The sequence below is a fragment of the Microtetraspora sp. AC03309 genome, assembly GCF_020826795.1.
GTDB lineage: Bacteria > Actinomycetota > Actinomycetes > Streptosporangiales > Streptosporangiaceae > Microtetraspora > Microtetraspora glauca.
Genome location: NZ_JADDIL010000003.1, coordinates 108,872 through 156,974, shown reverse-complemented (window position 1 = coordinate 156,974; position 48,103 = coordinate 108,872). Strand labels below are relative to the sequence as shown.

91 protein-coding genes, 1 tRNA gene and 2 pseudogenes (2 of these 94 cut by a window edge) are annotated in these 48,103 nt (G+C 67.9%); 81 read left to right on the top strand and 13 right to left on the bottom strand.

Features of this window, described 5'->3' with window-relative positions; translation table 11 throughout:
* From IMZ11_RS02925 to IMZ11_RS02910, 4 genes are all read left to right on the top strand, one after another.
* A protein-coding gene (locus IMZ11_RS02925) for a hypothetical protein (RefSeq protein ID WP_228637349.1) crosses the window boundary here: on the top strand, positions 1-354 show its 3' portion. The gene continues 42 nt to the left of window position 1, outside the view; only the last 354 of its 396 coding nucleotides appear in the window; its start codon lies off the left edge, out of view; it ends in the stop codon at positions 352-354.
* 135 nt (positions 355-489) lie between these two features.
* Positions 490-1,539 (top strand): D-alanyl-D-alanine carboxypeptidase family protein, encoded by a 1,050-nt coding sequence (locus IMZ11_RS02920; protein ID WP_228637348.1) that lies wholly within the window; start codon positions 490-492, stop codon positions 1,537-1,539.
* Positions 1,540-1,977: 438 nt separating this feature from the next.
* Positions 1,978-2,520 carry a DUF2243 domain-containing protein gene (locus IMZ11_RS02915; protein WP_228637347.1) on the top strand — a complete coding sequence of 181 codons (543 nt, stop codon included), beginning with the start codon at positions 1,978-1,980 and terminating at the stop codon, positions 2,518-2,520.
* Complete coding sequence (locus IMZ11_RS02910) at positions 2,517-3,320, top strand: cytochrome c oxidase assembly protein (RefSeq protein WP_228637346.1); 804 nt, start codon at positions 2,517-2,519, stop codon at positions 3,318-3,320. Before IMZ11_RS02915 ends, IMZ11_RS02910 begins: the two co-directional genes overlap by 4 nt.
* A 137-nt stretch (positions 3,321-3,457) precedes the next feature.
* On the opposite strand, the gene IMZ11_RS02905 is transcribed toward IMZ11_RS02910, so the two are convergent.
* A complete protein-coding gene (locus IMZ11_RS02905; RefSeq protein ID WP_228637345.1) occupies positions 3,458-4,051 on the bottom strand; it encodes an SAF domain-containing protein in 594 nt (197 codons plus the stop codon).
* 4 nt (positions 4,052-4,055) lie between these two features.
* Positions 4,056-4,862 carry an S-methyl-5'-thioadenosine phosphorylase gene (locus tag IMZ11_RS02900; RefSeq protein WP_228637344.1) on the bottom strand — a complete coding sequence of 269 codons (807 nt, stop codon included), beginning with the start codon at positions 4,860-4,862 and terminating at the stop codon, positions 4,056-4,058.
* Between the two features lie 312 nt (positions 4,863-5,174).
* On the opposite strand from IMZ11_RS02900, the gene IMZ11_RS46055 reads away from it, so the two are divergent.
* Positions 5,175-5,333, top strand: coding sequence for a hypothetical protein (locus IMZ11_RS46055; protein ID WP_308066733.1), 159 nt, complete (start codon positions 5,175-5,177; stop codon positions 5,331-5,333).
* Between the two features lie 62 nt (positions 5,334-5,395).
* Here IMZ11_RS46055 and IMZ11_RS46050 read toward each other — a convergent pair.
* The 3 genes and pseudogenes from IMZ11_RS46050 to IMZ11_RS02885 all read right to left on the bottom strand — a co-directional run.
* Positions 5,396-5,551, bottom strand: a pseudogene (locus IMZ11_RS46050) (FmdB family zinc ribbon protein); the annotation flags it as partial.
* Positions 5,552-5,960: 409 nt separating this feature from the next.
* Entirely contained in the window at positions 5,961-7,469 is a 1,509-nt protein-coding gene (locus IMZ11_RS02890; RefSeq protein ID WP_228637342.1) for a potassium/proton antiporter, read from the bottom strand.
* A 32-nt stretch (positions 7,470-7,501) separates the two neighbouring features.
* Positions 7,502-8,077 carry a 5-formyltetrahydrofolate cyclo-ligase gene (locus IMZ11_RS02885; RefSeq protein ID WP_228637341.1) on the bottom strand — a complete coding sequence of 192 codons (576 nt, stop codon included), beginning with the start codon at positions 8,075-8,077 and terminating at the stop codon, positions 7,502-7,504.
* 24 nt (positions 8,078-8,101) lie between these two features.
* Between IMZ11_RS02885 and galU the strand changes: the two genes are divergently transcribed.
* The 7 genes from galU (at position 8,102) to IMZ11_RS02850 (ending at position 12,954) form a co-directional block, all read left to right on the top strand.
* The gene (galU, locus tag IMZ11_RS02880) at positions 8,102-9,007 is read left to right on the top strand and encodes a UTP--glucose-1-phosphate uridylyltransferase GalU (RefSeq protein WP_061253052.1); all 906 of its coding nucleotides are present in this window, start codon (positions 8,102-8,104) and stop codon (positions 9,005-9,007) included.
* Between the two features lie 4 nt (positions 9,008-9,011).
* Entirely contained in the window at positions 9,012-10,196 is a 1,185-nt protein-coding gene (gene glp, locus IMZ11_RS02875; protein WP_228637340.1) for a gephyrin-like molybdotransferase Glp, read from the top strand.
* Entirely contained in the window at positions 10,193-10,666 is a 474-nt protein-coding gene (gene moaC / locus IMZ11_RS02870; RefSeq protein WP_061253054.1) for a cyclic pyranopterin monophosphate synthase MoaC, read from the top strand. The genes glp and moaC overlap by 4 nt, the downstream gene beginning before the upstream one ends.
* On the top strand, positions 10,663-11,139 hold the full coding sequence (locus IMZ11_RS02865; protein WP_228637339.1) for a molybdenum cofactor biosynthesis protein B: 477 nt from the start codon (positions 10,663-10,665) through the stop codon (positions 11,137-11,139). Before moaC ends, IMZ11_RS02865 begins: the two co-directional genes overlap by 4 nt.
* A 55-nt stretch (positions 11,140-11,194) precedes the next feature.
* Positions 11,195-11,842: a GNAT family N-acetyltransferase gene (locus tag IMZ11_RS02860; RefSeq protein WP_061253056.1), complete on the top strand. Its 648-nt coding sequence runs from the start codon at positions 11,195-11,197 to the stop codon at positions 11,840-11,842.
* 176 nt (positions 11,843-12,018) lie between these two features.
* Entirely contained in the window at positions 12,019-12,831 is an 813-nt protein-coding gene (locus IMZ11_RS02855) for a hypothetical protein (RefSeq protein ID WP_228637338.1), read from the top strand.
* Positions 12,832-12,880: 49 nt separating this feature from the next.
* Positions 12,881-12,954 (top strand) — tRNA-Ala (locus IMZ11_RS02850).
* A gap of 7 nt (positions 12,955-12,961) precedes the next feature.
* Here IMZ11_RS02850 and IMZ11_RS02845 read toward each other — a convergent pair.
* From IMZ11_RS02845 to IMZ11_RS02830, 4 genes are all read right to left on the bottom strand, one after another.
* Positions 12,962-14,527: a hypothetical protein gene (locus IMZ11_RS02845; RefSeq protein ID WP_228637337.1), complete on the bottom strand. Its 1,566-nt coding sequence runs from the start codon at positions 14,525-14,527 to the stop codon at positions 12,962-12,964.
* Positions 14,528-14,561: 34 nt separating this feature from the next.
* A complete protein-coding gene (locus tag IMZ11_RS02840; RefSeq protein ID WP_228637336.1) occupies positions 14,562-15,254 on the bottom strand; it encodes a hypothetical protein in 693 nt (230 codons plus the stop codon).
* Positions 15,251-15,553 (bottom strand): hypothetical protein, encoded by a 303-nt coding sequence (locus IMZ11_RS02835; protein WP_228637335.1) that lies wholly within the window; start codon positions 15,551-15,553, stop codon positions 15,251-15,253. The genes IMZ11_RS02840 and IMZ11_RS02835 overlap by 4 nt, the downstream gene beginning before the upstream one ends.
* A gap of 182 nt (positions 15,554-15,735) precedes the next feature.
* Complete coding sequence (locus tag IMZ11_RS02830; protein WP_228637334.1) at positions 15,736-16,260, bottom strand: hypothetical protein; 525 nt, start codon at positions 16,258-16,260, stop codon at positions 15,736-15,738.
* 178 nt (positions 16,261-16,438) lie between these two features.
* Here IMZ11_RS02830 and IMZ11_RS02825 point away from each other — a divergent pair, with 178 nt between their 5' ends.
* The 14 genes from IMZ11_RS02825 to IMZ11_RS02760 all read left to right on the top strand — a co-directional run bounded on the left by IMZ11_RS02825 (position 16,439) and on the right by IMZ11_RS02760 (position 22,903).
* Entirely contained in the window at positions 16,439-16,681 is a 243-nt protein-coding gene (locus IMZ11_RS02825) for a helix-turn-helix domain-containing protein (protein WP_228637333.1), read from the top strand.
* Positions 16,678-17,010, top strand: coding sequence for a helix-turn-helix domain-containing protein (locus tag IMZ11_RS02820; RefSeq protein ID WP_228637332.1), 333 nt, complete (start codon positions 16,678-16,680; stop codon positions 17,008-17,010). Before IMZ11_RS02825 ends, IMZ11_RS02820 begins: the two co-directional genes overlap by 4 nt.
* Before the next feature lie 237 nt (positions 17,011-17,247).
* Positions 17,248-17,613, top strand: coding sequence for a hypothetical protein (locus IMZ11_RS02815; protein WP_228637331.1), 366 nt, complete (start codon positions 17,248-17,250; stop codon positions 17,611-17,613).
* Positions 17,613-18,368: a hypothetical protein gene (locus tag IMZ11_RS02810; protein WP_228637330.1), complete on the top strand. Its 756-nt coding sequence runs from the start codon at positions 17,613-17,615 to the stop codon at positions 18,366-18,368. The genes IMZ11_RS02815 and IMZ11_RS02810 overlap by 1 nt, the downstream gene beginning before the upstream one ends.
* Positions 18,365-18,634: a hypothetical protein gene (locus IMZ11_RS02805; RefSeq protein WP_228637329.1), complete on the top strand. Its 270-nt coding sequence runs from the start codon at positions 18,365-18,367 to the stop codon at positions 18,632-18,634. The genes IMZ11_RS02810 and IMZ11_RS02805 overlap by 4 nt, the downstream gene beginning before the upstream one ends.
* Complete coding sequence (locus tag IMZ11_RS02800) at positions 18,631-18,921, top strand: hypothetical protein (protein WP_228637328.1); 291 nt, start codon at positions 18,631-18,633, stop codon at positions 18,919-18,921. Before IMZ11_RS02805 ends, IMZ11_RS02800 begins: the two co-directional genes overlap by 4 nt.
* Positions 18,918-19,220, top strand: coding sequence for a hypothetical protein (locus IMZ11_RS02795; protein WP_228637327.1), 303 nt, complete (start codon positions 18,918-18,920; stop codon positions 19,218-19,220). The genes IMZ11_RS02800 and IMZ11_RS02795 overlap by 4 nt, the downstream gene beginning before the upstream one ends.
* A complete protein-coding gene (locus IMZ11_RS02790; protein WP_228637326.1) occupies positions 19,217-19,399 on the top strand; it encodes a hypothetical protein in 183 nt (60 codons plus the stop codon). The genes IMZ11_RS02795 and IMZ11_RS02790 overlap by 4 nt, the downstream gene beginning before the upstream one ends.
* Positions 19,396-19,611, top strand: coding sequence for a helix-turn-helix domain-containing protein (locus IMZ11_RS02785; protein ID WP_228637325.1), 216 nt, complete (start codon positions 19,396-19,398; stop codon positions 19,609-19,611). Before IMZ11_RS02790 ends, IMZ11_RS02785 begins: the two co-directional genes overlap by 4 nt.
* Positions 19,608-20,078, top strand: coding sequence for an HNH endonuclease (locus IMZ11_RS02780; RefSeq protein WP_228637324.1), 471 nt, complete (start codon positions 19,608-19,610; stop codon positions 20,076-20,078). The genes IMZ11_RS02785 and IMZ11_RS02780 overlap by 4 nt, the downstream gene beginning before the upstream one ends.
* On the top strand, positions 20,078-21,292 hold the full coding sequence (locus IMZ11_RS02775; protein WP_228637323.1) for a hypothetical protein: 1,215 nt from the start codon (positions 20,078-20,080) through the stop codon (positions 21,290-21,292). The genes IMZ11_RS02780 and IMZ11_RS02775 overlap by 1 nt, the downstream gene beginning before the upstream one ends.
* Positions 21,289-21,723, top strand: coding sequence for a hypothetical protein (locus IMZ11_RS02770; RefSeq protein ID WP_228637322.1), 435 nt, complete (start codon positions 21,289-21,291; stop codon positions 21,721-21,723). The genes IMZ11_RS02775 and IMZ11_RS02770 overlap by 4 nt, the downstream gene beginning before the upstream one ends.
* On the top strand, positions 21,720-22,316 hold the full coding sequence (locus IMZ11_RS02765) for a hypothetical protein (RefSeq protein WP_228637321.1): 597 nt from the start codon (positions 21,720-21,722) through the stop codon (positions 22,314-22,316). Before IMZ11_RS02770 ends, IMZ11_RS02765 begins: the two co-directional genes overlap by 4 nt.
* On the top strand, positions 22,316-22,903 hold the full coding sequence (locus IMZ11_RS02760) for a hypothetical protein (protein WP_228637320.1): 588 nt from the start codon (positions 22,316-22,318) through the stop codon (positions 22,901-22,903). Before IMZ11_RS02765 ends, IMZ11_RS02760 begins: the two co-directional genes overlap by 1 nt.
* Positions 22,904-23,087: 184 nt before the next feature.
* On the opposite strand, the gene IMZ11_RS02755 is transcribed toward IMZ11_RS02760, so the two are convergent.
* A complete protein-coding gene (locus tag IMZ11_RS02755; RefSeq protein ID WP_228637319.1) occupies positions 23,088-23,378 on the bottom strand; it encodes a hypothetical protein in 291 nt (96 codons plus the stop codon).
* 163 nt (positions 23,379-23,541) lie between these two features.
* Here IMZ11_RS02755 and IMZ11_RS02750 point away from each other — a divergent pair, with 163 nt between their 5' ends.
* From IMZ11_RS02750 to IMZ11_RS02645, 23 genes are all read left to right on the top strand, one after another.
* Complete coding sequence (locus tag IMZ11_RS02750) at positions 23,542-23,787, top strand: helix-turn-helix transcriptional regulator (protein ID WP_228637318.1); 246 nt, start codon at positions 23,542-23,544, stop codon at positions 23,785-23,787.
* The gene (locus IMZ11_RS02745; protein ID WP_228637317.1) at positions 23,784-24,476 is read left to right on the top strand and encodes a phage antirepressor N-terminal domain-containing protein; all 693 of its coding nucleotides are present in this window, start codon (positions 23,784-23,786) and stop codon (positions 24,474-24,476) included. Before IMZ11_RS02750 ends, IMZ11_RS02745 begins: the two co-directional genes overlap by 4 nt.
* Positions 24,473-24,649, top strand: a complete 177-nt coding sequence (locus IMZ11_RS02740; RefSeq protein ID WP_228637316.1) for a hypothetical protein — start codon at positions 24,473-24,475, stop codon at positions 24,647-24,649. The genes IMZ11_RS02745 and IMZ11_RS02740 overlap by 4 nt, the downstream gene beginning before the upstream one ends.
* 32 nt (positions 24,650-24,681) lie before the next feature.
* On the top strand, positions 24,682-25,122 hold the full coding sequence (locus IMZ11_RS02735) for a hypothetical protein (RefSeq protein WP_228637315.1): 441 nt from the start codon (positions 24,682-24,684) through the stop codon (positions 25,120-25,122).
* Positions 25,119-25,256: a hypothetical protein gene (locus IMZ11_RS02730; protein WP_228637314.1), complete on the top strand. Its 138-nt coding sequence runs from the start codon at positions 25,119-25,121 to the stop codon at positions 25,254-25,256. The genes IMZ11_RS02735 and IMZ11_RS02730 overlap by 4 nt, the downstream gene beginning before the upstream one ends.
* Positions 25,253-25,858, top strand: coding sequence for a hypothetical protein (locus IMZ11_RS02725; protein ID WP_228637313.1), 606 nt, complete (start codon positions 25,253-25,255; stop codon positions 25,856-25,858). Before IMZ11_RS02730 ends, IMZ11_RS02725 begins: the two co-directional genes overlap by 4 nt.
* Entirely contained in the window at positions 25,855-26,247 is a 393-nt protein-coding gene (locus IMZ11_RS02720) for a hypothetical protein (RefSeq protein ID WP_228637312.1), read from the top strand. Before IMZ11_RS02725 ends, IMZ11_RS02720 begins: the two co-directional genes overlap by 4 nt.
* Positions 26,244-26,456, top strand: coding sequence for a hypothetical protein (locus tag IMZ11_RS02715; protein WP_228637311.1), 213 nt, complete (start codon positions 26,244-26,246; stop codon positions 26,454-26,456). Before IMZ11_RS02720 ends, IMZ11_RS02715 begins: the two co-directional genes overlap by 4 nt.
* Positions 26,453-26,800 carry a hypothetical protein gene (locus IMZ11_RS02710; RefSeq protein ID WP_228637310.1) on the top strand — a complete coding sequence of 116 codons (348 nt, stop codon included), beginning with the start codon at positions 26,453-26,455 and terminating at the stop codon, positions 26,798-26,800. The genes IMZ11_RS02715 and IMZ11_RS02710 overlap by 4 nt, the downstream gene beginning before the upstream one ends.
* A complete protein-coding gene (locus IMZ11_RS02705) occupies positions 26,793-27,449 on the top strand; it encodes a hypothetical protein (protein WP_228637309.1) in 657 nt (218 codons plus the stop codon). Before IMZ11_RS02710 ends, IMZ11_RS02705 begins: the two co-directional genes overlap by 8 nt.
* Positions 27,446-28,003 carry a hypothetical protein gene (locus tag IMZ11_RS02700; protein ID WP_228637308.1) on the top strand — a complete coding sequence of 186 codons (558 nt, stop codon included), beginning with the start codon at positions 27,446-27,448 and terminating at the stop codon, positions 28,001-28,003. The genes IMZ11_RS02705 and IMZ11_RS02700 overlap by 4 nt, the downstream gene beginning before the upstream one ends.
* Positions 28,000-28,455, top strand: a complete 456-nt coding sequence (locus tag IMZ11_RS02695) for a hypothetical protein (protein WP_228637307.1) — start codon at positions 28,000-28,002, stop codon at positions 28,453-28,455. The genes IMZ11_RS02700 and IMZ11_RS02695 overlap by 4 nt, the downstream gene beginning before the upstream one ends.
* Positions 28,452-28,574 (top strand): hypothetical protein, encoded by a 123-nt coding sequence (locus IMZ11_RS44965; protein WP_255705926.1) that lies wholly within the window; start codon positions 28,452-28,454, stop codon positions 28,572-28,574. The genes IMZ11_RS02695 and IMZ11_RS44965 overlap by 4 nt, the downstream gene beginning before the upstream one ends.
* A complete protein-coding gene (locus tag IMZ11_RS02690; protein WP_228637306.1) occupies positions 28,571-29,410 on the top strand; it encodes a DUF5131 family protein in 840 nt (279 codons plus the stop codon). The genes IMZ11_RS44965 and IMZ11_RS02690 overlap by 4 nt, the downstream gene beginning before the upstream one ends.
* On the top strand, positions 29,400-29,906 hold the full coding sequence (locus IMZ11_RS02685; RefSeq protein ID WP_228637305.1) for a phage Gp37/Gp68 family protein: 507 nt from the start codon (positions 29,400-29,402) through the stop codon (positions 29,904-29,906). Before IMZ11_RS02690 ends, IMZ11_RS02685 begins: the two co-directional genes overlap by 11 nt.
* A gap of 79 nt (positions 29,907-29,985) precedes the next feature.
* A complete protein-coding gene (locus IMZ11_RS02680; protein ID WP_228637304.1) occupies positions 29,986-30,477 on the top strand; it encodes a hypothetical protein in 492 nt (163 codons plus the stop codon).
* Positions 30,474-30,905 (top strand): hypothetical protein, encoded by a 432-nt coding sequence (locus tag IMZ11_RS02675; RefSeq protein WP_228637303.1) that lies wholly within the window; start codon positions 30,474-30,476, stop codon positions 30,903-30,905. Before IMZ11_RS02680 ends, IMZ11_RS02675 begins: the two co-directional genes overlap by 4 nt.
* Positions 30,902-31,651, top strand: coding sequence for a hypothetical protein (locus IMZ11_RS02670; RefSeq protein WP_228637302.1), 750 nt, complete (start codon positions 30,902-30,904; stop codon positions 31,649-31,651). Before IMZ11_RS02675 ends, IMZ11_RS02670 begins: the two co-directional genes overlap by 4 nt.
* A 679-nt stretch (positions 31,652-32,330) precedes the next feature.
* Positions 32,331-32,777, top strand: a complete 447-nt coding sequence (locus tag IMZ11_RS02665; RefSeq protein WP_228637301.1) for a helix-turn-helix domain-containing protein — start codon at positions 32,331-32,333, stop codon at positions 32,775-32,777.
* Positions 32,770-33,204 (top strand): hypothetical protein, encoded by a 435-nt coding sequence (locus IMZ11_RS02660; protein WP_228637300.1) that lies wholly within the window; start codon positions 32,770-32,772, stop codon positions 33,202-33,204. The genes IMZ11_RS02665 and IMZ11_RS02660 overlap by 8 nt, the downstream gene beginning before the upstream one ends.
* Positions 33,197-33,403: a hypothetical protein gene (locus IMZ11_RS02655; protein ID WP_228637299.1), complete on the top strand. Its 207-nt coding sequence runs from the start codon at positions 33,197-33,199 to the stop codon at positions 33,401-33,403. Before IMZ11_RS02660 ends, IMZ11_RS02655 begins: the two co-directional genes overlap by 8 nt.
* Positions 33,400-33,687 carry a MerR family transcriptional regulator gene (locus tag IMZ11_RS02650; protein ID WP_228637298.1) on the top strand — a complete coding sequence of 96 codons (288 nt, stop codon included), beginning with the start codon at positions 33,400-33,402 and terminating at the stop codon, positions 33,685-33,687. The genes IMZ11_RS02655 and IMZ11_RS02650 overlap by 4 nt, the downstream gene beginning before the upstream one ends.
* Positions 33,684-33,848, top strand: coding sequence for a hypothetical protein (locus IMZ11_RS02645; protein WP_228637297.1), 165 nt, complete (start codon positions 33,684-33,686; stop codon positions 33,846-33,848). The genes IMZ11_RS02650 and IMZ11_RS02645 overlap by 4 nt, the downstream gene beginning before the upstream one ends.
* Before the next feature lie 2 nt (positions 33,849-33,850).
* Here IMZ11_RS02645 and IMZ11_RS02640 read toward each other — a convergent pair whose 3' ends face one another.
* A complete protein-coding gene (locus IMZ11_RS02640; protein WP_228637296.1) occupies positions 33,851-34,078 on the bottom strand; it encodes a hypothetical protein in 228 nt (75 codons plus the stop codon).
* A gap of 224 nt (positions 34,079-34,302) precedes the next feature.
* Between IMZ11_RS02640 and IMZ11_RS02635 the strand changes: the two genes are divergently transcribed.
* The 14 genes from IMZ11_RS02635 to IMZ11_RS02570 all read left to right on the top strand — a co-directional run bounded on the left by IMZ11_RS02635 (position 34,303) and on the right by IMZ11_RS02570 (position 41,296).
* Entirely contained in the window at positions 34,303-35,223 is a 921-nt protein-coding gene (locus tag IMZ11_RS02635; RefSeq protein WP_228637295.1) for a hypothetical protein, read from the top strand.
* A complete protein-coding gene (locus IMZ11_RS02630) occupies positions 35,223-35,786 on the top strand; it encodes an ATP-binding protein (protein ID WP_228637294.1) in 564 nt (187 codons plus the stop codon). The genes IMZ11_RS02635 and IMZ11_RS02630 overlap by 1 nt, the downstream gene beginning before the upstream one ends.
* Positions 35,783-37,108 carry a replicative DNA helicase gene (locus tag IMZ11_RS02625; protein ID WP_228637293.1) on the top strand — a complete coding sequence of 442 codons (1,326 nt, stop codon included), beginning with the start codon at positions 35,783-35,785 and terminating at the stop codon, positions 37,106-37,108. Before IMZ11_RS02630 ends, IMZ11_RS02625 begins: the two co-directional genes overlap by 4 nt.
* Before the next feature lie 98 nt (positions 37,109-37,206).
* The gene (locus tag IMZ11_RS02620; RefSeq protein ID WP_228637292.1) at positions 37,207-37,434 is read left to right on the top strand and encodes a hypothetical protein; all 228 of its coding nucleotides are present in this window, start codon (positions 37,207-37,209) and stop codon (positions 37,432-37,434) included.
* Complete coding sequence (locus IMZ11_RS02615) at positions 37,431-38,213, top strand: hypothetical protein (RefSeq protein WP_228637291.1); 783 nt, start codon at positions 37,431-37,433, stop codon at positions 38,211-38,213. The genes IMZ11_RS02620 and IMZ11_RS02615 overlap by 4 nt, the downstream gene beginning before the upstream one ends.
* The gene (locus IMZ11_RS02610; protein ID WP_228637290.1) at positions 38,210-38,704 is read left to right on the top strand and encodes a hypothetical protein; all 495 of its coding nucleotides are present in this window, start codon (positions 38,210-38,212) and stop codon (positions 38,702-38,704) included. Before IMZ11_RS02615 ends, IMZ11_RS02610 begins: the two co-directional genes overlap by 4 nt.
* Before the next feature lie 46 nt (positions 38,705-38,750).
* Positions 38,751-39,317: a 3'-5' exoribonuclease gene (locus IMZ11_RS02605; protein ID WP_228637289.1), complete on the top strand. Its 567-nt coding sequence runs from the start codon at positions 38,751-38,753 to the stop codon at positions 39,315-39,317.
* On the top strand, positions 39,310-39,534 hold the full coding sequence (locus IMZ11_RS02600; RefSeq protein ID WP_228637288.1) for a hypothetical protein: 225 nt from the start codon (positions 39,310-39,312) through the stop codon (positions 39,532-39,534). Before IMZ11_RS02605 ends, IMZ11_RS02600 begins: the two co-directional genes overlap by 8 nt.
* A complete protein-coding gene (locus IMZ11_RS02595; protein ID WP_228637287.1) occupies positions 39,527-39,961 on the top strand; it encodes a hypothetical protein in 435 nt (144 codons plus the stop codon). Before IMZ11_RS02600 ends, IMZ11_RS02595 begins: the two co-directional genes overlap by 8 nt.
* Positions 39,954-40,178, top strand: a complete 225-nt coding sequence (locus IMZ11_RS02590) for a hypothetical protein (protein WP_228637286.1) — start codon at positions 39,954-39,956, stop codon at positions 40,176-40,178. The genes IMZ11_RS02595 and IMZ11_RS02590 overlap by 8 nt, the downstream gene beginning before the upstream one ends.
* On the top strand, positions 40,171-40,398 hold the full coding sequence (locus tag IMZ11_RS02585; protein WP_228637285.1) for a hypothetical protein: 228 nt from the start codon (positions 40,171-40,173) through the stop codon (positions 40,396-40,398). The genes IMZ11_RS02590 and IMZ11_RS02585 overlap by 8 nt, the downstream gene beginning before the upstream one ends.
* Positions 40,391-40,801, top strand: coding sequence for a hypothetical protein (locus IMZ11_RS02580; RefSeq protein WP_228637284.1), 411 nt, complete (start codon positions 40,391-40,393; stop codon positions 40,799-40,801). The genes IMZ11_RS02585 and IMZ11_RS02580 overlap by 8 nt, the downstream gene beginning before the upstream one ends.
* The gene (locus tag IMZ11_RS02575) at positions 40,794-41,084 is read left to right on the top strand and encodes a hypothetical protein (protein WP_228637283.1); all 291 of its coding nucleotides are present in this window, start codon (positions 40,794-40,796) and stop codon (positions 41,082-41,084) included. The genes IMZ11_RS02580 and IMZ11_RS02575 overlap by 8 nt, the downstream gene beginning before the upstream one ends.
* A complete protein-coding gene (locus IMZ11_RS02570) occupies positions 41,081-41,296 on the top strand; it encodes a hypothetical protein (RefSeq protein WP_228637282.1) in 216 nt (71 codons plus the stop codon). Before IMZ11_RS02575 ends, IMZ11_RS02570 begins: the two co-directional genes overlap by 4 nt.
* 30 nt (positions 41,297-41,326) lie before the next feature.
* Here the strand turns inward: IMZ11_RS02570 and IMZ11_RS46605 are convergent.
* Both IMZ11_RS46605 and IMZ11_RS02565 read right to left on the bottom strand, forming a co-directional pair.
* A pseudogene (locus IMZ11_RS46605) lies at positions 41,327-41,401 on the bottom strand (DUF6011 domain-containing protein); the annotation flags it as partial.
* A 108-nt stretch (positions 41,402-41,509) separates the two neighbouring features.
* Complete coding sequence (locus tag IMZ11_RS02565) at positions 41,510-41,746, bottom strand: hypothetical protein (RefSeq protein WP_228637281.1); 237 nt, start codon at positions 41,744-41,746, stop codon at positions 41,510-41,512.
* Positions 41,747-41,835: 89 nt separating this feature from the next.
* Between IMZ11_RS02565 and IMZ11_RS44960 the strand changes: the two genes are divergently transcribed.
* The 18 genes from IMZ11_RS44960 to IMZ11_RS02485 form a co-directional block, all read left to right on the top strand.
* Positions 41,836-41,967, top strand: a complete 132-nt coding sequence (locus IMZ11_RS44960) for a hypothetical protein (RefSeq protein WP_255705925.1) — start codon at positions 41,836-41,838, stop codon at positions 41,965-41,967.
* Positions 41,968-42,018: 51 nt separating this feature from the next.
* Positions 42,019-42,312 (top strand): hypothetical protein, encoded by a 294-nt coding sequence (locus IMZ11_RS02560; protein ID WP_228637280.1) that lies wholly within the window; start codon positions 42,019-42,021, stop codon positions 42,310-42,312.
* A gap of 61 nt (positions 42,313-42,373) precedes the next feature.
* The gene (locus IMZ11_RS02555) at positions 42,374-42,622 is read left to right on the top strand and encodes a hypothetical protein (protein ID WP_228637279.1); all 249 of its coding nucleotides are present in this window, start codon (positions 42,374-42,376) and stop codon (positions 42,620-42,622) included.
* 217 nt (positions 42,623-42,839) lie between these two features.
* Positions 42,840-43,175, top strand: coding sequence for a hypothetical protein (locus IMZ11_RS02550; protein WP_228637278.1), 336 nt, complete (start codon positions 42,840-42,842; stop codon positions 43,173-43,175).
* Between the two features lie 3 nt (positions 43,176-43,178).
* Positions 43,179-43,310, top strand: coding sequence for a hypothetical protein (locus IMZ11_RS44955; RefSeq protein ID WP_255705924.1), 132 nt, complete (start codon positions 43,179-43,181; stop codon positions 43,308-43,310).
* Positions 43,307-43,759, top strand: coding sequence for a DUF2283 domain-containing protein (locus IMZ11_RS02545; protein ID WP_228637277.1), 453 nt, complete (start codon positions 43,307-43,309; stop codon positions 43,757-43,759). The genes IMZ11_RS44955 and IMZ11_RS02545 overlap by 4 nt, the downstream gene beginning before the upstream one ends.
* A gap of 4 nt (positions 43,760-43,763) precedes the next feature.
* The gene (locus IMZ11_RS02540) at positions 43,764-44,192 is read left to right on the top strand and encodes a DUF6221 family protein (protein WP_228637276.1); all 429 of its coding nucleotides are present in this window, start codon (positions 43,764-43,766) and stop codon (positions 44,190-44,192) included.
* On the top strand, positions 44,189-44,356 hold the full coding sequence (locus tag IMZ11_RS02535) for a hypothetical protein (RefSeq protein WP_228637275.1): 168 nt from the start codon (positions 44,189-44,191) through the stop codon (positions 44,354-44,356). Before IMZ11_RS02540 ends, IMZ11_RS02535 begins: the two co-directional genes overlap by 4 nt.
* A complete protein-coding gene (locus tag IMZ11_RS02530; protein WP_228637274.1) occupies positions 44,353-44,751 on the top strand; it encodes a DUF6221 family protein in 399 nt (132 codons plus the stop codon). Before IMZ11_RS02535 ends, IMZ11_RS02530 begins: the two co-directional genes overlap by 4 nt.
* The gene (locus IMZ11_RS02525; protein ID WP_228637273.1) at positions 44,748-45,320 is read left to right on the top strand and encodes a hypothetical protein; all 573 of its coding nucleotides are present in this window, start codon (positions 44,748-44,750) and stop codon (positions 45,318-45,320) included. The genes IMZ11_RS02530 and IMZ11_RS02525 overlap by 4 nt, the downstream gene beginning before the upstream one ends.
* 2 nt (positions 45,321-45,322) lie before the next feature.
* Positions 45,323-46,105 carry an FAD-dependent thymidylate synthase gene (gene thyX / locus IMZ11_RS02520; protein ID WP_228637272.1) on the top strand — a complete coding sequence of 261 codons (783 nt, stop codon included), beginning with the start codon at positions 45,323-45,325 and terminating at the stop codon, positions 46,103-46,105.
* Positions 46,078-46,437 (top strand): hypothetical protein, encoded by a 360-nt coding sequence (locus tag IMZ11_RS02515; RefSeq protein ID WP_228637271.1) that lies wholly within the window; start codon positions 46,078-46,080, stop codon positions 46,435-46,437. Before thyX ends, IMZ11_RS02515 begins: the two co-directional genes overlap by 28 nt.
* Positions 46,434-46,601 (top strand): hypothetical protein, encoded by a 168-nt coding sequence (locus IMZ11_RS02510; RefSeq protein ID WP_228637270.1) that lies wholly within the window; start codon positions 46,434-46,436, stop codon positions 46,599-46,601. Before IMZ11_RS02515 ends, IMZ11_RS02510 begins: the two co-directional genes overlap by 4 nt.
* Positions 46,598-46,816, top strand: coding sequence for a hypothetical protein (locus tag IMZ11_RS02505; RefSeq protein ID WP_228637269.1), 219 nt, complete (start codon positions 46,598-46,600; stop codon positions 46,814-46,816). Before IMZ11_RS02510 ends, IMZ11_RS02505 begins: the two co-directional genes overlap by 4 nt.
* Complete coding sequence (locus tag IMZ11_RS02500; protein WP_228637268.1) at positions 46,813-47,430, top strand: hypothetical protein; 618 nt, start codon at positions 46,813-46,815, stop codon at positions 47,428-47,430. The genes IMZ11_RS02505 and IMZ11_RS02500 overlap by 4 nt, the downstream gene beginning before the upstream one ends.
* Entirely contained in the window at positions 47,430-47,585 is a 156-nt protein-coding gene (locus IMZ11_RS02495) for a hypothetical protein (protein WP_228637267.1), read from the top strand. The genes IMZ11_RS02500 and IMZ11_RS02495 overlap by 1 nt, the downstream gene beginning before the upstream one ends.
* Before the next feature lie 47 nt (positions 47,586-47,632).
* Entirely contained in the window at positions 47,633-47,920 is a 288-nt protein-coding gene (locus tag IMZ11_RS02490) for a hypothetical protein (protein WP_228637266.1), read from the top strand.
* A gap of 156 nt (positions 47,921-48,076) precedes the next feature.
* A protein-coding gene (locus IMZ11_RS02485; protein ID WP_228637265.1) for a hypothetical protein crosses the window boundary here: on the top strand, positions 48,077-48,103 show its start. Its footprint extends 885 nt past the window's final position; 27 of the gene's 912 nt are visible here — the first part of the coding sequence; it begins with the start codon at positions 48,077-48,079; the stop codon falls past the right edge of the window.

The following is a 48,103-nucleotide window of genomic DNA, read 5'->3' as shown; positions in this document are numbered from 1 at the left end:
GGCCTGCTCATCGGCGAACTCACGGGATACGGGGACTCGATCCGTGGCTCGTTCGGGGTGGCCGCACCACGGCAGGCGCCGCCGAAGGTGAACGATCACGTCCGGGCCCGTCCGGATCTGCTCTACCAGGCGCTCGTACCGCTGTACCAGGGGATGGTGCCGCGGCCCTTGATTCGTCGGCCCCATCACCTCCTGTCGCCGGAGCGGCCGGTAAGGAAAGTGTCACCGAGATCTCGGCCCAAGCGGCCCGCGCGGCGGGCGGAGCCCGGGACCCCGGCGTTCTCGTGCGCGCGGGAATGGCAGGACACCTGGTTGTGGGAGGCGTGTCAGGAGCGTGCGCGCCGGCCGGCCTGACCGCTTGACGCCCCGGACCCGGGCATTCATCCGGCTGTAGTAACGTGCGTCCCTGGCCCAGGTCATGAATTCGCAATGGAGGAGTCGATCGTGCCATGTCCTCGATCGGCGGGTCTGATCGCGGTTGTCATGGTGATGACTTCGCTCGTCGGTGGAGCCACCGCCGGCGCCGCTCACGGGGACACTGCGCCGCGCAACGCCTTGAGCGCCGTCCCGCTGAAGGCCCCGACGAACCTCACCGAGTTGCGGCGTGAGGCCCAGAAAGCGTTCAAGGGCATCGAGGACGCCAACCGAACGCTGAAGGCACGGCAGAAGCAGTTCGACGCCCTCCAGAAGCAGGTCGCCACCAAGCTGACCCAGCTCCAGGCCGCCAATCAGCAGCTGGCCAAGGTGCGCAGGCCCCTGTCCGAAATCGTCGAGTACGTCTACCAGGACCCCACGGCCAACGGCATGGGCGCGTTCTTCCCGACCGGTGACGGCACGCACCCCCTCCGCGCGCTCAGTGACGTGAACCACATGGTCGCCGGACAGAACAACGTCGTGTCCGACGCGGGGAAGCTCCTCCAGGAGCGAGAACGGCTGGCCACCGAGGCGCAGGAGCTACGTGCAGAGAACCTCCTGCAGGAGGCCCAACTGGACGCCGAGATCGACACGTTGCGCACGCGCTCGGCCGCTCTCGTCAAGTCACTCACCCGGGCGCTGGTCAAGCTGGGCGTCAAGGTCAACGCCAACAACCGTGGCACGGGAGCCTGCGACCCCACGCGGGTCGACCTCGCGGCGCAGTTCCCCAACGGCCTGTTGCCGAGGGGCTATCTCTGCCCGCTTCCCCAGAAGGGCGAGGAACTGCGTGCCGACGCGGCGATCGCGTTCGCCGATCTCAATGTCGCCTACAAGCAGCGATTCGGCACGCCCATCTGCATCTCCGACAGTTACCGCAGCCTCTCGGAACAGCAGGCCGTCTACTACCAGCGTCCCGGGCTGGCGGCGACCCCGGGCAAGAGCAACCACGGTCTCGGCATGGCCGTCGATCTCTGCGGGGGTGTGCAGATCTTCCGGTCCGCGCAGTTCAACTGGCTTGAGGCCAACTCGAAGCGCTACGGCTTCATCCACCCCGACTGGGCCTACAGCAGCCCGTTCGAGCCGTGGCACTGGGAGTACGACCCCAAGGTGGGTTCGCTCCTCTGAGGAGCCCGTCCATCTGATCCCGCACCCGCAGGCCAGAGTCCGCGCCGTCTGATCCTTTACAGCTGACATGGAGCCGTCTGGCCCAGAAATGGGGTGGGTCCCGGCACGTCACCGGCTTCCGTGCCGGAGGCATGTCCTGCCGGTGCCGCGGACGGCCGGCTCCGATCGTGTACGGCGGTCGCCACCGGGATCGTGCGCGACCGATTCGCCGACGGTCGATCACGGGGGATGACGGCGTTTCCTGCGCTCTGATCTGCGGTTTCCCGGCTTAGCATCGGATCCTGTCCGGGTGCCTTCCCGATCCCGTGGACGTCCGGCCGCCGCCTTGGTCCTTCGGCTGGACGCGCCGGTCGACATGCCCCGCGCAGTGGACGACGAACAGGCCGAGAGCCGGCGCACTCCTTGGGACAGACGCCGGTGTGACCGCAGGAGAGGCTCATGATGGGGATCAGAGCGGCCCGACCGGCCGACGTGACAGGGGACATCGCCCTGCCGGGAGTGATCCTCGGTGTGGGACTCGGTGGGTTCGTGGACGGCATCATGCTTCACCAGGTGTTGCAGTGGCACCACATGTTGAGCAGCACCGACAGCGACAACATCGGCGTACGCTACTACCCCGCGGACACCGTTCCCGGGCTGCGGATGAACACCCTGTGGGACGGGTTCTTCCACGTGTTCACCTGGACGGCGGTGCTGGTGGGCCTGGCTATGCTGTACTCGCGGATGTCCCACCGCCGGAGCGGCGTCTGGACTTCGCGTGGACTGTGGGGCTGGATCCTGGTCGGCTGGGGGCTGTTCAACCTCGTCGAAGGCGTCATCGACCATCACATCCTCGGCATTCACCACGTGCGCGGCGGGCCGTACCAGACCTGGTGGGACGTGGGGTTCCTCGTGCTGGGAGCGTTGCTCGTGGCCGGAGGGTGGCTGCTGCAACGCGGGTCGGTACGCCTTCACACTGAGCCGGACGGCTCGGCCGCATGACCTTCGTCGCTCACGAGGGCCATGGTGGTGTGATCGCGTCGGCTCCGCAGGCGGTGGCGGTCGCTCTCCTGCTCGGCGGATATCTCGTGCTCGCCGGACGCGTACGGCATGAGCCGAGGGGATGGAGCCGGTGGCGTACGGCGAGCTTCGCCACCGGTTGCGCACTGCTCATGGTGGCGGTGCTCCCGCCCATCGGCACCTTCGCCGACACTGATCTCCGTGGGCACATGCTGCAACATCTGCTCATCGGCATGCTGGTCCCGACCGCTCTCGTGCTGGGGGCACCGCTGACCTTGCTGCTGCGGTCGCTTCCGCCGCGGCACAGGCGCCATGTCGCGAAGGTTCTCCGCAGTCGCGTTCTGCACGTGGTCGTCAATCCGTGGCTCGTGCTGGTGCTCAACATAGGTGGCATGGCCGCGGTGTATTTCACCCCGGTGTATCGGCTGGTCGCCGGAGGCCAGGTCTCGCATCATCTCGTGCACCTCCACTTTCTGCTGGCCGGCTATCTGTTCGCTTGGGTCATCGCGGGACCGGATCCCGCGCCTCGACGCCCGTCCGTCAAGACACGGCTTGTCGTGCTGGGGGTGGCGATCACGTCACATGCCACGCTGGCCCAGTTCATGTACGCCGGGCTCTTCGTCGACGCACGGGTGCCCGTGACGGGGCTGCGGGGGGCCGCCGAGATCATGTATTACGGCGGAGACATCGCGGAGTTGTTGCTGGCCATGGCCCTGCTGACGACCTGGCGTCCGGTGTCGAGAAGATCACGACAGCCCGCGCCCACCGCAGCCACTTCGTAGGCGGGCACTGTCGAAAGGTGCGGCAGGCGTTCCCTCCTTGGCCCATCTCCTGATGGGCCGCCCCTCGGTGATCTTTGTCGAACTGATCTGCGCCGAACTGATCTGCGCCGAATCGTGATCCGGCGCCATGAGGGGCGCTAGTGCGGGTGGATGGTCACGGAGAGACGGCTGGCGGACTGGGCGCGGGCCAGCGCGGTCGCCTGTTCACTCGTGGTGGCGAGGACAAGGAGCGCGCCCTCGACGGCCCCTGCCGCCGGTCTGGTCACGACGGTGACCTGCCGGGCGACGGTGACCGCCTGAGGAGCGGCTTCCTGTCCGAAGGCGGCGAGGACGTCGACCACGTCACCCGGCGAGAGCAGAGTGGCCGCGTCCGCGTCGGCGAGCCGCACGGGGGTCGCCACCAGGCCGGAGCCCAGGGTCGACAGGAATCCCCGCCCGAGCAGTCGGGCGTCCGTGAGCAGTTCGCCCCGGCGCACCGGACCGGACAGGACCCTGCCGACGACCGAGGCTCTCTCATCGAACGCGCCGTCGGGAACCGCGTCCGGCGGCAGCCGTACGACGGTGACGTCCTGCGCGGACACGCGACCGCCGGACAGGTCGCGAGCCGCGGCGAGAACGGCGACGCCGGACGGCTGCCGCACGGACAGCAGCGCACACGCCACCGCGGTGGCGGCGAGGAGCGCGGCGATGAGGCGGCGGTGACGGGCGAGCGGACGGCTCAGCGCGCGCATGCGCTCAAGGAAGCTCGAACGGGAGCGGGATGCCGTCGAGGACGCTGCCGCAGGAGCAGGAGCGCTCGGACGGAAGGGCGGCCACGACCCGCCCGATGAGGGAGCGCATCCGCTCGACGTTGGCGGCGAAGACGGCCAGGACCTCTTCGTGGGTGACGCCCTCGCCCGCCACCACCCCGGCGTCGTGGTCGGTCACCAGGGAGATCTGCGTGTAGCAGAGGGCCAGCTCGCGGGCGAGCACGGCCTCGGGCAGCGCCGTCATGCCGATGATCGACCAGCCGGCTCCCGCGTACCACTGCGACTCGGCCCTGGTGGAGAAGCGGGGACCCTCGATCACCACGAGCGCGCCGCCGTCGACGGGGAGCCACCCTTCCTCGCGGGCGGCGCTCAGCGCGACACCGCGCCCGGAGGGGCAGTAGGGATCGGAGAAGGAGACGTGAACGGCGCAGCCGGAGTCGTAGTAGGTCTGCTCCCGGCTCGTCGTCCGGTCCACGAGCTGGTCGGGGATCACCAGGGTGCCCGGGCCGTACTCGACGCGGAGAGAGCCGACGGCGCATGGGGCGAGCACCTGGCGGACGCCGAGTGAACGCAGCGCCCACATGTTGGCGCGATAGGGAATGCGATGGGGCGGATGCTCGTGACCACGCCCGTGCCGGGGGAGGAACGCCACAGAGCGGCCGCCGATGCGGCCCAGCGTGATCGTGTCGCTGGGCGGGCCGTACGGCGTGGAGACCTGGACCTCTTCGGCGTCGTCGAGCAGCGAGTAGAACCCTGAACCGCCGATGACACCGATGTCTGCGCGAGTGACCATGGGCAGACCCTAGCGAAAGCCCGAGGGGATGGATCTCGGCCCTGTGGATAACTTTTCGCCGCCGACCGCGCGACTGCTCCGTGTCCGATCTGAGGCGGCCTGGCTCGGGCGCGTTCCCGATCGACCCGTTCCCGATCGACCCGTTCCCGATCGACTCGGTCCGCTCGCGGCCCGAGGCCGGTTCGGGCGGTGCGGTTCGCGCGGGCCGGTCGACCTGGGCGGCCTGGTCTTGGGCGGCCCGGTCCTGGGCAGGCCCCTCCGTCCGCGCCCGGTGCGGCCCGGCCGAGCCGGGCCGGGGGCTACGCCGCGGAGGTGGACGACGCGGTCGTCGAACTCGCCGCCGGGGTGCTGCTGCTGGTGGACTCGGTCTTCGCCGGAGCCGGAGTGGAGTCGGTCTTCGCCGAGTCGCCGGACGTCGAGGTCGAGCTCGTCGACTTCGACGAGTTCGAGGACCGGTTGTCGGTGCGGTAGAAACCGGATCCCTTGAACACGATGCCGACCGCGGAGAACACCTTGCGCAGCTTGCCGGTGCATTGCGGACAGTCGGTGAGCGGGGCGTCAGAGAACTTCTGGACGGCCTCCAGCTGCTCACCGCAAGCGGTACAGGCGTACTGGTAGGTGGGCACGCGCTCCTCCTGAAACTGGCACTCGACCGGTGCGACTGCTAATGGTACGCAGCCGACAAGCATAAACGCTACTCAGGCCCTGTTTATTGCGTACCCTCGGCCGGCGCACCCTTCCGACGTGCCGGAACGCCTGTGCCACAGGCCCGAGCGCCCCAAGCGCACGTGCCCCGCCGTCCCTCGCGCGTGATCGGGGTGTCGCTCTGCAAGAGGCGCCGCTGCCACATTCCGGAACGCGTACCGTTCACATAGTGGGACGCCGCAGACGGGCCACGGAACGCTCGCCCCGCCCCGTGGCCGGCGTCGACCCGCGTGAATATCGGCCTCGCGGTGAACACGCCCCGCCGTGAACCCCCGCCGTGAACGCCCCCCGCAGTGAACCCCCGCAGTGAACGACCCTCCGCACTGAACGCCGTGCCGGACTGCGCGTCGCCTCGCACTGCGCCTCGCACGCACGTCGCTCGTGGCTGCTTCTTCAGGTGAGGCCGCGTTCGCCGTACCAGCCGGCCAGCTTGCCCTTGCGGCTCACGGCGCGCAGGCGCTGTTCGACGACCTGCCGCTGCGCGGCCGTGGTGACCACGAGCAACTGGTCCTCGGCCTGCAACTTGGTGGTCTCCGAGGGGACGAAGGAACGCCCGTCGCGCACGATCATCGTCACCGCGGCGTTCGCGGGGAGCCGCAGCTCGAAGATCTCCACACCGTTCATGAGGGACCCGGGAGGGATCCGCACCTGCAGCAGGTCCGCCTTCAGCTCCTCCAGTGGCGCGGCCTCGACGTCGAGGTCCCGGGCCTCTCCCTCGGCGCTGATCCCGAGCAGCCGAGCGAGGAACGGCAGGGTCGGGCCCTGCACCAGCGTGAAGACGATCACGATGATGAAGACCTCGTTGAACACGCCCTTGGCTCCCATCATGCCGTCCGCCCACGGGATCGTGGCCAGGACGATGGGAACCGCGCCGCGCAGGCCGGCCCAGGAGAGGAACACCTGTTCTCGCCAGGAGATCCGGTCGATACGCGTGAGCCGTAGGAGAAGCGCGCAGACGGCGACGGAGAGTGGGCGGGCGAGCAGCACGAGGACCACGCCGGCCAGCAGACCAGGGACGATCGCGTTCGGGAGCTCCGACGGGCTGGCGAGCATGCCGAGCATGACGAAGAGGCCGATCTGCGCCAGCCAGGCGGCGCCCTCCGCGAACCCCCGGGTGGCCGAACGGTGCGGCAACCGGCTGTTTCCGATGATCAGCGTCGCGAGGTAGACGGCGAGGAAGCCGCTCGCGTGGAGTTGCACTGCCCCGGTGTACGCGAGGAACGCGACGGCCATCACGGCGATCGGATAGAGACCTGAGGCGGGCAATGCGACCCTGCGCAGCAGGTACGCCGCCAGGGGCCCGATCGCCAACCCGACCACGGCGCCCACGGCCAGCTCGTACGTGGAGTTGACCAGGATGTCCCACGTCGACGGCATGGGCGCGGTGGGCAGGCTCAGCATCGTCACGACGATCACGGTCGGCGCGTCGTTGAAGCCCGACTCCGCCTCCAGGACGCCTGCGAGCCGTGGAGGCAGCGGAAGCCGTCGCAGCACGGAGAACACGGCCGCCGCGTCGGTCGAGGCGAGCACGGCTCCGAGCAGCAGCGACATCCGCCAGTCGAGGTCGAGCAGGCCCTGTACGGCGACCGCGAACGCGATGATGCTGACCGCGACACCGACCGTGGCCATGACCAGAGCCGCGGGCACGGCACGCCGTACGGACTGCCAGTTGGTCGTCAGACCGCCTTCGGCGAGGATCACGGCGAGCGCGACGAGACCGAGCTGCTGGGCGAGCGCCGCGTTCTCGAAGTGGATGTGCGCGAATCCCGACTCTCCGACCAGTAGGCCGAGGCCGAGGTAGATCAGGAGGCTGGGCAGGCCGGTGCGGTGGGCGATGCGGACCGAGACGATTGCCGTGATGACGATGATGGCGGACAGGAGCAGCCATACATTCAGCCCCACCTGCCCCCCTTTCGAGCTCTACGGCAGTCTCATCACATTTGTCGCAATCGAATAATACCGGTCGGTAAAGCCCCAAATGCGACACGCTGATCGTGAGACTCGGTCGGAATGTCCTCGATCAGCTCCCCTTCGTGCAACAGTGCCACCGTGGGGACGTTGGGACCCACTCTGGCGAGTGCGCGGTCATAGGACCCGCCGCCACGCCCGAGCCGGACCCCCGTCGAGGCGTCCACCGCGAGCGCGGGGACGATGACCAGCGCGGCGGTCCTGATCGCGTCCACGCCGCGTCGCGTGTCCACCGGCTCCATGATCCCGTAAGGGCCGGGGGTGAGGGAGTCCGGACCGTCGTACACCGCCCAGTCGAGATCATGGTCCGGCTGGAGCACCGGGAGCATGACCGTCGTCCCGTGCTTCCAGAGCGCGAAGACCAGGCCGTGGGTCGACGGCTCCGAGCCGATCGACCAGTAACACGCGACCAGCCCGGCCATCTGTACCCAGGGCTGCTCGAGGAGGTGCTCCCGGATGGCGGCGGATGACTCGCGCAGGACCTTCTCATCGAGTCCTGACCGTGTGTTAAGAATCCGACGCCGCAGGTTCATCTTGTCCATAGCCTGCTCCATTAGTGTTCCACCATGGCTGACTTTGAGAACGTAACGAAAGCCGTTGTACCGGCGGCGGGTCTCGGTACCCGATTCCTGCCCGCGACCAAGGCGACTCCCAAGGAGATGCTGCCCATCGTCGACAAGCCGGCCATTCAGTATGTCGTCGAGGAGGCGGTTTCCGCCGGTCTGCTCGATGTTCTGATGGTGACCGGCCGTAACAAACGTTCGATCGAGGACCATTTCGACGTCGCCTATGAGCTCGAGGACGCGCTGCGCGCCAAGGGCGACGAGGAGCGCCTCTCGCAGGTCCAGGAGCCCGTCGACCTCGCCACCATGCACTACGTACGCCAGGGTGAGCCCAAGGGCCTCGGTCACGCCGTCCTGTGCGCCAAGCAGCACGTCGGCGACGAGCCGTTCGCCTGTCTGCTCGGCGACGACCTGATCGACCCCCGTGACCCGTTGCTCAAGCGCATGATCGAGGTACGCGCCACCTATGGCGGCAGCGTCATCGCCCTGATGGAGGTGCCGCGCGAGCAGGTCTCCCTGTACGGCGCGGCCGCCATCGAGGCGACCGACCAGGACGACGTGGTCCGCGTGACCGACCTGGTGGAGAAGCCGCCGGCCGACGAGGCGCCGTCCAACTGGGCCGTCATCGGCCGTTACGTGATCGACCCGGCCGTCTTCGAGGTCCTGGAGAACACTCCGCCCGGCCGTGGCGGCGAGATCCAGCTCACCGACGCCCTGCGCACGCTGGCCTCCCGCGGCACGAGCGAGGGCGGCCCGGTCCACGGCGTGCTGTTCCGCGGCCGCCGTTACGACACCGGAAACAAGCTCGACTACCTGCGCACGGTCGTCCAGTTCGCGGCCGGCCGCGAAGACCTGGCGCCCGAGTTCATCCCTTGGCTGAGGGAGTTCCTCGATCAGGCGGGATCCTAGAAGTATGAAATCGGTTGATCGGCACCTGACCGACATCCTCGCGACCGTGCAGCCGCTGGCCCCTCTTGAGGTCGACCTCGAGCGGGCGCACGGCACGGTGCTCGCCGAGGACGTCGCATCGCCAGTGGCGCTTCCCCCCTTCGACAACTCGGCCATGGACGGCTATGCCGTACGCGCGGCGGACGTGGCCGGCGCGCCGGTCGTGCTCCCGGTGATCGAGGACGTGGCGGCGGGGGACAGCGAGCTGCGCGCGATGGGGCCGGGCATGGTCACGCGCATCATGACCGGCGCGCCCGTGCCCGCGGGTGCCGACGCCGTCGTCCCGGTCGAGTGGACCGACGGCGGCACGGTCCGGGTCACCGTTCACCGGCCGGCCCCCGCGGGCAACGCCATCCGGCGCTCCGGTGAGGACGTGCACGCGGGTGAGATCGTGCTGCGCGAAGGCAGCGTGATCGGGCCGGCCCAGCTCGGCATCCTGGCCGGGGTCGGGCGCCGCCGCGTGCTGGTACGGCCCCGGCCCCGGGTCGTCGTGATCTCCACCGGAGCCGAGCTGGCCGAGCCGGGCACATCGCTGGGCCACGGCCAGATCTGGGAGTCCAACAGCTTCATGCTCGCGGCCGCCGTACAGGAGGCCGGGGGAGAGGTGTTCCGCGCCGGAGCCGTGACGGACGACCCGCAACGGTTCCTGAGCACGCTGGAGGCCCAGCTCGTCCGGGCCGACGCCGTGATCACCAGTGGCGGCGTCTCCATGGGCGCGTACGAACCGGTCAAGGAGGCCCTGGCCCCGCTCGGCAAGGTCGTCTTCGAGAAGGTCGCCATGCAGCCGGGGATGCCCCAGGGCTTCGGAGTGGTCGGCGACGACGACGTGCCGATCTTCACACTGCCCGGCAATCCGGTCTCGTCCTTCGTGTCGTTCGTGCTCTTCGTCGAACCGGCGCTGCGCAAGATGCGCGGCCTCCCCGAAGGGCCGCCCCGGACGGTGAGAGCGACCACCACGGCCTACCTGCGCTCCCCCGCGGGGAAACGGTCCTACCTGCGCGCCGTGCTGTCGGGGGACACGGTGGCCCCGGTCGTCGGGCAGGGGTCGCACCAGCTCGCCGCGCTCGCGTCAGCCAACTCCCTCGTCGTCGTGCCCGAAGAGGTGACCGAGCTCCCCGAGGGAGCCGAAGTGGAGGTGATCCCGCTGTGAGCGACGAACTGACGCACATCGACGAAACCGGCGCCGCCCGCATGGTGGACGTCTCAGCGAAGGACGTCAGCGTCCGTACGGCGACCGCCACCGGACGCGTCCTGCTCGCCGCCCCCGCCGTGGCTGCGCTCCGCGCCGGTGACGTGCCCAAGGGCGACGCCCTCGGCGTGGCCAGGATCGCCGGGATCATGGGCGCCAAGCGCACTCCCGACCTCATCCCGCTCTGCCATCCGATCGCAGTACAGGGCGTCGAGGTCGTGCTCGACGTCGTCGACACGGGCGTGGAGATCACCGCCCGGGTCAAGACCGCCGACCGCACCGGTGTCGAGATGGAGGCGCTGACCGCGGTCACGGTCGCGGCCCTGGCCCTGATCGACATGGTCAAGGCCGTCGATCCCGCGGCCGTCATCACGGGCGTGCGCGTCGAGGAGAAGACCGGCGGCAAGACCGGTGTCTGGACCCGTCCGTGAGAGCGCTCGTGATCACGGTGTCGAACCGCGCGTCCGCCGGGATCTACGAGGACACCTCGGGGCCGTTGCTGGCGCGGCTGCTCCTGGAGACCGGCTGCGACACCGTGGACGGCCCCAAGGTCGTCCCCGACGGCGAGCCGGTCGAGGCGGCCCTCCGGCAGGGGGTCGGCGACGGCTACGACGTCATCGTGACGACGGGCGGCACGGGCCTCACCCCCATGGATCTCACGCCCGAGATGACGCGCCGCGTCCTCGACCGTGAGATCCCCGGCATCGCGGAGGCCGTACGCCAGGTGAACAGGGAGAAGGTGCCCGCCTCGATCCTGTCCCGCGGGCTGGCCGGTCAGGCGGGATCCACCCTGATCGTCAACCTGCCCGGCTCCTCGGGCGGCGTACGTGACGGGATGGCGGTGCTCGCCCCGATCCTGGGGCACGCCGTCGACCAGATCCGGGGCGGTGACCACCGCAGATGACGGGGTTCGGGGACCGGCGTGGCGCGGCGGAGGACTTCCGGGAGATGATTGACGCGTGGATCGACTTCGCGGCTGGCCGGCGGCCCTGACCGAGGGGCCCGTCGGACTCCGGCCCCTGCGGCTGCGTGACGTCCGTGCCTGGCGGGAGACCCGGCTGCGCAACGCCGACTGGCTTCGGCCCTGGGAGCCGAGCAATCCCGAGACACCGCTGTTCAGGACCGGCCTCGGGCCGTACGTCTCGATGGTGGGCACGTTGCGGCGCGAGGCGCGACAGGGGCTCGCCCTGCCCTGGGTGGTCACCTACCAGGGAGCGTTCGCCGGGCAGCTCACTGTGGGCGCCGTCGTCTGGGGTTCCGCCCGGTCCGCCCAGGTCGGTTACTGGGTGGACGGCGCGCTCGCCGGGCGCGGCATCATCCCGACCGCGCTGGCCATGGCCGTCGACCACTGCTTCTTCACCACGGGACTGCACCGCCTGGAGGCGAACATCCGCCCGGAGAACCACGCGAGCCGCAGGGTGGTCGAAAAGCTCGGCTTCCGGGAGGAGGGCGTCCGCCGGCGCCAGCTCCACATCGACGGCGCCTGGCGCGACCACATCTGCTACGCGCTGACGGTCGAGGACGTCCCGCGCGGCCTCCTCGTCCAGTGGCGCCGCGCCCGCGAGGCGGCGGCGTCCAGGCGCACGGAGACGACCCCGGGACAGTGAGCGCTTCCCGGTGACTACGCACCGGGATCGAATTACATGAACAGCTTTGACGATCTCGCGACACACCGCATCGAATGCTCGTCAATCAGTGACACGCAGTCTTACGGTGCGTGACGTGAGCACATCTCAGACGCCCAGAGTCCGCAGGTGTGCTCGGCATCTCCGGAGGTGGTCGCATGGGTAGCGTCCTCCTCTACCTCGCCATCGTCGTCATGTGGCTCGGCGTCCTGCTGCCCATGTGGCTGCGCAGGGACAAGCACGCCATCGACGACCTTTACGAGGACGAGCCCGCAGAGCTCGCGGAGCCAGGGGAGCCTGCGGATTCCGCGGAGCCCGCGGCAGACGCGGACACGGTCGTCGAGAGTCCGCGTGCGGAGTCCTCGGAGGCTTCCGACGCTCCCCTCACGGTTCCGCTCACGGCTTCGCTCACGGCTCCGGTCGCGGAGCGCGAGGCCGAGAGGTCCGGCGGCGCCGCCAGGGCCACCGAATCCGCGTCGGGCGAGGGCGCGCCCGCCGAGAGAGGCGCCACAGGTAAGGCGGAGGGTGCCGAGTCCGCCTCGCCGACCGCCGCGGGAGCTCCTCGGGGCCCCGAGGACCGGGCGGCGCGCATGCGTCGCGCCGAGCGGAGGCGCCGGGCGATCATCGTCGCCCGTCGCCGCAGGAGGCTGCTCTGGAGCATCCTGCTCATCATCGCCTCCACCGTCACCGCCGCCGTCAGGGTCGTGCCCTGGTGGGCCGTCACGCCGTCGGCGGTCCTCCTCGTCGGGTACCTCGCCGTGCTCCGCGTCGCCGTACGCGTGGACGTGGAGCGGCGTGAGCTGGCCGCCAAGGCGCGGGCGGAGCGGATCGAGAGGCAGCGTGCGCGCCGTCGCGCCATCGAGGCCAAGGCGCGTGAGGCGGAGATCATCATGCTCGAGGCGCGCAAGCGGGTTCAGGTCTTCGACCAGTACTCCGACCAGTTCACCGACAGGCGGGCGGTCGGTGATTGATCAGATGGCGCGAGGAGCCTCGAATGTTTGCTAACCTAGTCGAGGCATTGGGGCTATAGCGCAGTCCGGTAGCGCACTTCGTTCGCATCGAAGGGGTCTGGGGTTCAAATCCCCATAGCTCCACTCCAGGTCAGAGGCCGTTCCCAGCTCGGGAGCGGCCTCTCGCTTTTGCGGCGATGTCCGGTTTTGGGAGCAGAATGGGAGTGGATCTCCGAGGGGTCGCACGTTGGAGGGCCCGCACGGACCTCGCCCGCTCGATCTGAGTGACATTGCCGCGCAGGGGCTCCAACATTTCATCCAGCAGCCGTACCGGAGATCGGGGCGGGATCCCGTACTCGCGGCTCCAGTGCCTCTCCAACTCCACACGTTCCACCAGGGACCGCTCTAGGCGCCGCTGAAGGCAATCCTTCAGCTCGTCCCTCATCGTGTCTGAGACGTGCGTGTAGTGGTCCCGCATCCCGCCGTCGCCGATATGGCCCATCCGCTCGTCCCGCAGGACATTAGGGATGCGATCTTCGGCCATCCACGTCTCATGGGAGTGCCTGAGGCCGTGCGGAGTGAGATCCCGCATGATCGGCAACCAGTTGACGATCGGCGCTTCAGGAGGCAGAGGGGAAACCCCGCGCCCCCTGGGATATGCCGCAGTGTTCGCCGGCCACGGAGGGGCGATAACCCGGCCGGGCCATCCGATGCTCACGTCTGCCAGCACCGGGGCCGCCGGCTGTGCGGCCTTGCCGCCGCGGGGCGCATACCAGCCGTCCGCGGCGGGGCGGAAGCTTCGGCGTGCGAAGTCCGACCGCCGCGCATGCCCGCCCTTGAGGCCTAGGAACACATACTCCCCGCCCGCACAGTACGGCTCTTCGGCTTCGGCTGGGCAGGTGCAGCGCGTCACCTTCTGTTCGGCCAGGTGCCGGGCGAGGAGCGTCTCCAGGAACGGCGGGACGTCGAGTTGCCTGATGCTGCCGTCCTTGGGGTGACCGCGGTAGAAGTAGCCGTTCAGCTCGTACAGCTTCCAGTCCAGGTCGATCACCTCGCCGTGCAGCGTCGAAGGGTCGAGGCCGACCGCTTCCGACCATCGGGCGCCCGTGTACGCGATGAACATCACCTTCACGAAGTCGGACTGATGGCCGCTGAGGACGGCTACTCGTTCGGCCACGAGGAGCGCTTCCAGCGGCGTGGCCCACGCCTTCCGCTTCTCCATGACCTTGGCGATCCGCCGTTCAGCCTTCTTTCCGGTTGCCCTTTTGCGCGCTGCCGGGTTGAACGGGATCCGGACCGGGACTGCCGCCGCCAGTGTCGTCCCGAACGTAGACCTCGCGTCTCTGGCCGTGCGTTTGGAGTAGCTGTGCACCCGAACGAGGTCCATCTCCCAGGCGGCGATCTCCTCTGCGGTGATCGAGGCCAGGCTCCGATCGCCGAAGAAGGGCAGAACGCATGCCTGCAGGAGAAAGCGGTAGTTCTCCAGGGTTGTGAGTTCAAGATCCAGTGTTGGGTACCAGATGTTGACCCACTCGGTGACCGTGATCTGCCCGGCCTTCGGGTCGATGTACCGGCCGGCGCGGATGGCGGCTTCCTGATCGTTGGCGTACTGCTCGGCGGCCCGTTTCGTCGAGAAGCCGGTCATCGACTCCAGTTTCCCGGCGGGGTTGTGCCAGCGTGCACGCCAGAGGGCGCCTCGTTTTTCGGCGTAGCCCACTACGCCTCCTGCGGGGGGTAGAGCATCAAGATCCTTAGGGGGTCGTCGTATCGCCCGCGTGCGCGGGCGTCGGCACTACTGTCGCGCCCGTAGGCGACGGTGTCCGGGTTTCGGAGCGTTCCACCACTGGAGTCAGTGAGATCCTCGCTCGGGGCCGCCGATGCATGCGGGGAGGCGAGGGCGGGATGATGCTCAACTGCATGGTGGACGGCTCCGGCGACGGCTCCGGCGACGGTGTTGATGTCGGCGTCGGGCTTGCGCTCGGTGACGAGGAAGCCGCATGGACGACCGCAGAGGGTCGCCGGAATGTCCACTGCACCCGCCCTGCGACATGGGCAACAGGGATAGGGCGGGGAGACGACGGCGATGCAACGCGCTCCAGCGCCGGCCGTTTGCCCATGTGAATCCTGACGGTCGACGGCAGCGGCTTATCGGGCATGATGACCATCTCCGCGCCGCTGGCTGTCCCCGCGGCAAGGACGGCGGCAGCGGCGAGGCCGGTGATGGGGTTGCCGCTCCATGCTCGCTGGATGGAGTCGACGAGCACTTGCAGGCCGGGGATCCACACGAGTAGGTGCTCGCGATACGCCTTGAGCCGGCCGATGGCTTTCCGGTCGGCGTCCATGTTGACGACGATGGTCGGCTCGGCGGGCTTGGCCTCGTAGGCGACTGCGTTGATTTGCGGGTCGATCTCTTCGCGCCTGTAGCGCATGATCTCCGCGGTCATGCCGCCTGGCCGAGGACGACGTTTTGGATGCAGTCCCAGGCGCGCTGTTCGGCGTCGTAGTCGATCCGCCCGTTGGGGTTGACCTCTACGGTCACGTCTAGGCCGCCGACTTGGAGGGCGACGATGCGGGGCGTTCCTGCTGGGGAGCGGAGGGCGATGAGGAGCGACTCCGGGGGTCCGTTGTGTATGGCGGCGACAATCTGGGCAAGCGCGCCGTCGCCGAGCCTGCGGGTGTAGCTGAGTGCGCGTTCGATGAGGGCGTCAAGAGCGTCGGACTGGTTAGACAGGGGCCGTGGCATCACGCCTCCTTGCGGATTCTGCGGATGTTCTGCGCCCTGGGAGAGGGGTTTCTGAGTCTGGCTCATGTGCGCCGGAAGGTCTATAACGCAACCGCCTAAATTGCCGACCGTTACCTTGCCGCAACTCTCAGTGTGCGGTTTGTGGGGGTTGAGTCCGATTTCCCGAGAGTGGTTTAAGCCTGTCAGGCGCTCTCTCGGCCCTCCTGGTCCGCAGTGTCCTGGTCGCCCTGAACTGACAAGCGACGGAGGTCCTTGCGTAGTTGTGCGATCTCCCGGGACTGCTGCGCGATCGTCTCTGACTGCTCGGCGATCTTCTGGGCGATCTCCGTGTCGCGGGCGGCGAGGATCCGCTGGATCGCCTCCATGCCGGCGTTGATTGCTGCTGTGGTGGGGTCAACGGCGAGAGGGGTGCTGCTTTTCTCTGCGCGAGCCGGTTCGTCGTGTTGGGCGGTGAGCGGCGTGGGTGGCTGTCCGTTGCGTATTGCTTCGATGCTGCCCGATTCCCACTGAAGGGCCTTCTCTAGGCGGGCGAGAGCCATGTCCTCGTAGCCCTGCTGCTTCGCACCCTCGATCTTGCTGAGCATGCTCACTGACGGACCGCCGGCGGCGTGCACTTGAGGTTGCGTCATTTCGAGTTGGATGCGGCGGCGCTTCACCTCGCGGGCTACGCGCGCCCAGGCTTCGGGCGAGTCGTGGATCTCGTCCATCTGGGGCCAGCTCTCCTGATCGGTGGCGGGTCGCTCTTCCCTCTAGCGCCTTCCGACTCTAGACGCTCAGCGTTGTTTTGACGAGTTTTCCCTAGCGTTTCGTTGCTGGATCAAGTCAAAGGAAGCTCCAGCACGTTCGAGGTTGCTAGAACTAGTTTGAAGTAGTACGGTCCATTGCATGTCATTCCCTCAAACCGGCGAGACCGCCCAGGAGGTTAAGCAACTCCTGTTCACCGCAGATGAGGCTGCGCCGATCGTCTCTCTGACTGCCTACTGGCTGACCACTAACGCCCGCGCTGGCAAGATCCCGCACCGCCGGATCGGCAAGCTCTACCGCTGGGCGCGGGAGGATCTCGAAGCCATCAAGGCGATGTCCGCCACCCCGGCTAAGCGCAGATCGAAGCAGAAGGCCGCATCGTGACGGCGTCTCACGCCCCGATGCTCAACAAGGATGCCCTGGCCGCCCTCCTCGGGTGTGCCCCCAAGACGGTCGCCCGTAAGGCCAAGACCGGAGAGTGGCCAAGCCACAGTCCCGCCGGCGCCTACATGTTCACCGAGGACGACGTCGCCGAGATCTTCGAGCTGACGAGGACCAAGCCGCAGGCGCCTAAGGCGGAGCAGCCGAGCGCGCCCGCCCCCGCCGCTCCGAAGCCGCGTACCCGTCTCGCGGACCGTGTCGTCCGCCCGTTGCCGGGCTCCAACGTCGCGCCTCTGGTTCCCAAGCCCGTGACCCGAAGGAGGTCGGCGTGAGTGCTTTCAGTGATCCCGCTGAGTACGCGGTGTCCGGCCTGCTGGCCCGCCGCGAGGAGCTCGCTGAGCTCGACCGCGCCGACGACGGCGACGTTTCTGCCGCCTGAACGCATGTGGGGTCCAGCCGTTGCGCCGGCCGGACCCCTCACAACCCACCAACATCCCAAGATCAGAGAGGACTGGTGAGCCGTGACTTTGTCCACGGTAACTCATTCACCGCCTGAGACCGCTGGCGCGTTGAGCCGTCTGGCGGACGCGCTCGACGAGCTGACCCAGCCCCGCGTGTCCCCGCCCGACATGTACCAGGCCATGTGCGGTGTCGTCCCCACGTTCCAGGAGCGGCGGGAGGCTACGGCGGCTCTGGCCTCGTCTCTGCGGCATGTCGCGGGGTACGAGCGGTGGCTGTATCGCTGGACCGGCCCCCGCCCCCGTACGGAGGTCGTGGCCCTGGTTCGCAATGCCGCCGCCGAGCTGGACCCGCCGAGGTTCTGCAAGGTCGGCCACTGCACCCGCATGGCGACGACCTCGATCAGTGCTGACGGCTTCTTCCACATCTGCGACTCGTGCGCGGCCGACATCGACGTGCTCGCCGGGGGTGCCTGATGAGCCGCCAGGACATCGCGGAGCGCTTCCAGCGCGAGACCGCCAAGCACACCATGACCGTCCGGCACGACGAGGGCCTGTACCGGCATCTGCGGTTCCGGGACCCGAAGCACGGCATGTACTGGTTCGACCTCATCACAGTCCCGCACGCCCTGATCTTCCGGGGCGACGGCGAGTCCTTCGTCTTCGACCGCATGGATGACATGTTCGAGTTCTTCCGCAGCGGCATTTGGCGGGACGGCTCGGTCCACATCAACCCGGGCTACTGGGCGGAGAAGCTGACCTCCGACCGCGACAGCGTCAAGAAGTACGACCAAGGCCTCTTCGAGCAGACCGTCAAGGAGCACGTCGCCGAGGCGATCCTCGACAGGTCCGCACCGCGAGGGATCAGCCGGGCGATCAAGGAGCTGTTCGAGTACGGCGACATCACCTGGGAGGGCGGTGCGCGCCGGGCGCTGGAGGAGTTCGAGTACTGCACCTTCAAGGCGTCCTGCCTGTGCGGTGCCGAGGAGACGTTCACCGACGAGATCGACGCCGACCTGTGGGGGCATCGCCACGTTCGGGCGACTGACATCACGCACCGCATATCGGTGAAGCGGGGGGAGAGCTTCAGCTTCGAGGACACCTCCGAGTGGAGCTTCCGTGACTACGACTGGTGGTTCTTGTGGGCGCTCCACGGGATCGTGTGGGGCATCACCCAGTACGACGCCGCCAAGCGGGCTGATGCCGAGCAGGCTGAGGCGGTTGCCGGATGACCGCCCGCAAGCTGATCAACATCGAGGGCGAGCAGCGCCCGTACGACCAGGGCGAGTGGGTCGTCTACAACCCGCAGGGTGCCCCGAGCGGGTGCATGCGCCCGTCCGCCGCCTCCGCCGACGACCCGGTCAAGGCCGCCCGCGAGTTCTGGGAGTCCAGTGCTGAGGCTCTGGAGTACCTGACCAAGGGCTACCGGATCGAGCTGATGAGCCGGGAGCGGTGGCAGCGCGAGGTCTACCCGCAGCTGATGGGTGATGCCTCATGACCGCCCCTACCTATGACTGGCCGCTCGCTCTGAACGTCCCGGCGATGCGCTCCGCCCACTTGGGTGTGGTGGCTGAGGTGCTGGAGACGGCCGGCGACTTCGCCGAGGCCGACGTCCGCCAGCAGAACGCCAACGACTCCCGCCACCTGCTGGAGGGCTGGGTTCGCGCGCATGTCGCGTACGACCGGCCCGACCTTTCCGACGCCGAGGTCGACTACCGCGCCCGGCTCCTGACCGGCCGCATCATGTCCGCCGCCTACGCCCACGTGAGGGGAGAGGTCCGATGAGTACCGTCCTCGATTCGAGAGCGCTCACGCTCGACACGAGCCGAGGCATGTGGCAGGTCGAGGGCCGCGCAGGCGAGAACGTCATCCTGACGTTCCAGGCGGTCGGGCAGGACGCCGAGCAGCGCCGCCACTACGCCTACCGGCACGAGTTCGGCCGCTGGGTGCAGCTGTGGGGCGGGGGCCTTTGGGAGAACCGGCCCGGCCCGCAAATGCTCGCGAGGGCGACCGTCTCGAACACGCTCCACTACCGGCCGCTGCTTGAGCTGCTCACCGCGCTCCTCGTCAAGGAGGCGTCGTGAGGCCGGAAGTGAAGGTCTGGCGCAAGACCCGGCGTGACGCCCTCAAAGGCGTCCCAAAGGGCCGCCGGTCCACGCATCGCGCGGAGATCAACGAGCCGGTGCGCGGGTCCACGTGGACGCGCCGCCATCCCGGCGAGACCCCGGTGTGGATGCGTCGCTATCTGCGGGAGGCGTCGTGAGCGAGTGGATGAGCATCACGGACGCGGCGGCACGGCTCCGCCTCCACGACCGCCAGGTGCGCGAGCTCGTCATCGGCGGCGAACTCGCCGGTCGGCTGGTGCGTGACCGCTGGGAGGTGTCGCGGACCGCCGTCGAGCAGATGCGCGAGCAGGCCGATGCCGTCTTGGACGCCCACGACGAAACGCCCTACCACCAGGAGAAGAACCGTTGAGCGGCTTTACCTTCACGCCCGCCACCAAGGAGCAGGTGCCCGACCCGCGACGATCCAGGGTCCAATCGACCCCCGGCGTCGACCGCTTCATGAACAAGATCCGAATCAGCGATTCGGGTTGCTGGGATTGGACCGGAACCATCCAGAGCGCGGGATATGGCATGACGACCCTGCACGGCCGTCGGATGCTCTCGCACCGGGCGTCGCTGACGATCTGGGCGCCGGGCATGTCGCTCGACGGACTTCAGGTCGATCACCTGTGCCGCAACAAGACATGCGTCAATCCGTGGCATCTCGAGCCCGTCACCCAGGCAGAGAACCTGCGTCGTCAAGGTGAGGCAGTCACACACTGCCCGAGCGGCCACGAGTACACGCCTGAGAACACTTACCGGAGCCCGAAGCAGCCCAACTGTCGGCGCTGCCGGACGTGCGCTCGCGAGCGCCAGCTGAAGGGCGGTCGAGCCTGATGACGCTGAAGACGCGCAAGCCCACGGGGGCCGTGCCCTGGCCCCTGATCCTGATCGAGGGCGGCGAGAAGGCCGGAAAGAGCTGGGCGTGCGCCGAACTGTCGATCAGCGATCACGTCGGCGACATGTACTGGATCGACCTCGGTGAGGGCTCAGCCGACGAGTACGGAGCGATCCCAGGAGCGGACTACCAGATTGTCGAGCACGACGGCTCCTTTGCCGCCCTCTACTCGGCGGTCGAGGAAATCCACACCATCGCCGGCAAGACCGCGGCGAGAGGTGAGAAGCCCATCGTGCTCACACTCGACTCGAGCACCGCCGAGTGGGACCTGCTGAAGGACTGGGCTCACAACCGCGCGAAGGGCTCGCAGGCCAACCGCAAGAGACTCGCCGCCGACCCCCATGCCGAGATCGTCATCTCCCAGAACTACTGGAACGACGCCAACGGCCGGCACCGGAAGCTCATGAAGCTCCTGATGACGTTCCCCGGCATCGTCTTGCTCACGGCCCGCGGCAAGCAGATCTCGGCGATCGGCGAGAACGGCCAGCCAATCGAGGGCAAGAAGGAATACCGCGTCGAGGGACAGAAGAACCTCGCTTTCGACGCCACCGCGTGGATCCGCCTGTCGCGGGATGAACCTGCACTCGTCGTCGGCGCCCGGTCCGTCCACGCGGGAATCCGGCCAGGCCGTGACGAACCGAAGTCGCTCCCGGAGAACTGGACCCTCGAGTGGTTCATCTTCGAGGCGCTGAAGTGCGACCCCCGAAAGGCTCACGTTCGCGACCTGGTGGAGGCCAAGCCGGAGCGGACGCCAGAGCAGATCCGCGATGAGGCGCTGCTTCCCGCGACGAACTCCGAGCGGATGCGGGAGCTCTGGGAGGAAGCCAAGCAGTTCGGCTACGACGGCGTGACGATCGAGAACGAGGGCCGCCAGGAGGAACTGCTCTCGCAGTTCCTCGCCAGGCAGGGGGCAGCTCGTAAGGCTCTTGAGCCTGCCACAGAGCATCAGCGTGCCCGCATGGACGCCTTGTGGGAGCAGGCCGAACTCGAGGAAGACGAGCGGCTGAAGTTCGCCGCCGAGATTGTCGGTCACCCCATCACCTCGGAGTGGGAGCCCACCGGGGGCGAAGCCGACCAGGTCATCAAGCGCCTTGATGCCTTCATCCATCAAAACACCCCGCCCAATGAGGCCAAGACGGGAGCGGTGGCATGAGCGACGTCTTCGAGAAGGGCGACAACGGCTTCGAGTTCGTCAACGAGGATGCCGTCCTCACGCCCGCCGACACGGACCGCTTCCTGAAGCGCCTCAACAACGAGCTGGTCCGCGCGCAGATGGACATCCGTCGAGCCCGCAAGCAGAAGGCGGACTGCGACGAGGCGTACCAGCGGAAGAGGCTGCCACTGCTCATGTCGGAGGAGTGCCCGGATGTGGGGCGCGGCGCCGGCCAGGTGACGGTCGAGGAGCGCGACGCGTGGATCAACTCGCAGATCTATGGCGAGTACACGGCGCTGCGTAATGCCAAGGATGCGATGGAAGACGCGGTGGGCTACGGCTGGCTGGTCAAGGACCAGATCAGGGTCATGCAGTCGCTGAACAACAACGCCAAGGCGATCTACGACACGTACCGCGGCGGTGGCCGATGACCACTCCGAAGGTGCACGCGCTGAAGGTCGCCGCGGCGAAGGTCCTCGCTGGCATCGTCACCGAGGGCTACGAGCAGATCCGCAAGGACGCCGAACCCGTGTTCGCCGAGCTTCGGATCGAGACGGACGCCAAGTCGCTGTCTCCGTCTCTACCGGACGGGACCGAGTTGGGGACGATCTCCATCAAGGCGGGGCCGTCGAAGATGAAGTTCCGGATGTCGACCCTTGCGGCGATCGTCGCCAACGACGACCCGGAGATGTTCGAAGAGCGGCTGACCAGCGAGGCTGTCACGGACCCGGAGCTGCTCCAGTTCGTGCGCGATCACATGCCGCACCTGATGGAGCGCCGGATCAACGACAAGCACCTGAGGGTGCTGTTCAAGGCAACTGACGCCAACGGCCATCTGAAGGACGCTGCCGGTACGCCCATCCAGGTCGCCGATGTCACCCGGGGGGAGCCGACGGGAGAGTTCTCGTATCGGGCCAGCGTGGGGGCGCGCGAGGCTGTGTGGGCTGCCTGGCAGGCGGGGGAGCTTCAGCCGCTGATCGGTGACCTGCTGCGGCCTGCGCTTGAGACGGGTGAGGGCGAGTGATGCGCCGCACCGAGCTGACGCGGAAGACGTTCATGCCTCGCGGCAAGGGCTTCGCACGGCCGACGCCGGAGGACAAGCCCGCCGTTCGCAGGACTGCTGCCAAGGTGCGCGCGAAGTACACCGGCCCGTCCGCTGACGTGCGGAAGCTCGTCCGCGAGCGCGACGAGGACTCATGCGTCGTCTGCGGAGTCGTCGTCGCCGGCCGCCCGTGGTCGATTCACCACCGCCGTAACCGGGGCATGGGGGGATCTTCAGACCCTGGCGTGAACGCGGTGGAGAGCCTCCTGCTTGTTTGTGGGACGGGGACGACCGGCTGCCATGGGGTCATCACGGAGCGGCCGTGGGAGATCGACGCGGAGCGGAACGGCTGGGTGATCGGTCGGAATTCGATCGCCGATCCGGCTGGGGTGCCGGTGGTGGTGGCGTGGCTGGGGCCGTGCCTGCCGACGCGTGACGGGTCGTGGGTTCGGTGCGAGGAGATCCCTGCCGGTTGGCCGGACCCCTCGTACGGCTCGCCGTCGGATCTGGATGAGGCGGCGGAGCGGGCGTTCCTGGCCGCCGAGTGCGCGAATGAGGCGATCTGGTGAGGACCGTCGCCGCTGTCGTCGCCGCGTTCATGCTCGCCGCGGCCTGGCCGTCTCCGGGCCTTTCGCTGTCCGGATGGCGTGGCGGCCACGTGATCTACCAGCAGCCCTGATCTTCCCTGTCCCGGCGCTTCGGGGGTGCGTCGGGACAGGGACCCCCAACAAGCAGCAGAGAGGAGGAGCGATGTCAGTACTTGAGTCTGCGGGCCAGCTCGGCGACCAGGACTTCGCCAGGGACGTAGCTGAGATCGGTGGGGATCTCGCTGACTCCCGCTTCTTCTTCGGTGAGGAAGCCGGCGGCGATGAAGGCTTCGAGGACAGGTCGCTCGTATGCCTTGGCGAAGGCGGCGACGCTTTCGACCTTGGGGGAGGAGAGCTGCCAGCGGCCGACGCTGGACTGGCCGATTCCTGTTCGTCTGCCGATTTCGCTCGGCGACGCCGTTCCGGCGACTCGTTGGACGTATTCCCACCAGCTCATGCGCGCAGCTTATGCGCACAGGCCGCACGACTCCAGACCGGTGTGACTGGTGTGGCGGAAAAGCTACAGAGTTATCTTGCAGGCTGTGCGTGCAGCCTCTAGGCTGTGCGTGTGCGCTCATATCTGTGTGGTTCACGCATCACAGAGCCGAAGTGAGGACACATTGAACGCCACCTTGAAGATCCGCCGAGACGAGCTCGCCAAGTACCGCGTGCAGGCAGAACTCGTCACCGAGAAGCGCCTTGCGCAGGCCATGGGTGCCGACAGAGGGACCGTCAACAAGGTCCTTAACGGCAAAGCGAAGCCCGGCCCCGACTTCATCGCGTCCCTGATGGGCGCACTCAAGCACCACGCCAGATTCGAGGACCTCTTCGAGGTCATCCGAGAGGACCCGGGGGAGTCCCAGTGAACGACATCGTCCACATCCCGTTCCATGGCAGCGAGATCCTGGCCGCGCTGGAGAACGGCAAGCCGCACATCTTCCTCCGGCCCGCCATCGAGCACATCGGCCTGAACTACCCCACGCAGTTCGAGAAGCTTCAGCGCAAGTCATGGGCAACCATTGGGCTCAGGGGAACGGTTGCCGAGGACGGCAAGGTCCGCCAGATGACCACCGTCGATCTCCGCACGTTCTTCATGCTGCTCGCCACGATCGACGAGCGCCGCGTCAAGGAAGACGCACGCCAGATCCTGATCGCCTACCAGAACGAAGTCGCTGACGTCATCGAGGCGTACTTCACCCGGGGCTACGCGGCAAACCCTCGCGTTGCGCCTGGGGCGCTCGGACTGGTGACGCTCTCGTTCGACGAGGCGACCGCGCTGATCCACCAGGAGTACGGCGAGGACATCCCGGTCACCTACTTCACCCGCGTCCTCCGGGCGGCCGGAGTCCTTCGGCAGGCGGGCTGCGTCCCGCACAAGACGGAGCGGAAGTACTTCTACTTCACGGGCTCCGCTTGGGAGATCCGGGCGTGGGCTCTGCCGCACCTGTTGCGGACATTCAGGGAAACGGTCCGCGAGTTCCAGCGCTACCCGTTCGAGCAGCTCCGCCTTGACCTGCATGGGGCGGCGTTCGCCATCGAGAGCGGTGCCGCATGACCGTCTCCACCGTCTGCCCTTGCCCCGACTGCACGGGCTTCGTCGAGCCTTCCCCCTCGCCTCTGTGTGAGACGCCGAACCCCGACGTGTTCGGCGAGTACTGCGGCGAGACCGCAGATCACGACAGCGACCACGGCCTGTGGTTCACGCCGTCCGTCCGCCGCATCCACTAACCCCCCATCTACTCCGGACAGGAGAAACCCCCATGCGAAACCGGAACAACGATCAGCTTGTCGCCCCCGCCACCCCCGCCGTGAAGTTCGCCACGGACGAGGCCGCCCAGACGATCCTGTCGGGCCTGAAGACCCAGTACGACAACGCGACCACGTTCGCCGCCCAGCAGGTCACCCTCGCCGACAAGTGCCAGGCCGAGATCGACGCGTGGGCGAAGGAGATCGAGGCCCGCCAGCAGGAGATCCGCGACCGTCAGGCGTGGATCGAGCAGCGGGAGCTGGAGATCCGGCAGGCGCAGCAGCGCACCCAGCAGGGCCGTGATGTCGCGAAGGGTGCTGCGGACACGCTGGCGCTGCTGGGCGCTCCGGTTCCTCCGCCGGCGGGGGAGTTGTCGCACAACCCGGATGAGCTGATCAGCCGTATCGATGCTGCGCACAACGAGCAGGACGCGGCGGAGCGGGGGCGGTCGTGATCGAGATCCCTGCCTGGCTGGCTGTTCTGGCTGTGGTCGCGATCCGCCTGCATGGCGGCACTCGGGCGGCCCTTTATCTGGCCACCTTCCACAAGCCGTACACGTCCCCCAAGCACGCGAGGAGTGCAGCGTGAGCCGTCCCCGTAACACCCGCGACCAGATCATCCCCATCCCCGCCGCCCACGGCGTTCACCTCCCCGGCGCGATCGAGGAGCAGGAAGCCGAAGGCGCCGCCGCGATGCAGCAGGGCACCTGCGAGGTCATCCCGGCCAAGGGGGCGTCCGACGCCGACCTGACGGCGCTCGGCTTCGTCCTCGGGCCGATCGACCAGCGCGACCCGCTGTTCCGTGAGGCGCGACTGCCCGCCGGCTGGAAGCGCGCAGCGACCGGCCATTCGATGCACACCGACATCGTTGACGAGCTGGGCCGTAAGCGAATCGGGATCTTCTACAAGGCTGCCTGGTACGACCGAAGCGCTGACCTGTCGATCACCAGCGTGTACGGCTACCTCCGGGAGTGCCTGTATGCCGGGACGACTCCGATCCTGGACGACTCGTGGGCGACTCGGGAGGCGGTGCTCGCCGTACTCGACGACATCGCGAGGCACGAGCAGGAGCGCGTCGAGTTGTGGTCGGCCCACGGTGAGGACTACGCGCGCGAGCACGAGCAGGAGTCGCGGGAGAAGCTGGCCAAGGTGCAGGCGCTCCAGGCCGAACTGGCTGGAGGTGCCGCGTGAACGCCATCGACAAGATCGCCCCGTACCCGCGCAGCGAGGACGAGGCCACCGCTGAGGCGATAGCGAAGCACTTCACGGTGTTCGCCCAACTGCACTTCCAGCTCGCCCTCGACCTCCCGGACCGGAGCGAGGCCCAAGAGTCGTCCCGCGCGCTCGTCTCCTACTACGCCATCGCGTTCCTGTTCCGTGAGGTCGAGGTCCGCGGCGTTGGGGTCGCTGACCGTGTGGCTAAGGCGCTGTGGGAGTCGTGGGAGAACCCCCACGTGCTCGGCCCGGACGTGTGGGCGTGGCTGGAGGAGTACGGCATCGACCCGGAGGCGGTCAACAAGATCGCCGCAGAGATGGTCGCTGCCAGGCAGGCCGAGGCCGCTAAGGGCGGTGCCCGTTGAAGATCCTCGCCAGTCTCGTCTTCTTCGGCATCGCCTGGCTGGTCGGCGGGTGGACGCTGATGCTGTTCATCGGCGTCATCCACCACGAGTGGTGGCCGATGGTTCCGACGATCAGCTACCGGGGCGCGCTGTGGATTGAGGCCGCTGCTGCCCTGATGGCGGTTGTGGCCGCTCTCGTCGGGTCGCTGCTGAAGGCGGTGACCGAGTGACCGCCTCGAAGAGTGCGCGCCGTACGACGGTCACCTACACCCGCTCGTTCTGGACCGTCGTCATGGACGACGCGGGCGCGGTTGGTGGCGGCCTGCTCGCCTACATGCTCGGCCGCCACTTGGGCGGTTGGGAGGGCATCGCCGCGACTGTGGCGGCAGCGCTGTTCCTGTTCCTTGGCGTCTACCGGCAGTCGGTGTACCGCCGGGAGAGGAACCGCGACCGGGTCGTCTCGGTTGAGCTGGTCCGCGCTTGGGACCGTGCCAACCCTGACGCTCGCCTCGACGCGCTCAACTGGGTTCCGGCCGAGATCCTCATGGAAGCGCGGGAGGTGTCCCGTGGCTGAGCCCATGACGCGCGAGCAGTTCGATGCCATCACGGACCGATGGGCGGACGTACCGATGGGTGAGACCGCTCAGGTCTCCGTCACCGGTTCCTCGCGGCCGGGTCTGCTGCTGAACGCACTCACCCACGCCGTGGTCGACGTGCCCGCCCTGGTGGCGGAGGTCGAGCGGCGTCTCACTCCCGAGGACGTGGAGCGCTTCCTGAAGCGCGAGCGCGACGAGTACGAGCCGCGAGGCGAGTGCTGGAACACCGTGGACGACGTCCTGGACTGTTTCCGCCTCCACATGGTTACCGGCACGCCGCTGACCGAGCCGAGGCCGGTCGAAGGACCGGAGCCGTACGGCGTCGGCGACCAGCCGATGACCGAGGCCGAGGAGTTGCGGGCCGAGGTCGAGCGACTGCGCGCCGAACTGGACGGCGTCCGCGCCGACGAGCGGCGCCGCTGTGTTGAGGAACTCCGCAGCCACTCCAAGACGCGGATGGACCTAGCGGTCGCTGAGGTCGCCGCCGGAAACGATGGAGCGCTGGTTAGCGTCTCCTTCGCCGCAACCCTGGACAAGGCGTCGCGCCTGCTGGAGTCCGGCGAGCTGTCCGTCCCGTCCGGCGAAGACACCGCGCGGGTCCCTGCGCCGCAGGGGAGCCCGTCATGACCGGCCCCCTCACAGACGAGCAGTTGGCCGGGATGCCCGAGCGCGGTCCGGTCGGCTACCACTGCGACCACTCCGACGAGCCGCCGTTCAACGCCCGCACTCACCACGATTGGGAGTACGTGGACGGCGAGGGCTACGTGTTCCAGCACATGCCAGACACGGTCAGGGCACTCTCCTTTCCCCGGGGCTACCTGTCGCCGGAGCAGCAGGCCGAGCGCTGCCCGCGCGCGGTGCCGGTCTACGCCGTGGACGTTCCCGCCCTCGCGGCTGAGGTCGAGCGGCTCCATGCCCTGCTCGCCTCTCAGCAGGAGGAGGCCAACGCCTCACTCCGCAAGCTCGCCGACGAGAACAGGCGCCTCCGCTACGCCCAGAACGTCCTCAAGGCCACGCTGACCCACAACCTGGATGCGGCCGATTGCCAGCTTCGCGAAGCACGCCAGGCCGAGCTGAGCCCCTGCCAGCGCAAGGCGCCCGAGCCGCACGAGACGTGCGCCGCCTGCGAACTGCTGGCCCGCCTCGATGCCCAGACCGACACCACGGGGAGCGCCGAGTGAAGCCCTACCAGTTCGCCCTCTCGGGCACCGTCCTTGTCGGGCTGATCCTGCTCGTCGGGTTCGGCGGAGGCTCCTGGCTCGCTGTGATCGTCTTTCTCGTCGCCGCCGCCGTCTGCCTCGCCATCGGCGCCGTCGTCGGCATCGAGATCAGCCGCACCGGACGCGCCGGCCAGCTCGCTCGGACTGAGCGGGAGCTGTTCGAGGCGCGGGTGAAGCTCTCCGTCTGCGAGGAGACGAACGTGTCCCTCCGTCGCGCGAACAGCAAGCAGGCTGACCAGCTCGACGCCGCCGAGTCCCGCGCCGAAGGCCACCTGCGCGAGGTGCAGCGGTACGCGCTTGGCATCGCCACACTCGCCGTCGAGCTGGACAAGCTCGGCGAGTCCGGGTCCTGCCGGTACGCGGCGAAGCTCCTGCGGGAGCAGTTCGACATCCCCGGCGAGGTGGCCAAGTGATCGCCGCCTACATCGGTGCCGTGCTGGCTGTCCTGTGGGCCGCCTTCATCGCCTACGTGATCTACGCGAACCGCGTCTGCCGCAACATCTGCGACCACTCCCTCGGAGAAGACGAATGAGCGACCGCAGCACCATCGAGTGGACCGACGCCACCTGGAACCCCATCACCGGCTGCGAGAAGGTCTCGCCCGGATGCGACCACTGCTACGCAGAGACGTTTGCCGAGCGCTGGCGTGGTACGCCCGGCCACTACTTCGAGAACGGGTTCGATGTCCAGCTTCGGCCGGACAAACTCGACCAGCCGCTCCGCTGGAAGAAGCCCCGCAAGGTCTTCGTGAACAGCATGTCCGACCTGTTCCACAAGGATGTGCCGAGCGACTACATCGCCCAGGTGTTCGCCGTGATGTCGTTGGCGCCACAGCACACCTTCCAGGTGTTGACCAAGCGTCACGCGCGCATGCGATCCCTCCTCAACAATCAGGACTGGATCGCCGACGTGTGGCACCAGGTGGACACACTGGCCGAAGGCACGATCCCGGACCACGACGACTGGTGGCCCCTGCCGAATGTTTGGCTGGGGGTCTCCACGGAGAACCAGCAGTGGGCGGACATCCGCATCCCCGCCCTGCTCGACACCCCGGCGGCCGTCCGCTGGATCAGCGCAGAACCGCTGCTTGGCCCGGTCAATCTGGGCGAGGCAGCACCGACCGAGCCGTACTGGCACGACCGGATCGACTGGGTCATCGCCGGCGGCGAGTCCGGTCCGGGCGCGCGGCCGATGCACCCCGACTGGGTGCGTTCCCTGCGGGACCAGTGCCAGAACACGGGCGTGCCCTTCTTCATGAAGCAGGCCGGCGCCGTACTGGCGCGCGAGTGGGGCTGCTCTGACCGCAAGGGTCACGACCCCGCCGAGTGGCCCGAGTCCTTCCCGAGGGAGTATCCCCATGTCGCCTGAACCAACCACCATCGCCTACCTCGCCGGAGTCATCGACAGCGACGGGTACATCACCGCGTCGAGCAGCACACGCGGAGGACGCACCTACTGCGCCCCCCGAGTCGGCATCTCTGGGACCCGCAGGGAGCCACACGATCTGGCGGCGTCGATCTACGGCGGAACCGTCCGCTCGTATGAGCCGAAGGACGATCGTTCGCACCACCGTACGCAGTACCAGTGGGTGCTGGAAGGCGACGGAGCCGCCACGGTCATCGCCGCCGTGCTGCCCTACCTCTTGGTGAAGCGGGCGCAGGCCCAACTCGCCCTCCAGCTACAGGAAGCCCGGTTGGAGGCGCGCGCCGCTCGTACTGACGAGGACAGCTATCCCTGGGCTCCGTCTGGTTACGACCCCACGCCTGCGATGGTCGCCCTGGCAGAGGACATCCGCGCGCTCAACGTCCGTGGGCGCGAACTGGACGGCCGCACATGGGATGAGTTCCCGGCGGTCTCGGCGTGACCTTCCCCCTCAAGCTCCACGAGCCCGCCTGTCATTCAGCCGTAAGGGCGGGCTCGTGGCCTACCCCCGGAGGTGCCGCATGGTGAACAAGCCGAAAGCCATCGGCACCCAAGCGGAATCGGCAGTCGTCAAGGTGCTCAACGCGACCGGCTGGCCTCTGGCCGAGCGACGCATCCTCAAAGGCGCCCTCGACGAAGGCGACATCACCGGCACGCCCGCCCTCTGCTGGGAGGTCAAGGGCGGCGACCAGGCCCGCCAGGCTTCCGACGCCCTGATCCTCGAATGGCTGGCCGAGACCGAGACCGAACGCAAGAACGCCAACGCCGAGTTCGGCATCCTCGTCGTCCAGCGCAAGGGCGTCGGCCTCGCGAACGCAGGCCGCTGGTGGGCCGTCATGTGGGCCTGCGACCTGTTTCGTCTTCACGGCGGCCAGGTGTCCGGACTTCTCGGCGTCATCTACACCGCGGACATCCCGATCCGTCTGCTGCTCGCCGACGCGGTGACCCTCCTGCGGATGGCCGGATACGGCAACCCCCTTCCTAACCCCCTCGCTGATGAGGACCTGTCATGAGCAAGAAGCGCAAGGCGCAGGAGTACAGCGCCGAAGAGTTCGACCAGACGGTGGCGCTGATCCGGAGCAACGCCAGCGTCCGCCTCGACATCGAGGCCATCACCGGAGAGAAGCTCGACGGCAAGACGCCCCGGGAGCTGTTCGACCTGTTCCGCTCGATCGAGCAGGCCACGCAGATCCAGGTGACGGTCGCCCGCTACGGGCAGGCACGTCGGCTGCTGGCGCAGACACGGGTGGACATGGAGTCGTTGCCGCCCGCACACATGCCGGTCGAGACCGCCAAGTTCGTGGAGGACTTGCAGAGGCGGCTGGATGTGGCGAAGCGCGAGAACACCGAACTGAGGACCGCGAACGCCGCCCTGCGCGACCGCGGCAACGTGACGCCGATCGCCGGCCGGGTCATTCAGGGGAAGGCGGTCGCTCGATGAGCGCTCTGGGCATCTTTGGCGGAGACGATCAGTTCGTCACCTACCGCGTCACCCTCCGCTGCATCGACAAGCTGGTGGGCGGCATCCCGTCGGACGAGTCCGTCATCAAGGGCTGGCTCAAGTCCCGCATGGAGATCAAGGACCGCGACCTTGACGAGCTGACCGAGCAGACGCTGAAGGAGCGGTTCCCGGACCGTCAGCCGTCCGCGGACGAGCTGGCGGACGCGCTCCTGGAGTCGGATGCGGCACCGTCGATCAACGGGTTCAAGCGGCACCCGACGTCGGGCGAGCTCGTCTACGAAGGCCGCTGCATGAAGGCCGCGATCAAGGAGTGGGCCAACAGCGCCTACCCGGGCACGGAGTGGCCCGGTAAGGCCGACGTGCTCAAGGCCACCAGCAAGGGCGGCGAGAAGGCGAAGGGCGGAACGTTCCGCAAGGGCTTGATGAGCACGCTCGTGGAGCGGGTGTTCGTCGACGAGATCTACATCGGGCTGGGTGTCACGGAGCCGACCGCGGTTGAGGAGCGCATCAAGCACGTCATGACGCCGCAGGGGCCGCGCAGCTCGATCAACCGGGTCGAGTACGTGCAGGAGCCGGAGTTGAGCTTCACCCTGCGGGTGCGGGACGACTTCCTGCCGATGGAGGCGTGGGGCCGGATCTGGCAGGCGGGGGAGCAGATCGGCATCGGCGCCGACCGCGGCCGAAGCGACGGCCGGTTCGAGCTGCTCGCGTTCGATCGGGTCTGACGGCTATGGGCCCCCGCACCTGCGACGCCGTGATCGATACGGCTAGCCACTCCGACAAGTCACAGCGTGCCAACTCCGCCCTGTCCGACAAGTCAAGCCTCTGCCGCTCTAGCCACGCCGACAAGCCTATTCACGCCTTGCCGAGCGCACAGCGACTTGCCTTCGTCACGTCCGCTCATGCCAGTTGCGACATACCTTTCCCGTCCAACTCCGGCCTACGCACTCCGACTACTCAGACCCATGCCAGCCACGCCCTTGCGACAAGCCCAGTCCCGCCTCCTCAGGCCAAGCCACACCGACTCACCCTCCCTAGTCCGGCCAGTCCGACAAGCCACGCCATGTCCAGTCTCGCCAGTCCGACAAGACGGCCCTATGCCTCCCAGGTCGGGTCCGACATGCCGACCCATCCCGCCCCAGGTCGACAAGCCGAGCCGGTCTCAAACCCCGCGCGGATGCCCGATCCAGGCGGTCGCGAGTCTCTGCCTGTCCCGGCCCCGCAGGTCTTCACGGCCTGCGGGGCACCCCCGCTTCGTCAGGAGGTGCCTTGATCCCGCAGTGCTGCGCTGACGCGCTCGTGGACGGCCTTGACCTCGTCCACGCCCAAACGTGCACCGTCCGGCAGGAGCCGCAGCCTGACGCCCTGTTCGACCTTCCCCCCGACTCCCCAAGGGAGGCATGAATGAGCGCCCACGTACGCGTCGACACCACCGCATGGCAGGCATGGCACGGCGCCCAGCTACTCCAACTGCCGCGCCTCCAATTCCGGCTCCTGGCCCTCCTCGTCGCCAACGCCGGCCAGGTGGTCACGATCGAGCAGATCGGCCAGGACGTGTGGGACGGCTATCCGCCGTCCAGGCAGACGCTGCACATGCACCTCACCGGAGTGCGTCGCGCTCTCGGCGATGACGTCGCCGACCCGTTCCACGTCGTGACGGTCCGCGGTGTCGGTTTCCGCTTCCGGCAGGAGCTGGTGGTGTCTCGGCCGCGCACGGTCTCCGGTGTGGCCCGTGACCGTGTCGCTTTCGCTCTCGCTGACGCCTACCCGGACTTGGCCGCGGATCCTGCACGGTTGCGCGGGATCGCAGCCACCGCAATCCAGGCGATGGAGGAGGCGCAGAATGCCTGAGCCGATCTACTTCCACGGAGGCAAACCCGGCTTGAAGGCTGGAGATCTGATCCTGCCCGGGATGCCGAACTTCGTGACCGGCTGCCCGGTGTGCGACGCGCACAAGGCCGGCGAGTCCCACGCGCTGGAGCCGGTGACGAAGCGCCAGGACCGGATCTACGTGACGACGGACCGCGAGTACGCCCGCTTCTACGCGTCCAAGTACCCGAAAGGCGACCTGTACACGGTCGAGCCGATCGGCGAGCTCGTGCCGTCGGACGAGGACCACTTCCCGACGTGGACGGCAGGGTCGGCTCGGGTGCGTGGCGTCTACGACGTGTACGTCCAGCTCACCACCAAGCAGAGGGCGACCCTGCTGCGTCGATGGGAGCGCGCTGACCGTGAGGCCGCGTTCGCTCGCCTGTCCGGGGAGGCCGCGAATGCCTGACACCACCGTCGTGCTTCCCGCGGATGTGGCCGACCTTGTCCGCCGTCTCGCCGCCCACGCCGAATGCCTCACACGCGCCGCAGACGACCCTGTAGCGGTCGCTGACGTGCGCGTGAGGTCACGGCTGATCGCGATGGCCGACGCTGCACGAGCGGGTGTTGCAGCCGCCCTCGCTGACATCCCCGAGGTGCAGTCATGACCGGCCCGACCAAGAGGCAACTCGACTTCTGGGTGCGGCAGGGCTACCTCAAACCCGTCGCCCGCGGCGGCAGCGGACACCCGCGCGAATGGCCCCGCACCGAGAAGCAGGTCGCCCACCTGATGGGCCGTCTCGTCGCCGCCGGCTTCACAGCCGCCGCTGCTGCTGATGTGGCGCGGGTCGCGGTCACGGTCGGAGGCGACCCCGTCAACGTCGATGTGGTGCTGGCGGCCGGGTTGACGTTGACCGTCGACGACCGGCCTGCAGTGCGGGAGGCGTCATGACCGTCGAGGAGCTGCTCGCAGACAACAAGCGGATGCGCGCCGCCCTGGAAGAGATCGCCTACCGAACCATCCAGCGGGACCTCAACAGGATCGCCCGTGAAGCACTCGGACAGCAGTCCCCGCGGGCGACGGACCTGGTGGCCGGCGAGGGGGAGCGATGAGGTCAGGAATCGGCGGGGGACTGCGCCTTCTTGCGGGCGTCGACGACCTTGCGGCGCACCCACTCACGGGTGAAGCCGATCTCTTTGACGATGTCGACCTGCTGTTCCCCGTCGTCGAGTGCGGCGAGGACCTCTGCAACCAGCTCGTCATGCGCCGCTTCAGCCGCTTCGGTCCGGCGCTTGTAGGCGGCGGCGAGTCGGCGAAGACGCTGCTGACGGTCCTTGTCCACGGGCTCATATTCGCACACGGGGGGTGGCATCAAGGCATGGCTATGACCCATGGTCCCATAATAACCACAGCCCATGGCCTTTATGCAAGGCCATGGGTAATGGCATATGATGAAGCCGTTCGACAACGTGTGCGATGTGGGGGACGCGTGAGACATCAGCGAAAACAGGTCCCGCTTCCGCCGACATAGCCCATCCGCACGAGCATCAAGGGAGACCCCGTTCCGTGAACGGCGACATCATCGGCGGCCTGCTGCATGACGGCACGTACCGAGCCCGGTGGCTGCGTGAGGTCCTCAAGACCCCGCAGATCACCGACTCGGTGCGCGTGCTGCTGATGACGCTCGCGCTCCACATGGACGCGAGTGGGCGCGTGTCCGTCCCGCGTGAGGATCTCGCCGGCCTGCTCGGCAGGAACCCCCGGAAGGTGGCGGACAAGGTGAAGGTCGCACTCGATTCGGGGTTCCTTATGCAGACGGCCCGGGGCCAGAAGCACCAGACCGCCGTGTATCAGGCGGCCATCTCAGGCCAGTCGCTCAGCGTGCCCCTCGGGGGACAAGCTGAGGAGTCATGGCCGTCTGATCTCAGCGTGCCCCCCGGGGGTCATGCTGAGGATTCTCAGGGTGCCGGTTTCAAGCAAACCGATTCTCAGGGTGCCGGTTTCAGCGTGCCCCCCGGGGGTCATGCTGAGGATTCTCAGGGTGCCCCCCGGGGGCCATCCCACTCTTATATGAGGGTTGATGTTGAAGAAGAAGATCCCTCTTCTTCCGACTCTCTTTTTGATCTAGATTCCCCCGCTTCGCGAGAGCCCGAGACCGAGAAGCCAGCGAAGCGCAAGACCAAGATCCCGGCGTCGTTCGCCGTCACCCCAGCGATGCGCTCCTGGGCCGCTGAGACGGCCCCTGTCGTCGACATCGACTTCGAGACCGCTCAGTTCGTCGACCACTGGACAGCCAAGGGCGAACTCCGCCTCGACTGGGTCGCGAGCTGGCGGACCTGGATGCGTAACCAGCAGCGCTGGGCGAGTGATCGACGCGGCAACGTACGCCAGCTTCGCCCGACCGGCACCGACGGCCGGCCGTTCAACGGCTCCGGCCCACGCATCGACACCCAGACGCCCTACTCCGAGAACTTGGACGACTACTGATGAGTGACGAACCCGACCTGAACGCCGAATGGCACGCCGACCGACGCGCGCATCGGCTGCGGACGATCCAGCAGCAGCGGCCGGTGATGCTTCGACACGAAGGCGAACTGGACCCACGCGTCGAAGCCTGGGGCCGCTCCCTGGTCGCTGGAACCGCAATGAACCTGATCCTCGTCGGCTCGGTCGGCCGGACGAAGACGTGGTCGGCGTGGGAGGTCCTCGAGCGGGCCGTCGCGAACGGCTACGCCGGCTGGGTGGACTTCGCCACGGTGGCGGACTGGCAGGACGCGACGACGCCGCCCGTCGACAAGGACCGCCTGAAGGCGATGCGGGTTGCGGACATGCTGGTCCTGGACGACCTGGGGTCGGCGCGGATCAACGACTGGCAGCGCGAGTGCATGCTGTCGGTGATTGACGAGCGGTGGCAGCACGCCCGCCCGACGATCATCACGACGAACATGCAGAAGCTCACCGAACCGCTCGGGGAGCGGCTCGCGAGTCGCATCAAGGACGGCGCCACGCTCGTCGCGCTCGGCGGCGAGGACCGCAGGAGCGGCCGATGAGCGCCGATGAGCTGCCGCACGACATCGAAGCCGAAGAGGCATGCCTGGGTGCGGCGATGCTGTCGCCGGACTCCGCGGCCCTGCTCGTCGAGCAGTTGACGTCACGGCACTTCTACCGCCCCGCCCACCAGGTCATCTTCGAGTCGGTCGCCGAACTGGTGAACCGGTCCGTCCCGGTGGAGCCGCTGTCGGTGAAGGTGCAGCTGGAGAAGCGGGCCGCGGGCGAGGTCGTGGACACGCGCGTCCTGATCGAGATGATCCAGTCCGTGACCTCCGCCGGGCACGTCGGCTTCTACGTGGACCGGCTGAAGGACCTGCTCTACCGGCGGGACCTGATCCTCGAAGGCGCCCGGCTGACCCGGCTCGGCCGCCGCGTGGACCTGGACCGGGACGACGTCACCGAAGAGGCGCGCAAGGTCCTGGACCGGGTGACGGGCGTGGACACGCCGAACACCGGCAAGCCGCTGTCGGAGCTCATCTACCCGTTCCTGGACCGCCTGGAGTCCAAGGCCGTCGACGCGGGTGTGACGACGGGCTGGGCGGACCTGGACCACCTGCTGATCAAGCTGCGGCCCGGCCAGCTCATCGTCGTCGGCGCCCGCCCGGGGATGGGCAAGTCCGTGCTCATGGTCAACATGGCCCTCCATGTCGGCTTGAAGCTCGGCCAGCGGGTCCTGTTCGTGTCGCTGGAGATGAGCGAAGACGAGATCCTCGCCCGGATCATCGCCCACCAGGCCAAGGTCACCCTCCACAACTTGCAGGCCAAGACGCTGGACGAGGACGCGTGGGCGCGAGTGGAGAAGCGCGCCGCCGAGATGGCGAGCGCCGACCACATCGTCATCGACGACGACCCCGGCATGACCATCGCCAGCCTGCGCGCCACCTTGTCCAAGGCCCGCCGCGCCGGCCAGCTCCCGGCGATCGTGTTCGTCGACTACCTGCAGTTGATGACGTCTCCGCGCAAGTCGGAGAACCGGCAGCAGGAGGTGTCGGAAATCTCCCGCTCGCTGAAGCTGCTGGCGAAGGACTTCGACGTCCCGATCGTGGTCGGTTCGCAGCTGAACCGCGGCCCGGAGATGCGGGCGAACAAGCGCCCCACGAAGGCCGACCTGCGCGAGTCCGGATCTTTGGAGCAGGACGCGGACGTGGTGATCCTCCTGCACCGGGAGGACGCCTACGAGCCGGAGTCGCCGCGGGCGGGCGAAATCGACCTGATCGTGGACAAGCACCGGCAGGGCGCGACGGCGACGATCACTGCCGCGTTCCAGGGCCACTACGCCCGGATCGCGGACATGGAGCCCGAGCCTGTGGGGTCGCGGTGACCGGCCCGTGCCCCCGATGCGGCGGCGGCTTCCCCGGCGACCCAAACCGGCCTGTGTGCCCGTGCGGCGACTGGGCTCACCCCCGAAGGGAGCGGGCGATGCTCGCGGATCGACCCCCGTGCGAGTGGTGCGAGATCGCGCCCGCTACAGAGGTCCTGGTGCGCGACCGGCCTTCCGGCCAGGGCGGCAGGCATCGAGCGAGCAGCTTCGTGTGCGCGGCGTGCGGTGACCGCCTCTCGCGGAACATCGCCCGCATCGACGACGTCACTGCGATCTTCCGGCTCTCGATCACGCCGCTGATCCCAGCTTCTAGGGAGGCGTCGTGACCCTGCCCTACCGCTGGTTCCCCCAGGGCACCACCTCAACGTATGGAGACCTGCCCGAGGCTGGTCAGGCCGTCGCCTGGAACCACGGCGCATGGCGGGTCGTAAGCGTCACGGCCCGCCCGGAGGAGCTGTGGAGCGCCGAAGACCGGGAGATCGTCCTCAAGCACGGCAAGCGCTACGTCCCGCACGCCGTGGTCCTGCGGCCGGTCGATGCCAGTGACGATCCCAAGGATCGCGGCCGGGATGTCCACCTCTTGGCCAGGGGTCACAGCTGGCACGTCTTCCGCGACGAGCACTACCCCATCTGCTCCAAGTGCCGGGAGCCGCTTCCGTGTCGTGACCAGATGGCCGAGAAGGTGTCTAAGGCTGCGGCGGAGCGGATGGGCCTCTACGAGATGGCCGGTGTCTGCCCGTCTTGCAGTGGGCCCGTCACTGCGCGCCAGAGGTCCATGACGTTCTCCGAGAACCTTGAGGTCATCGGCGGACCTCCGGTCACCTTCCACGTGGGCCGGGCGGACTGCCGCCACACCGCCAGGGAGTACGAAGAGCGGTGGGTCGCCGCCGACCCCCAACGGCGCAAGGCCATGCTGACCTGCCCAGGGCATGTCACGAACCACAACGACGGCACCTACCAGTGCACGCAGCTCAACGAGTGCCCCGGCCCCCTGGCTGGTCACATGTCCTACTCGACGTGCCGCTGCCCTGACTGCCACGCGCGCGGCCGATTCGGCTGCCATCCGCATCCGAAGGCGCGTCTCGTCAGCCGGGAGGCATCGTGAACGCCTTGGTTCGCGCCTACATGTCCCGCTGGTTCGCCAGCAAGGCCGCGGTCGCCACGCCCGTGGTTGGGGAGCTGCCGGCCGAGGTGGAGCACGGCGACGAGCGCGGCGAGTGGGCGTGCGAGCTGTCGCTTGACGACCTTGAGGAGTTGCGGGGCCTGATCGCGGACGCCGTCGCCGGGGAGCGCCCGGTACGGGAGGAGCCCTCCGAGTCCGCCGCGCCCGCCGAAACCGAGAAGCCGCTGAAGACGAAGTTCGCGGACTCGTTGGATGCGGTGATCGCCCGCGAGGAGCGCATCTTGGCCCGGCTGGCGGAGGCGTCGGCGGGGCGGGGCGGGTCTCCGTGGGAGGCGGCTTCTCGCGTGTTCGGCTCGTCGGGTTCGCCCGGGGTTGGCCCGGAATGCGGCTCCACGGGGTCTCTGACGGTCTCTCCCGTCTCTCAAACCCATTCCCGCACTCCCGAACCTCTGAACGCCTCTGAGGCGATCTGAGGGCTTCAAGATCCCCTGTTCGAATCAAGATCCGAAGGGTTCAACGATGGCCAAGATCTTCTACGACACCGAGTTTCTCGAAGACGGCGAGCGCATCCACCTGATCAGCATCGGCATGGTGGCCGAGGATGGCCGTGAGCTGTACGCGGTCAACCGCGACATGCCGGTCAAGCTGATCGCCAAGCACTCCTGGCTGATGGCCAACGTCGTGCCGTACTTGCCGCGCCTGCACGGTGATGCCCGCCTCCACGCTGGCCGCCGTAACCCGCTGGCGCTCGACTGGCAGCACCGGGACATCAAGTCGCGTGCGCGCATCGCTGACGAGGTCCGCGACTTCATCGTCGCCACCCCCGACGTCGAGCTGTGGGCGTGGTACGGCGCCTACGATCACGTCGCCCTCGCATGGCTGTACGGCCCCATGAGCCAGTTACCCGAGGGCATCCCGATGTGGACGAACGACCTCAAGCAGGAAGCTGCTCGGCTGGGCAACCCGGAGATGCCGGAGCAGGCGTCGGGGCTGCACAACGCGCTGGCGGACGCCCGTCACAACAAGGTGATGGCTGAGTTTCTCGCGTCGGTCTCCGCCCCCGAGGGAGGCGACCCCGATGCCTGAGAACACCCGCCTGTCCGGCCACACACTCCGCAGCGAGGGCGCACCCTTCTCGTGGACCCAGAACGGTGGCCGGTACGTCCGCACCCGCATCACCTGGACTGGCAAGGGCCTCTGCTCCTGCGGCGCCACCTCAGAGGAGCTGACGTCCAACAACGCCCGCAAGCGGTGGCACCGCGCGCACAAGGACGCGATCCGTGAGGGGCAGGCCGATGCCTGAGACCCCCGACCTCCGCCAGCGGTACGCCGACGCACTGTCCCGATCTTTGACGTCGCCACAGAGGGGCATGGCCGATCATCTCGACGCCGTCATGGCGGTACGGGACGACGAGCTCGCCCGCCTGCGCCGCGAAGTGGCCTACGTCGCCGAGACGGGAGAGCGGTGGCGGCAACTGTGGGAGCGCGTGGACCAGGAGCGCTCTGACGCCGTCGTACGCGCCGAGCAGGACACGGCCGCCAACGCCCGCGTCCGGGCCAAGCACGTGCCCTTCCAGCGCGGCGACGACGCCTTCTGCGATGAGTGCTCGGTCTCTCACGAGTCCGGGGTGCGCCGCTACGTGCTGGTGCCATTCCCGTGCGACACGATCGCCGCCCTCGACCAGCCCGCCGCCGTCTCCGAGGAGCAGGCCGGAGGCGGCAATGGCTGACATGCCCAGGATCGAGGTGGCTCCGCACACCCGCCGAACCAGCCCGCCCCGTGTCGTGTGGCGGGTCACCCTGCCGAAGACGAAAGAGCTGTCCGGCCGGGCCGAGCTCGGATCCCGTGAGGCCGCGTTCAACTTCGCTCACCTCGTCGCAGGTCTTTATGGCTGGCAGGTGCACGAATGGACGCCCGAGGAGCAGACCGGAGGCAGCGATGGCTGATCCGACACTCGACGAACTTCTGAAGGCGTACGTCCAGGTCTTCAAGCAGTTGCCGCGCCCGGCTGCCGCTGAGCTGCTGGTCCTGATGGGCAGCGACGACGAGTTCGCCCCGTCGTCCCGGATCATGCAGGCCGCTCTGGTCACCGTCGCTGGAAACCGCCTTTTCGGGGGCGGTACCGCCCCCGCATCCACCACCGAGGAAGGCAACCGCCATGACTGAGACCCGCGACTTCCACCTCGGGGACATCCTCACCATCATCACCGAGTGCTTGGTCACTCCGAACGGCGTTGACGGCATCTACCAGATCTTGAACTGGATGACCGGCGACAACCTGTTCACCCACCAGCTGCCCAGGGCGGCCCGGGAGTGTGCGCCCGACCTCCTGCGGCAGCATCCCGACCTCGCCGCCATCACCGTCCCTGCGTTCGACGGCGAAGCGGCTGTGTGGGCATGGCTGGAGAAGCAAGTCCGCCGCTATGGCGAAAGGCGTCCGATCGCACCGCTTGCCCCGTTGGACCACGCACGGATCGACCCGCTTGACGAACTCCGCATGCTCGCGCCCGATGCGCGGGTCGTCGCTGTCGAAGTCCCGCCCACCACCGAGGAGACCAACCATGGCTAAGAACTCGACCGCGCGCCGCCAGTCCGCTGTGGACGCGTGGAACGCCCACGTGCCCGTCGGAACCCCGGTCCGCTACTGGACCGGCGTCCGCGAGGGCGAAGGCAAGACCGGGGTCACCCGCAGTGAGGCGTACCTCCTGGGCGCGTCGAGCGGCCAGCCGGGGCACACGCCAGTGGTGTTCGTGACGGGCGCAGGATCGTGCATCGCGCTGACCCACGTCCAGCCCACCGGGGCTCCCACACAGGAGGAGCCGACACCCGCCACCGAGGAGAGCGGTCGATGATCCTCGCCGTCATCGCATGGATGGACGGGCCGAACCGCCGCCAGGAGGCGCTCGGCCCGTTCGAGGCCCGTGAGGACCACTCCCACCTCGCCGAGATCGACGCCGCCCTACAGGCGTGGCAGGCCGAGCATGGGGAGTGGTCCGACGCCACCTTGTACTCGCTGGTGCCAAGGGGTGCGCTGCCCTTGGCGCCAGTTCCGGAACAGCAGTGATCCCGCTCTACGACGAGCCCGAACCGTGCACGTCGGGCCGATGCTGTACCCCACCGACTCGGCGTCGGTCAGGGTGCGCTTACAGCGCCGGCATCGGCCCGACGTGCCGGGAGCGGTTGGGGATCACGGGCCGGAAGGCGGTTCGGTTGGCTCGTGTCCGTCCGGGCGGGGACTGTGACGGGCAGGGCGACCTCCTGGCGGAGGAGACGCGTGTTACTGGCCCTTCTTGAAGGCGGGGATGCCGTGCTCCTCCCGGATACGCCGGATGTATGCGCCCTTGAACGGGGAGTCGTCCTCAACTTCGGTAGGCCGCACGCCGCCGCGCAAGGCTTCGACGATCGCCGCGACGAGTTCTTGGCGGGCGTCTTCATGCGCCTTCTCGGTTCGGCGGTACTTGCGAGTGGCTGCCCGGAGCGCCTCTCGCAGTTGTTCCGTTTCCGCTTCGCTCATGCGCTACAGGTTAGCGCAAATGACTTGCTTCATTCTAGAGATAGCGCTAGCGTGTAGCGCATAAGAGAGACGCAACAAGGGAGCGCAATATGACCGCCGCTCAGATCCTCGCCACCAACCCGAACCTCTCCGACCAGGACCTCGCCGACTTCGCCAGCTTCCTCAGGCCCGAGCAGGTCGCGCCGTTCTGGGCGCAGATCGAGGCCCACCGCAACCACTGACCACCACGGCCCGGCTTCTGCCGGGCCCCCATCACCACCCTGGGAGCCGAGATGACCCTCGCCGAGATCGCCGAGCAGGCTGACCGCGCCGTCGAGCAGCTCGCCACCGCGCTCAACGGGCAGCAGCCCGACGACGCCGACATGGAGCAGGTCGCCAAGCACCTGCACGGCATCGCCCACGGGCTCCTCTGCGCGCTGACCCCGCTGGACCAGCACGCCGGCGAGGCCATCGCCGAGCAGGCCCGGGAGAGCGTCGACGCGCTCTTGGCCGCCACGGATGTACTCGCCGCCCTGGTGGACGCGGCGAAGGAGGCCGACTACCAGCGCATCCAGGCCGCCGTCTGACCCACCCCGGCCCGCCTCTCTGGCGGGCCACCCCAACCCCCTGAACGGAAGGAACTGACCGATGGGCGACATTCCCAACCTCGCCGATCAGATCCCCGAGCCGCCGGACAACACGCTGCTGGTCCTCAAGTTCGGCGACGAGTATCGCGTAATTCAGCGCGGCGACACCCTGAGCCGCGAGTACAGCGACAACGAGGACGAGCGCTGGTTCGACATGAGCGACTCTGACAGCGACCCGCTGGGGTGGCGCGAAGCCCTCAAGTACGCCGAGAAGGTCTACGCCTGCGGCTCTCTGCTCGCCAGCCGCTGATCGTTCAGCCCTTCCTCCCGGTACGACCGGGCGCGCGTTCACGACGCGGGGAGGGCACTGCATCCCTTCGACCTGAGGAGTCCCAATGCTCGTCCTCCCGTTCGCTGCCCGCGTGCTGTTGTACGCCGCCGCTGGACTCGCCGACCTCCGCCGTATGGCGCGTACGGTCCGGCTTCCCGTCCCCGCCCACCGCTGACCCCCGACCAGGAGGACCGACATGAAGATGCGCGTCACCGTCGTAGGCGAGTACGACCTCACAGACGACCTGGCCGATCGTGAGCGCGACTACGGCACCACTGACCTGTACGAGTGCGCCAAGATCGACGAAAACAACCCGGTCATCGACCTGATCCAGTTCGCGGACCGGATCGTCCGCCGCGAGGTGCGCCCCGCCCTCGACGAGCAGCACGCCGCCTCGCTGGAGGACTTCGCTCGCTGGATCGTCTCCCTCGACGACCCGGACGGCCCCGGCTTTGAGGCCCGCAAGTCCGTGACGATGGCGCTGATCATCCGCAAGGCGCGCGAGGCGCTGAACCTCCCCGAGGAGGTCTGACCGATGGAGAGCATCCACGCCACCTGCCCGGTGGTCTGGCTCCGGTACGGGGAGTGGGACCTCATCTGCTGCAAGTCCAAGGGCCACTCGGGTCCGCACTACGACATCAACGTGAACGAGGAGTGGAGCGAGTGAGCGAAACCGACAAGCAGGACATCCGCGTCGACGCCCTCCGTGCAGCCGCAGACGACTTCAAGGACCGCGCCCGCGACCTCAAGGACACCGACGCGACATGGGACCCGCTGTCGTGGGCGTTGTGGAACCGCTGCCAGCAGGGCGATGGTCGCACCATCTACGGCGATCCGCGCGCTATCGCTCAGGTGGCCTACGAAGAGTGCGCGAAGCTCCTCGGCTTCGTGGAAGAGCCGAGCGCCCCGGAGGGTTACGTCTACGACGAGTCGGCCCACGCCTTGTACGTCCGTCTGGTCCCGGATGGGGACGGTCGGATCGTGTCCACGGCGACGATGCCCGCGATGGTGAACGCGGACCTGGACGAGGCCGGGAACGTGCTCGGAGTCGAGGTCGTTAACCCGTGGCCGAGGTCCGCAAACCCCAGCAAAACCGGCTCTGACGTGGGAGAATAGGTAAATGAGCGACCCCCGCGACCCCCGCGACCCCCGCGACTCGCTGGTCGAGTTCCTGTGCGCCCGCTGGGACGAGCGCGAGCGTGTGGCGAAAGCCGCCATTCAAGGCCCGTGGCGAACGGGCGAGGCAGCGGAACACCTGATCGATGAAGTGGTCTACGGGACATCGCCCATCAGGAGCACGGCCATCGTTCAGGTCGCCAACCTGGAGATGGCTTGGAACAAGCGCGAGAACGCAGCGCACATCGTGCTGAACGACCCGGCGTACGTGCTCGCGGACATCGCCGCCAAGCGGCGGATGTTGGACTGGATCGAGCGCACCAGCGCATGGGCCGCTGACAACAACCTGTGGACCTGCGACGAGGCCGAGCCGCTCAGACTCCTTGCCAAGCCGTACCAGGAGCACCCGGACTACCCGAAGGACCAGCCATGAACGAACAGCGCACTCCCGTCATTGTCCCCCTGTCGTTCCCTCGGCTCGTCAACGCGCTGTACGCCACCGCGAGCCCGCTGGGTAAGCGTCTGATCCGGGACGCGGTCGGGGAGTTCAACAAGCGCATGGCCGTTATCAACGGCTCGGCGGAGGACCAGCCATGACCGAGCTGATCGCCTGGTTACGCGCCACCATCGAAGGCGACCTCGCCAAAGCCCGGGATGTCGTCCAGCCGGATGATCAGTGGTACACCGCCCGCGACCTGTTCGAGGAAGCGCCGTGCGTGGACTGGGATGAAGGCGAGTTCCTCACTCTATACACCCCGGGCGTAGTGATCGCCCGCTGCGAGGCCGAACTCGCCGAGATCGACGCGATCATGGCGATGCCGCACTACGCCTGGGACGGCCGGTCGGAGTACGGCTGCCCCATGCTCGACCCCGATGCCTACGCGGGGCCGGTGTGCACCTGCGGCCGAGACGCCATCGTGAACCGGCTGCTCCGCATCAAAGCCTCTGGCTACCGCCACCGTCCCGGATGGCAGGAAGGATGGGCGCCGTGAAGCTGCGCACCATCGGTTGGGGCATCTGGAACGGGAGCATCGTCGCCGGAGTGGTGGCCGGGGAGGTCTCCCTTGTAGCCCAAGTCGTCCATGGCGAATATCCGCCTGCTTCGGCTGGCGGGGTGGTGTCGACGATTGGGCTGATACTAATGCTGCCGCTGTTCGGCCTGCTCGTCTTGTCCGCCACGTACGGGCAGGTGCTGGTGGAGCGTGAACAGGCCGCCAATCGTGCCAGGCTGCGTGAAGCGCTCTCCGTGACCAATGGGTTCGAGGGGGGGGCGTTGAGCGCCTGGGACGTCCCAGGGGGCACCTGGGAGGAGCGCTCACCCGAGCAAGCGGAGGTCCGCGCGGCCCGACTTCGGCTGATGGCTCACGTGCACCGCTCGTACGCCGCTCACCTCGATCTCGTAGCGGCTGCCGTTGGTGCTGGATCCGCCGTCAACGCTCTGGTGCAGGCCATGGCCGATGGCGACGCCGCAGACATCGCCGCGCACCCTGACCTCGCCTACCTCGATCTCCAGGTGCGCGGCTTCTACGACGACATGCCAGACACCGGCCGAAAGGGCTGAGGATGCGAACCGTTGAACCCGAGGTGTTCCTCGTCGCCCGCCCCGAACTCGACTACGACGAACTCGCCCGCTACCTCGAAGACGTCGGCGGCCTGTCGTGGCTGGAGCGCCTCGACCGCGACCAGCTCGACGCGCAGAACCTCGCCGAGTTCGCCGGCCGCCTGTGCTACCGCTCGTTCGAGCCGGGCTTGAACCCGAACGTCACCCGGATCAGGACGGAGCAGGACGCTTACCTGCGCAACATCCTCGCCAGCGCCCACGGCTCGGTGCTCGAGCACATCAGCTTCAGTTTCGTGCTGCACAACGTGTCCCGGGTCTTCACCCACGAGCTGGTACGGCACCGCCCGGGCGTCGCCATCTCCCAGGAGTCGTTGCGCTTCGTCCGCCTCGACGAGTTGCCGTTCTGGTTCCCCGACTGGGCGCGCGAAGACGCCGAGCTGATGAAGCGCGCCACGGCCGTGCTCGACCAGCTCGAGGAGTTCCAGACCTGGATGGCCGACCACTTCGGGCTGGACGAGGAAGGCGTGCCGTTCGCGGAGAAGAAGCACCGCACCTCCTTCATGCGGCGGTTCGCGCCCGAAGGCGTGGCGACCGGCCTCGTCTGGACCGCCAACGTCCGCACCCTCCGCAACACGATCGAAGCCCGCACCGCCCAGGGCGCGGAGGAGGAGATCCGCCTCGTGTTCGGCCGCATCGGCGAGCTCATGAAGGAGGAGGCCCCCGCGCTCTTCGGCGACTACGTCATCAAGGACGGGGCGTGGATTCCCGGCTGGCGGAAGGTCTGACCATGGTCGAGATCAGGATGAGGCCGCCCACGCTCCTCGACCGGCTGTGGTACCGCCGCATCAATGAGACGCCGCCGCTCTCTGTGGGCGACTCCGGCCCGTTCGGGCGGAAGCTCGCCCGCCTCGTGCCGTACCGGTTCCGCCGCTTCCATCACGCCTACGCGACAACCTTCGGCTTCTACTGGCTGCCGTGCCCGCTGTGTGGCCGAGAGCATGGCGGCCACGAGGGCGGCAAGACCATCCCCGACCCGATTCATGGGCCGCTCTACGGCATTGTGATCTGCTCCCGGTGCAGCCATTGTCACCCGGACTACCCGAAGGACCAGCCATGAACGAACAGCGCACTCCCGTCATTGTCCCCCTGTCGTTCCCTCGGCTCGTCAACGCGCTGTACGCCACCGCGAGCCCGCTGGGTAAGCGTCTGATCCGGGACGCGGTTGGCGAGTTCAACAAGCGCATGGCCGCTATCAACGGCTCGGCGAAGGATCAGCCGTGAGGCGCTCCGACATCCCCGACGAGCACGTGATCGAGTTGGCCCGCCGCTGGCAGCGCAACGAAGGACCGGGCGTCGTAGGCGCCCTGGTTGCCGAAGGTGTTCCCGAGAAGCTCGCACTCCGCAAGGTCGAACACCTCGTAGACCGGGACCTGCTGGAGTACGGCACCTCCCCGTACCACGCATGGCCGACCGACTACCGCAGCAACCAGCCGTGACCGAGGACCTCGGCTCTCGCGTGGACGCCATCGTCGAGAGAGTCATCTACGGGCGGACACCGGGCCGCGCGTCCGAGCTGGCCGAGCGTCTCGTCGCCACGCACGAACACACCAATCGGCTGTTTGAGGCGTTGGCGGTCAAGCCAACGTTCGCGGAGCCGTCGCCGCAGCCTGCGCAGTGGTCGACCAGCCGCGATGTAGCCGTATACATGTGGTCGTTCCGCCACGGCCCCGACTCGCTCCCTCCACCTCCGACGCCCGCACCCGACGACTTCCCGCAGCGGGTCGTGTTCGACCACATCGAGACGCAGTTAGGTGTCACACCCGGGACGATGGAGCGGCGCAAAGTCGAACCGGAAGCCGACGCGCTGGAGGGCCTCAGAAGCCGCATCTCAGCCAGGCTGATCGCACGCGCAGGGCCAGTGCCCAAACCGTTCAACGATGTGACGCCTGTCCACTTCCGGCACCCGTTCGCCGTCTACGAACTCGCCGAGGGCCGGTTCACTGTGACCAGGAACGGCAGCATGTGGGGGAGGCCGTTCGAGACGTCCGACCGCGAACTGGCCGTGATCGTGTGTGACCGATGGGCGCGAGAGTTCGAGGAGGAGCAGTAATGGCTGTCTACGAGTACACGGCCACCTGCGACAAGGGGCATCGCCTGTACGTGCGGCTGTGCACCAACCTTGGCATGCCGGAAGCGGCGCACTGCTTCTGCGGCAGATCGGCCCACATTACGCTGGGCTTCGGCGGATCACGCGACCTACTCTGAGCAGGCCTTTTGCCAGACTCGGCAAATGGTTCCGAGGAGGGGACCCCGTGGACATCAAAGGCCAGATGCTCAACGTCCGCCGCGCCCTCGACGCCGCCGGACACACCCGCAACGACGGCCAGGGCGGCTACGAACTCAGCGTCGATGAGGGCAAGGTCACGGTCCGCCACATCCTCCGCCCAGGCGAGACGCGCCAGCTCAGATACAAGGTGGTTCGCAAGTACGCGTGGGCGCTTGAGGACGCCGGCTACGGGGTGGAGATCGTCGGCCTCGCCGACGGCGCATCCCGGCTCATCGTCCAGCGCGGACCGTCAGTTGCAGCATCCGGCGCCTGAAACCGCGGCCGGAATCATCACAGCCGCCCAGGTGTTGCGATCAAGAAGAACGGCCCTCCGCCGTCACTCGGAGAGCCGCCCCAAAAACCTCGTCAACACCACCGGACACACCCATACCGGCCTGCCCTTAGCGTATCCACTCGGGGAGGCTGTTTCGTGACGTACTGGCCGCATTCTGACCCC

Coding starts and splice junctions, on each gene's coding strand:
- IMZ11_RS02830 (WP_228637334.1), bottom strand. CDS start 16,260: ATGGACGAGATCCACGACTCGCCCGAAGCCTGGGCGCGCGTAGCCCGC.
- IMZ11_RS02605 (WP_228637289.1), top strand. CDS start 38,751: ATGGCCAAGATCTTCTACGACACCGAGTTTCTCGAAGACGGCGAGCGC.
- IMZ11_RS02700 (WP_228637308.1), top strand. CDS start 27,446: ATGACCGGCCCCCTCACAGACGAGCAGTTGGCCGGGATGCCCGAGCGC.
- IMZ11_RS02575 (WP_228637283.1), top strand. CDS start 40,794: ATGGCTAAGAACTCGACCGCGCGCCGCCAGTCCGCTGTGGACGCGTGG.
- IMZ11_RS02915 (WP_228637347.1), top strand. CDS start 1,978: ATGATGGGGATCAGAGCGGCCCGACCGGCCGACGTGACAGGGGACATC.
- thyX (WP_228637272.1), top strand. CDS start 45,323: ATGCGAACCGTTGAACCCGAGGTGTTCCTCGTCGCCCGCCCCGAACTC.
- IMZ11_RS44955 (WP_255705924.1), top strand. CDS start 43,179: ATGGAGAGCATCCACGCCACCTGCCCGGTGGTCTGGCTCCGGTACGGG.
- IMZ11_RS02600 (WP_228637288.1), top strand. CDS start 39,310: ATGCCTGAGAACACCCGCCTGTCCGGCCACACACTCCGCAGCGAGGGC.
- IMZ11_RS02660 (WP_228637300.1), top strand. CDS start 32,770: ATGCCTGAGCCGATCTACTTCCACGGAGGCAAACCCGGCTTGAAGGCT.
- IMZ11_RS02665 (WP_228637301.1), top strand. CDS start 32,331: ATGAGCGCCCACGTACGCGTCGACACCACCGCATGGCAGGCATGGCAC.
- IMZ11_RS02535 (WP_228637275.1), top strand. CDS start 44,189: ATGAACGAACAGCGCACTCCCGTCATTGTCCCCCTGTCGTTCCCTCGG.
- IMZ11_RS02585 (WP_228637285.1), top strand. CDS start 40,171: ATGGCTGATCCGACACTCGACGAACTTCTGAAGGCGTACGTCCAGGTC.
- IMZ11_RS02920 (WP_228637348.1), top strand. CDS start 490: ATGACTTCGCTCGTCGGTGGAGCCACCGCCGGCGCCGCTCACGGGGAC.
- IMZ11_RS02740 (WP_228637316.1), top strand. CDS start 24,473: ATGACCGTCTCCACCGTCTGCCCTTGCCCCGACTGCACGGGCTTCGTC.
- IMZ11_RS02625 (WP_228637293.1), top strand. CDS start 35,783: ATGAGCGCCGATGAGCTGCCGCACGACATCGAAGCCGAAGAGGCATGC.
- IMZ11_RS02760 (WP_228637320.1), top strand. CDS start 22,316: ATGCGCCGCACCGAGCTGACGCGGAAGACGTTCATGCCTCGCGGCAAG.
- IMZ11_RS02805 (WP_228637329.1), top strand. CDS start 18,365: ATGACCGCCCGCAAGCTGATCAACATCGAGGGCGAGCAGCGCCCGTAC.
- IMZ11_RS02560 (WP_228637280.1), top strand. CDS start 42,019: ATGACCCTCGCCGAGATCGCCGAGCAGGCTGACCGCGCCGTCGAGCAG.
- IMZ11_RS02655 (WP_228637299.1), top strand. CDS start 33,197: ATGCCTGACACCACCGTCGTGCTTCCCGCGGATGTGGCCGACCTTGTC.
- IMZ11_RS02770 (WP_228637322.1), top strand. CDS start 21,289: ATGAGCGACGTCTTCGAGAAGGGCGACAACGGCTTCGAGTTCGTCAAC.
- IMZ11_RS02885 (WP_228637341.1), bottom strand. CDS start 8,077: ATGGACAAGATGAACCTGCGGCGTCGGATTCTTAACACACGGTCAGGA.
- IMZ11_RS02685 (WP_228637305.1), top strand. CDS start 29,400: ATGTCGCCTGAACCAACCACCATCGCCTACCTCGCCGGAGTCATCGAC.
- IMZ11_RS02765 (WP_228637321.1), top strand. CDS start 21,720: ATGACCACTCCGAAGGTGCACGCGCTGAAGGTCGCCGCGGCGAAGGTC.
- IMZ11_RS02645 (WP_228637297.1), top strand. CDS start 33,684: ATGACCGTCGAGGAGCTGCTCGCAGACAACAAGCGGATGCGCGCCGCC.
- glp (WP_228637340.1), top strand. CDS start 9,012: ATGAAATCGGTTGATCGGCACCTGACCGACATCCTCGCGACCGTGCAG.
- IMZ11_RS02580 (WP_228637284.1), top strand. CDS start 40,391: ATGACTGAGACCCGCGACTTCCACCTCGGGGACATCCTCACCATCATC.
- IMZ11_RS02555 (WP_228637279.1), top strand. CDS start 42,374: ATGGGCGACATTCCCAACCTCGCCGATCAGATCCCCGAGCCGCCGGAC.
- IMZ11_RS02595 (WP_228637287.1), top strand. CDS start 39,527: ATGCCTGAGACCCCCGACCTCCGCCAGCGGTACGCCGACGCACTGTCC.
- IMZ11_RS02590 (WP_228637286.1), top strand. CDS start 39,954: ATGGCTGACATGCCCAGGATCGAGGTGGCTCCGCACACCCGCCGAACC.
- IMZ11_RS02905 (WP_228637345.1), bottom strand. CDS start 4,051: ATGCGCGCGCTGAGCCGTCCGCTCGCCCGTCACCGCCGCCTCATCGCC.
- IMZ11_RS02495 (WP_228637267.1), top strand. CDS start 47,430: ATGGCTGTCTACGAGTACACGGCCACCTGCGACAAGGGGCATCGCCTG.
- IMZ11_RS02840 (WP_228637336.1), bottom strand. CDS start 15,254: ATGACCGCGGAGATCATGCGCTACAGGCGCGAAGAGATCGACCCGCAA.
- IMZ11_RS02570 (WP_228637282.1), top strand. CDS start 41,081: ATGATCCTCGCCGTCATCGCATGGATGGACGGGCCGAACCGCCGCCAG.
- IMZ11_RS02775 (WP_228637323.1), top strand. CDS start 20,078: ATGACGCTGAAGACGCGCAAGCCCACGGGGGCCGTGCCCTGGCCCCTG.
- IMZ11_RS02620 (WP_228637292.1), top strand. CDS start 37,207: ATGCTCGCGGATCGACCCCCGTGCGAGTGGTGCGAGATCGCGCCCGCT.
- IMZ11_RS02910 (WP_228637346.1), top strand. CDS start 2,517: ATGACCTTCGTCGCTCACGAGGGCCATGGTGGTGTGATCGCGTCGGCT.
- IMZ11_RS02810 (WP_228637330.1), top strand. CDS start 17,613: ATGAGCCGCCAGGACATCGCGGAGCGCTTCCAGCGCGAGACCGCCAAG.
- IMZ11_RS02510 (WP_228637270.1), top strand. CDS start 46,434: ATGAACGAACAGCGCACTCCCGTCATTGTCCCCCTGTCGTTCCCTCGG.
- IMZ11_RS02690 (WP_228637306.1), top strand. CDS start 28,571: ATGAGCGACCGCAGCACCATCGAGTGGACCGACGCCACCTGGAACCCC.
- IMZ11_RS02630 (WP_228637294.1), top strand. CDS start 35,223: ATGAGTGACGAACCCGACCTGAACGCCGAATGGCACGCCGACCGACGC.
- IMZ11_RS02530 (WP_228637274.1), top strand. CDS start 44,353: ATGACCGAGCTGATCGCCTGGTTACGCGCCACCATCGAAGGCGACCTC.
- IMZ11_RS02755 (WP_228637319.1), bottom strand. CDS start 23,378: ATGAGCTGGTGGGAATACGTCCAACGAGTCGCCGGAACGGCGTCGCCG.
- IMZ11_RS02540 (WP_228637276.1), top strand. CDS start 43,764: ATGAGCGACCCCCGCGACCCCCGCGACCCCCGCGACTCGCTGGTCGAG.
- IMZ11_RS02835 (WP_228637335.1), bottom strand. CDS start 15,553: ATGCCACGGCCCCTGTCTAACCAGTCCGACGCTCTTGACGCCCTCATC.
- IMZ11_RS02650 (WP_228637298.1), top strand. CDS start 33,400: ATGACCGGCCCGACCAAGAGGCAACTCGACTTCTGGGTGCGGCAGGGC.
- IMZ11_RS02565 (WP_228637281.1), bottom strand. CDS start 41,746: ATGAGCGAAGCGGAAACGGAACAACTGCGAGAGGCGCTCCGGGCAGCC.
- IMZ11_RS02670 (WP_228637302.1), top strand. CDS start 30,902: ATGAGCGCTCTGGGCATCTTTGGCGGAGACGATCAGTTCGTCACCTAC.
- IMZ11_RS02855 (WP_228637338.1), top strand. CDS start 12,019: ATGGGTAGCGTCCTCCTCTACCTCGCCATCGTCGTCATGTGGCTCGGC.
- IMZ11_RS02735 (WP_228637315.1), top strand. CDS start 24,682: ATGCGAAACCGGAACAACGATCAGCTTGTCGCCCCCGCCACCCCCGCC.
- IMZ11_RS44960 (WP_255705925.1), top strand. CDS start 41,836: ATGACCGCCGCTCAGATCCTCGCCACCAACCCGAACCTCTCCGACCAG.
- IMZ11_RS02675 (WP_228637303.1), top strand. CDS start 30,474: ATGAGCAAGAAGCGCAAGGCGCAGGAGTACAGCGCCGAAGAGTTCGAC.
- IMZ11_RS02825 (WP_228637333.1), top strand. CDS start 16,439: ATGTCATTCCCTCAAACCGGCGAGACCGCCCAGGAGGTTAAGCAACTC.
- IMZ11_RS02800 (WP_228637328.1), top strand. CDS start 18,631: ATGACCGCCCCTACCTATGACTGGCCGCTCGCTCTGAACGTCCCGGCG.
- IMZ11_RS02680 (WP_228637304.1), top strand. CDS start 29,986: ATGGTGAACAAGCCGAAAGCCATCGGCACCCAAGCGGAATCGGCAGTC.
- IMZ11_RS02795 (WP_228637327.1), top strand. CDS start 18,918: ATGAGTACCGTCCTCGATTCGAGAGCGCTCACGCTCGACACGAGCCGA.
- IMZ11_RS02550 (WP_228637278.1), top strand. CDS start 42,840: ATGAAGATGCGCGTCACCGTCGTAGGCGAGTACGACCTCACAGACGAC.
- IMZ11_RS02900 (WP_228637344.1), bottom strand. CDS start 4,862: ATGGTCACTCGCGCAGACATCGGTGTCATCGGCGGTTCAGGGTTCTAC.
- galU (WP_061253052.1), top strand. CDS start 8,102: ATGGCTGACTTTGAGAACGTAACGAAAGCCGTTGTACCGGCGGCGGGT.